Consider the following 57671-nt stretch of genomic DNA (forward strand, 5'->3'; position numbering starts at 1 on the left):
CAACCTGCGCGGCGTGATCGTGCCGATCGTCGACCTGCGCATCAAGTTCCGCCTGGAGAACGTCGAGTACGGCGGCCAGACGGTGGTCATCGTGCTCAACGTCGGCGAGCGCATCGTCGGCATCGTGGTCGACGGCGTCTCCGACGTCATGACCCTGACGCCCGAGCAGATCAAGCCGGCGCCGGAATTCGGCGTGACCCTGTCCTCCGACTTCCTGAGCGGTCTGGGCAGCCTCGAGGATCGCATGCTGGTGCTGGTCGACATCGACAAGCTGCTGACCAGCCAGGAGATGGCGCTGGTCGACTCGGTAAGCGAGTGAGCCGACGCGCCTGAAGGGGAAACCACACCCTCGATACAGAACAACAACACACCCGACAAGAGGTGACGCGTGCGCCAGCTGACAACGACACAGAAACTGTGGGGATCCCTGGGCATCATCTGGCTGGCCATGGGCCTGATGGTGGCCTGGGGCGCCTGGGAGAATCGCCAGACCATGCTGGAGGAGCGCCACGGGGCCCTCCAGGACTACGTCCACCTCGCCAAGGGGGCAATCGAGGCCGAAGCCGAGCGAGCCGCCAACGGGGAGATCGGCGTCGAGCAGGCCAAGCAGCGTGCCGCCGCCATCGTCAAGGCCATGCAGTATGACGACGGCCGCGGCTATCTCTACGTCTTCGACGACGACTTCGCGCTGCTCAGCCATCCGCGCCTGGCGGTGGGCACCGACGTCGGCGACTTCCAGAACGTCGAGGATCGCTACCTGTTCCGCGAATTTGCCCAGGACGTGGCCAGCGATGACGGCTACGTCGACTATCTCTGGCCCCATGAGGAAGGCAGCGAGCCGATTCCCAAGTCGTCCTATCACGAGCGCTTCGCGCCCTGGGGCTGGACGATCGGCACCGGCGTCTACATCGACGACATCGATGCCGCCTTCCTGGCCTCGCTGACGCGCTCGCTGCTGGCGCTACTGGTGGTCGGCGTGCCGGTGAGTCTGGGCATGGCCATGGTGATTCGCGGCGTGACCCGCTCGCTGGGCGGCGATCCCCGCTATGCCGCCGCCTCGGTGCGGTCCATCGCCGACGGCGACCTGACCCGCGAGGTGCGCCTGCGCGAGGGCGATGGCGGCAGCCTGCTGTTCGACATCGAGCGCATGCGTCGGGCCCTGGCCACCACCATCGGCGACATCCATCGCGACAGCGACGCCGTGAACCTCGAGGTCGAGAGCCTGGGCGAAGGCAACGCCGAGCTGGCCACGCGCACCGAGCAGCAAGCGGCGGCACTGTCGGAGACCGCCTCCAGCATGGAACAGCTGACCACCACGGTGGGCCACAACGCCGAGCATGCCGACCAGGCGCGCGAGGTCGCCGCGGACACCGCCGGCAGCGCCGAGCGCGGCCGGCAGGCCATGGCCGAGGTGGTGACGGCCATCGACGCCATCAACGACAGCGCCACCCGGATGACCTCGATCGTCGACACCATCGACTCGATCGCCTTCCAGACCAACATCCTGGCGCTCAACGCCTCGGTGGAGGCGGCGCGGGCCGGCGAGCACGGCCGCGGCTTCGCCGTGGTCGCCGAAGAGGTGCGCAACCTGGCTAGCCGTTCGGCCCAGGCGACCCAGGAGATCAAGGCGCTGATCGAACGCTCCGACGGCCAGGTCGTGGAGGGCAGCCGGCGGGTCAAGGACACCGATGCCCTGATCGCCGGCATGGCCGGCGACATCCAGCGCCTTAGCGGGCTGGTGGAGGAGATCTCCACGGCGACCCGCGAGCAGCGCCAGGGCATCGAGCAGGTCGGCGTTGCCGTCACCCAGATGGACCGCATGACCCAGCAGAATGCCGGCCTGGTGGAGGGCAGCGGCACCGCCTCGCGTCGGCTGGTGGCGCGTGCCCAGCACCTGCGCGAGCGGGTTGCCCACTTCCGGCTCGCAGAGGGCGGCGAGGCCGAGGCGCCTGTGGCGCTGCCGGCGGCGGATGAGGCCCGCTCGCCGGCGCCGGCCGAGGCCTGAAGACGAGATTCGATTATCGGGGCGGTGCCTGCCGCCCCACAGCAAGGGAGAGAGTCGTGAAGCTTCTCGACAACATGACCGTTCGGGTCAGCTGGAGCCTGGTGCTGGCGGTGTTTGCCGTCCTGATCCTGGTGCTGAGCGGACTGGGCCTCTACACGGTGCGCTACAGCGAGGATTCGCTGCGTTCCCTCAACCAGGTCAACGTGGACCAGCAGTCCACCCTCAACCGCGCCAACTCGCAGATGCTGTTCGCGCAGATGGAGCTGCGCAACCTGCACGCCCGCCTGGCCGAGGCCGTGTGGCCGGACGATCGGGAGGCGGTGCAGGCCGAGGCCGAGGCCCTGACCGGCACCTTCGATGAGATCGAGGCGACCTTCCAGGAGTTCCTGGCCCTGCCGACGCAGGACGGCCAGGCGGAGCTGATCGCGCCGGTCGAGGAGAGCTTCACGGCGCTGATGAGCGACGGCCTGCGCCCCCAGCAGCAGGCCCTGGAGGAGGGCAGCGCCCAGGCCTTCAGCGATCTGCACGGCGAGGTCGAGCAGCTCACCGATACCTTCTACGCCGACTCCGTCAACTTCTTCCGCCATGCGGAGAGTAACGGGGCATCGCTCTACAGCAACTTCTTCGACAAGGTCGGCCTGCTCAAGGGGCTGATGGTCGCCGCGTTGGTGATCGCCGCCCTGACCATCGCCGCGGTGCTGTGGGGCGTGACGGTCAATGTCATCCGCCCGCTCGGCCGGCTGGTCGGCTACTTCGAGCGCATGGAGCAGGGTGATCTGTCCCAGGAGATTCCGCGCCTCGGCAACAACGAGATCGGCCGCCTCTACGGCTCGCTGGACAAGATGCAGCACGGCCTGGCCGAGACGGTGGGCAGCGTGCGTGCCAGCGGCGACTCGATCTTCCAGGGCTCCCAGAGCATCGCCAGCGGCAACAACGACCTGTCCTCGCGCACCGAAGAACAGGCCGCCTCGCTGCAGGAGACCGCCTCGAGCATGGAGGAGCTGTCCTCCACCGTCGGCCAGAACGCCGAGAATGCCCAGCAGGCCAGCCAGCTGGCCGCCGATGCCACTCGCACCGCCGAGCAGGGCGGCGAAGTGGTCGGCGAGGTGGTCTCGACCATGCACGAGATCCACCGCGGTTCCCAGCGTGTAGCCGAGATCATCGGCACCATCGACGCCATCGCCTTCCAGACCAACATCCTGGCGCTCAACGCCTCGGTAGAGGCGGCGCGAGCCGGCGAGCACGGTCGCGGCTTCGCCGTGGTGGCCCAGGAAGTGCGCAGCCTGGCCAGCCGCTCGGCGGATGCGGCCAGCGAGATCCGCGGCCTGATCGAGGACTCGGTGAGCCAGGTCGAGGCCGGCTCCGCGCGGGTCGACCGGGCCGGCCAGACCATGTCCGAGATCGTCGCCGCGGTGCAGCGGGTCAGCGACATCATGGACGAGATCGCCGCCGCCTCCACCGAGCAGAGCAACGGCATCACCCAGGTCAACGACGCCGTCACCCAGATGGATCAGGTCACCCAGCAGAACGCCACCCTGGTCCAGCAGGCGGCCAGCGCGGCCACCCAGCTGGAGGCCGAAGCCGGCCGCCTGCGCGAGGTCACCGGTCGCTTCCGGCTCAAGGAGGGCGCCGAGGCGCCGCGTCTCGCCGCGCGAGCGGACACCGGCCAGGACAGCGGACTGGCGCGCTGGATGCCGTCACTGGTGTCGGACCAACGCGCGTCGGACGAGCGCGCCGACGCCGCTTCGGCACGCACGCGTAGCCAGGGTCAGGACGAGGAGTGGGAATCGTTCTGACCGACGACCCGGTGCCGTCTCGCGCGGCGCCATCACAGAACAGCAACGAGCGGTCCAAGATGGCCGCCGCTTCAGGGAATTGACGACATGCGAAACAACCAGCCGGTCACCCAGCGGGAATATGTCCTCAAGGACGATCATTTCCTGATCTCGCGCACCGACCTCAAGGGGCGCGTCACCTACGCCAACCCGGCCTTCGTCGAGGTCAGCGGCTTCGAGCGCGACGAGCTGGTCGGGGCGCCCCACAACCTGGTGCGCCACCCCGACATGCCGCCGGCGGCCTTCCAGGACCTGTGGGACACCCTGGCGGCCGGCGAGACCTGGCAGGGGCTGGTCAAGAACCGCCGCAAGAACGGCGACCACTACTGGGTCGACGCCAGCGTCTCGCCGATCGTCGAGGAGGGCGAGATCGTCGGCCATGCCTCCATGCGCACCAAGCCGGAGCGCGCCGAGGTCGAGCTGGCCGAGGCGGTCTATGCGCGCATGCGCGAGGGCCACAAGACCGGCTACACCCTCAACCGCGGTCGCCTCGAGCGGCGTGGGCTCGTCGGCCGGCTGGGCCGGCTGAACCTGCGCAGCATGCGCGCCAAGGTGGTGGCCATGGTGCTGGTGGCCGGCGTGCTGCTGGCCATGGCCGGCGGACTGGGGCTGTTCGGTATCGATGCCGCCGGACAGCGCCTGGAGGCCCTGGATCGCGATGGCCTGCAGGACGTCGCGCGGCTGCAGCAGATCGACCAGGTGGTGACCAAGAGCCACCAGGCGCTGACCAGCCGCGAACCCTTCGAGCTGATCAACCAGCGCGACGAAGTGGTGGCCAGCCTCGAGCAGGCCGAGACGCGGCTCGAGACCCTGTGGTCGGCCTATCGGGATCGCGAGCTCAACCAGGGCGAGGCCGCCACTGCCTTCGGCGAACGCCTGGATGAATATCGCCAGGCCGGGCTGGAGCATGCCCTGGAGCTGCTCAATGCCGAGGACAACTTCAAGGTGTTCTCGGAGCTTCCGCCTCACGCCGAGCAGATGCGCGACTGGGGCAATGCCCTGTCGGACAGCGTCAATGCGCTGATCACCGCCAAGCAGGAAGCGGCCACCGCACTGGCCGATCAGGCTCGCACGGCCGAGCAGCGCATGATGCTGGGACTGGCCGTCATGCTGGGGCTGGGGCTGCTGGTGCTGGTGGTGTTGGGGTTGATTCAGCTGCGGGCGCTGGTGCGGCCGCTGCGTGAGGCCGAGCGTTTCACCCTGCAGATCGCCTCGGGCAATCTCGCCGCCTCCGCGCCGACCCGTCGCCGTGACGAGGTCGGGCGCATGCTCGGCGCCCTGGAGCTGATGCGCAAGAGCCTCGGCAGCATCGTCGGCAACGTCAACGACGGCGTCGAGCGGGTAGCGCCGGCGGCGCGCGACATCGCCACCGGCAACGAGGAGCTGGCCTCGCGTACCGAACAGCAGGCCGCCTCGCTGCAGCAGACCGCCTCCAGCATGGAGGAGATGACCACCACGGTGCAGCACAACTCCGACAACGCCCGCCAGGCCAGCGGCCTGGCCTCGGACAATGCCACTCGCACCGGCGAGACCGGTGAGCTGATGCAGCAGCTGGTCGGCACCATGGGCGAGATCACCGATGGCTCGAAGAAGATGACCGAGATCATCGACGTCATCGACTCGATCGCCTTCCAGACCAACATCCTGGCGCTCAACGCCTCGGTGGAGGCGGCGCGTGCCGGCGAGCAGGGCCGCGGTTTCGCGGTGGTGGCCGGTGAGGTACGCCAGCTGGCCAGTCGCTCGGCCTCCGCCGCCCAGGAGATCAAGGCGCTGATCGATGGTTCGGCGCGGCAGATCGAGGGCGGCGCCGAGCTGGTCAAGCGCGCCGAGACCTCGCTGGCCGAGGTGCTGGAGGCCTCGACCCGGGTCAACGACATCATGGGCGAGATCACCGCGGCCTCCGACGAGCAGAGCAACGGCATCGGCCAGATCAACCAGGCGGTGATGGAGATGGACCGGGTGACCCAGCAGAACGCGGCGCGGGTGCAGTCCTCGGCCCAGGCGGCGACCGAGCTGGACCAGCAGGCCACCGAACTGGCACACGCCGTGGCGGCCTTCCGCCTGCGCGGAGCCGGCATGGAGCGTGCACCGTCACTGGCACAGCGTCGCGGCGGCGAGTCGCGCCAGCCACTGCCGGCCGCCTCCGATCAGCCCCGGGACGCCTCGGCCGCACCGCCGGTGACCCGCGCGGCCCCGGTGTCGGACCCGGCCGTGGAGGAATGGGAGGAATTCTAACGTGTCACGGGATCTGTTCACTCCCGAGCCGGGAGGCTGGTCGAGCGGCAGCCAGTTCGAGCGCGACCTCGAGCTGACCGATGCCGATTTCTCCCGCATCCGTCAGCTCATCTACCAGCGGGCCGGCATCGTGCTGGCCGAGCACAAGCGGGAGATGGTCTACAGCCGGCTCGCCAAGCGTCTGCGCCATCATGGCCTGATCCGCTTCGCGGACTATCTGGCGCGCCTCGAGCGTCAGCCCGAGGCGCGGGAGTGGGAGGCCTTCACCAATGCCCTGACCACCAACCTCACCGCCTTCTTCCGCGAGGCGCATCACTTTCCGCTGCTGGAGGCCCACGTGCGCGACCGGCGTGGGCCGGTACGGGTGTGGAGCGCGGCGGCCTCCACCGGCGAGGAGCCCTACTCCATCGCCATGTCGCTCACCGAGGCGCTGGGTTCGCGGGCCTCGGAGGCCGAGGTGGTGGCCACCGACATCGACACCGAAGCACTGGAGAAGGCGCGGGCCGGGGTCTATTCCCTGGAGCAGATTCACAAGCTCGACGAGGCGCGCATCAAGCGCTTCTTCCAGCGCGGTCGGGGGCGTCATGAAGGGTTGGCCCGGGTGCGGCCGGAGCTCAAGGCGATGATCGACTTCCAGGCGCTCAACCTGCTGGCGCCCTCATGGCCGCTCAAGGGGCCCTTCGACGCGATCTTCTGCCGTAACGTGATGATCTACTTCGACAAGCAGACCCAGGCGCGGATCCTCGAGCGCTTCGCGCCGCTGCTCAAGCCCGACGGCCTGCTGTTCGCAGGGCACTCCGAGAACTTTTCCTATACCACCGACGCCTTCCGCTTGCGCGGCCAGACCGTCTATATGCGCAAGCCCATAAGTTGAGACCCGTAACGGAAGCGCTGAACACATCGGCCAGCGGCGCGAAGCGCAAGGCGCACGCCGCGCCGCTGCCGGCGCCTGTGGGGTGTCGGTGAGGCTTGCTCCGGGCTCGCGCACCCGCCGCGCTTAGCGCCGCGATTCGCCCGCGCAGGCATTTGTGCGGTGTTTCCTTAAAGAACCCGACCAGACGGCCGATAGCCCTTTCAATGGCCGGCGACAGGGCTGGCGTGCCGTGTGACGCCTGCCACCGTGGAGAGGAGATGCCCCTTGAGTGCACCCAGGATCAAGGTGCTGTGCGTCGATGATTCGGCGCTGATACGTGACCTGCTGACAGAGATCATCAACCGCCAGCCCGACATGGAGGTGGTGGCGGTGGCGCCGGATCCGATCGCGGCCCGCGACTTGATCAAGCAACATGACCCCGATGTCCTGACCCTGGACGTCGAGATGCCGCGCATGGACGGCCTCGACTTTCTGGAGCGATTGATGCGCCTGCGCCCGATGCCGGTGCTGATGGTCTCGTCGCTGACCCAGGCCGGATCGGAGGTCACCCTGCGCGCCCTGGAACTGGGCGCCCTGGATTTCGTGGCCAAGCCGTCGCTGGGCATTCGCAGCGGCATGCAGGCCTATGCCGACGAGATCGCCGACAAGCTGCGCGCCGCGGCGCGCTCGCGCCCCCAGCGAGCGCGGCGTCGCGATGCCCCGGCGCCGAAGACCCTCAAGGCGCCGCTGGTCTCCAGCGAGAAGCTGATCATCATCGGCGCTTCCACCGGCGGCACCGAGGCCATTCGCAGCGTGCTGCAGCCGCTGCCGCCGAACAGTCCGGCGATCCTGATCACCCAGCACATGCCGGGGGGCTTCACGCGTTCCTTCGCCGAGCGTCTCGACCGTATCTGCCAGATCTCGGTCAAGGAGGCCAGCGACGGCGAGCGCATCCTGCCCGGGCATGCCTACATCGCCCCGGGCGACGCCCATCTCAAGCTGGCGCGCAGCGGGGCCAACTACGTGGCGCGGCTCGACGACGGTCCGCCGGTCAATCGCCATCGCCCCTCGGTGGACGTGCTGTTCCGCTCGGCGGCCACCCAGGCCGGCCGCAATGCCATCGGCGTGCTGCTGACCGGCATGGGCAAGGACGGTGCCGCTGGCCTGCTGGACATGCGCCAGGCCGGTTCGCCGACCCTGGCCCAGGACGAGGCCAGCTGCGTGGTGTTCGGCATGCCTCGTGAGGCCATCGCCATGGGAGCCGCCGCCGAAGTGGTCGCCCTGGACGAGGTAGCCCCCCGGCTGCTCACGCTGGTTGCCGCGTCTGGTCGGGCGCAGCGGGTATAGGAAACCATCGGCACAGGAGCCGTCTCGATGCTCAAGGTACTGCGCAATTTTCGTATCAGTCAGGTCGTCAACGGCGTCCTGGTGTGTTTCATGGCGTTCCTGGCGGTGGTGGCAAGCCTGGGCTGGATGGCCAGCCGTTCGGCCAGCGACACCCTCGCGACGCTGGACCGGATCAACGTCGCCCAGCTCAACGAGATCAATCGCGCCGACTCGCTGCTGACCGGGGCCCTGGTCGACCTGCAGTCGGCGTCCGGCCACTTCCTGATGGGCCGGACCAGCCAGGCCGATGACAGCCTGACGTCGGCCCGAGACCAGATCGATCGCGCCGAGGCGCGCTTCGAGGCCTACGCCGCCGTGCCGCGCACGCCACAGGGCGAGGCCCTGGGGGCCCGGGTCGAGGAGAGTTTCGCCGCGGTACTGGCCCTGGTGCGCCAGGGCTACGAGACCCTGGACCAGGTGGATACCCAGGGCTTCGCCCAGCTGCGCCAGCGCATGGCAGAGCCCCAGCAGGCCCTTGAGGCGGCGCTGACCGAATTCGTCCATTACGCCGACACCCGCGGCAAGACCATGATGGCCGACTACGCCGCCATGGAGCAGCGCTATACCGTCATCGGCCTGGCCATCCTGGCCTTCGCCGCGTTGATCCTGGTGCTGATCTATGTGGCGCTGCGCCGGCTGCTGGTGCTGCCGCTGCGCCAGGCGGTGAACAACCTCGAGCGTATCGCCGAGGCCGACCTGTCCAACGAGATCAAGGTGCTGGGCCGCAACGAGATCGGCCAGCTGTTCGCCGCCATGCGCGATATGCAGGACAGCCTGTCCGGCATCGTCGGCGACGTGCGCCAGGGTAGCGGGGCCATTCACGGCCGGGCCCGCGAGATCTCCACCGGCAACGCCGACCTCTCGTCACGTACCGAGCAGCAGGCCGCCTCCCTGGAGGAAACCGCCTCCAGCATGGAACAGCTCACCGCCACCGTGCGCCAGAACGCCGACAACGCCCGCCAGGCCAACGGCCTGGCCCAGGAAGCCACCGGCACCGCCGAACGCGGCGGCGAGGTGGTCCAGCGGGTGGTGCAGACCATGCACGGCATCGCCGGCAGCTCCCGCAAGGTCGCCGATATCACCGGGGTGATCGACTCGATCGCCTTCCAGACCAATATCCTGGCGCTCAACGCCTCGGTGGAAGCGGCGCGGGCCGGCGAACAGGGCCGCGGCTTCGCGGTGGTAGCCGGCGAGGTGCGCCAGCTGGCGAGCCGCTCGGCGGATGCCGCCAAGGAGATCAAGGCCCTGATCGAAGGCTCGGTAAACCAGGTCCAGGAAGGCTCGGCGCTGGTCGAGCAGGCCGGCTCGACCATGCAGGAGGTGGTCGATGCCGTGCGTCGGGTGACCGACATCATGGATGAGATCACGGCCGCCTCGCAGGAGCAGAGCGACGGCATCGAGCAGGTCAGCCAGGCGGTGGGCCAGATGGACCAGGTCACCCAGCAGAACGCCAGCCTGGTGCAGGAGGCGGCCACCGCCGCTGCGGCCCTGGAGGAGCAGGCAACGCGGCTGGAGCGGGCCGTGGCGGTGTTCCGCCTGGGAGGCGGCGACGCCGTGGCCCTGCCGGCCGCCGGCGATCAGGCGGCCGCCGTGCCGTCGCGCAGCTCGCCCTCGCCCCAGGCGCCGGGCAGGAGCGAGCCGTCGGCTTCGCGGCAGAGCTCGGCGGTCCTGGCCGAGGACGACTGGGAAGAATTCTGATCACGGCCGGCGGCGAGCCGCCGGCCACGCAATTGCCATGACGACCGAGAGAAGAGGATCCCCGATGGCGGACAAGAACATGAGCATCCTGGTGGTGGATGACTTCCCGACCATGCGGCGCATCGTGCGCAGCCTGCTCAAGGAGCTGGGCTTCACCAACGTCGAGGAGGCCGAGGACGGCCAGGACGCCCTGAACAAGCTCAAGGGCGGCGGCTTCGAGTTCGTGGTGTCCGACTGGAACATGCCGAACCTCGACGGCCTGGAGATGCTCAAGCAGATCCGCGCCGACGATGCGCTCAAGGAGCTCCCGGTGCTGATGGTCACCGCGGAGGCCAAGAAAGAGAACATCATCGCCGCTGCCCAGGCCGGTGCCAGCGGCTATGTGGTCAAGCCCTTCACCTCGGCGACCCTCGAAGAGAAGCTCAACAAGATCTTCGAGAAGCTGGGCATGTGATATCGGCCGGGCTCGCGGGCCCGGCAAGCAGGAGAGGTGATGATGAGCACCGAAACGCAGTCTGGTGACTACCAGGCGAGTGGAGACGAGCTGGTCCAGCGCATTGGCCACCTGACCCGCATGCTGCGTGACAGCATGCGCGAGCTGGGCCTGGACAAGGAGATCGAGCGGGCGGCGGATGCGATTCCCGATGCCCGGGACCGCCTCAGCTACGTGGCGACCATGACCGAGCAGGCGGCGGAGCGTGCCCTCAACGCCATCGACCGCGCCCAGCCGCTGCAGGACGATCTCAGCCAGCAGGCCGAGGCGCTGGACGCGCGCTGGGCCGAATGGTTCGCCGCGCCCAAGGAGCTCGACGAGGCTCGCGACCTGGTCAAGGACACCCGTGGCTACCTGGCCCGGGTGCCGGAGACGACCCAGGCCACCAACAAGGAGCTGCTCGAGATCATGATGGCCCAGGACTTCCAGGACCTGACCGGCCAGGTGATCAAGAAGATGATGGACGTCATCCGCGAGATCGAGCATCAGCTGGTGCAGGTGCTGATCGACAGCGTGCCCCAGGGCGAGACCCGCGAGGACATGCAGCGCCGTGCCGACGGCCAGCGCGAGAACGACGCCAAGCGCCGCGAGGATGCCCTGCTCAACGGTCCGCAGATGAAGCCCGAGGCCGACGACGTGGTGGCCGACCAGGATCAGGTGGATGACCTGCTCGACCAGCTAGGCTTCTGAGTCATCGCCGAAAACTGTCTGCACTCGGCTATACGGCGTTAAAAATCAGCTCGGTCGCAGGTCCGATCAAAGTCCTCATTTACAGGCCGTAAACTCCGGCTTCTCGCTGATTTTTGCCTTGCGACCCACACGGATGTGGGAAGTGCGTTGGCCCGTTGGGAACGGGCCTAGCCCTGGCCTTCGCTCGACGGCTTTTCGGCTGATGACTAGGAGGTGACGGGGGCGCCACGGCGCACCCCGCCGCCGTGCATTCTTCCCGCTTCCCATACCGGCAAGCGGCCGGGACGCGTGGATAAGCCCACGAAAATCGGCCCTTTTCGCGTGACCGTTCCTTCCTTCCTCCCCGGATAATGGCCAGGGTGCGTACGAGTGCCCGGTGATTGGCCATGGCCGACGAGACCAGCGACGACGAAAAGACAGAAGACGCCACGCCCCGACGCCTGGAAAAGGCGCGCGAGGAGGGCCAGGTGGCCCGTTCCCGGGAGCTGGCTACCTTCATGCTGTTGCTCGGTGGCGTGATCGGCCTCGGCACCATGGGGAGCAGCCTCTATGACCTGATCGGCGGCGTCATGGAGGAAGCCTTCCTGTTCGACCGACGCCAGGTCATGGACACCGCGCCGATGCTGGTCGAGGCGCTGGCGCTGGGGCGTCGCACGCTGATCGGCCTGCTGCCGCTGTTCCTGCTGCTGACCGTGATCGCCCTGGTGGCACCGGCGCTGCTCGGTGGCTGGGTGATCTCGGCCAAGTCGCTCAAGCCCCAGGCCAGCAAGCTCAACCCGCTGAAGGGGCTCAAGCGCATCCTCGGCACCCAGGCGCTGGTGGAGCTCGCCAAGGCCATCGCCAAGGCGGTGCTGGTGGGCAGCGTAGGCATCGCCTACCTCTACCTGCACCGTGGCGACTGCATGGCGCTGATGAGCATGCCCATCCAGCAGGCCCTGGCCCGTGCCATGTGGATGGCCGCCGAGGCCAGCGGGCTGATGGTGCTGACCCTGCTGGTGGTGATCCTGATCGACGTGCCCTACCAGCTGTGGAGCCATGCCAAGCAGCTGCGCATGTCCAAGGACGAGGTCAAGCGCGAGCACAAGGAGTCCGAGGGCGACCCCCAGGTCAAGGGGCGGATTCGCCAGCAGCAGCAGGCCATGGCCCGCGGGCGGATGATGAGCCAGGTGCCCGAGGCCGACGTGGTCATCACCAACCCCACGCACTATGCCGTGGCGCTCAAGTACGAGCAGGCCGGGATGAGCGCGCCGCGCGTGGTGGCCAAGGGCGTCGACGCCGTGGCGGCGCGCATCCGCGAGGTTGCGGCCGAGGCGGGCGTGCCGCGGCTGGAGGCGCCGCCGCTGGCACGTTCGCTGTATCACCACGTGGACCTGGAGGCCGAGATTCCCGCCGACCTGTACAGCGCGGTCGCCGAGGTATTGGCCTGGGCCTTCGGCCTGAAGCGCGTGGCCGAGGAGGGCGGCGAGGCGCCGCCGACCCCCGAGAACCTGCCGATTCCGGACGCCATGGCGGCGCCGGGACCGGACGATGACACCGACGAGGCACGAGCATGAAGGCCTTGAGCCACTATCTGCCGCGACGCAATTGGATGGCCGACGTGCCGATGAAGGTGCTGGCCGGCCCGCTGCTGATCATCATGATCCTGTCGATGATGATCCTGCCGCTGCCGCCCTTCGCGCTGGACCTGCTGTTCACCTTCAACATCGCCATGGCGGTGATGGTGCTGCTGGTCAGCATGTTCACCCAGAAGCCGCTGGACTTCGCCGCCTTCCCGGCGGTGCTGCTGTTCACCACCCTGCTGCGGCTGTCGCTCAACGTCGCCTCGACCCGGGTAGTGCTGCTGGAAGGCCACGAGGGCGGCGACGCCGCGGGCAAGGTGATCGAGGCCTTCGGCCAGTTCCTGGTCGGCGGCAACTTCGCCGTCGGCCTGGTGGTGTTCGCGATCCTGGTGATCATCAACTTCATGGTCATCACCAAGGGCGCCGGGCGCATCGCCGAAGTGGGCGCTCGCTTCATGCTCGATGCCATGCCCGGCAAGCAGATGGCCATCGACGCCGACCTCAACGCCGGGCTGATCGGCGAGGACGAGGCGCGCCAGCGGCGCTCCGACGTCTCGCAGGAGGCCGACTTCTACGGCTCCATGGACGGTGCCAGCAAGTTCGTGCGCGGCGATGCCATGGCCGGCCTGGTGATCATGGTGGTCAACATCATCGGCGGCCTGTTGATCGGCCTGCTGCAGCACGACATGGCCTTCGGCGACGCCGCCCGCACCTACGTGCTGCTGACCATCGGCGACGGCCTGGTGGCACAGATCCCGGCGCTGGTGATCTCCACCGCCGCCGGCGTCACCGTGTCGCGGGTGACCACCGACCAGGATGTCGGCCAGCAGATGATCAGCCAGCTGTTCGTCAATCCCCAGGTGATGCTGCTGGCGGCCGGCGTGATGGGCCTGCTGGGCCTGGTGCCGGGCATGCCCAACCTGGTGTTCCTGCTGTTCACCGCGCTGCTCGGCGGCCTGGCCTGGTGGATGATGCGCCAGAAGGAGCGTCGGCTGGTCGAGGAACAGACCCAGGCCGCGCCGCCCCCGGCGCCGGAGGCCCCGGAAGCCAGCTGGGAGGATGTCCAGCTGGTCGACACCCTGGGGCTCGAGGTCGGCCACCGGCTGATTCCCATGGTCGACGCCCAGCAGAAGGGCGAGCTGCTCGGCCGCATCAAGAGCGTGCGCAAGAAGTTCGCCCAGGAAGTCGGCTTCCTGCCGCCGGTGGTACACATCCGTGACAACCTCGAGCTCTCGCCCAATGCCTACACACTGAGCCTCAAGGGCGCCGAGATCGGCCGTGCCGAGGCCTTCCCCGGACGCTGGCTGGCCATCGACCCGGGCCAGGTCTCCGGCGAGCTGTCCGGCACCCCGACCGAGGACCCGGCCTTCGGCCTGCCGGCGGTGTGGATCGACACCGAGCAGCGCGAGCACGCCCAGGTCTACGGCTACACCGTGGTCGATGCCAGCACCGTGGTGGCTACCCACCTCAATCACCTGCTGCACCGCCATGCCGCCGAGATGCTCGGCCGCCAGGAGGTGCAGAAGCTGCTCGACAAGCTCGGCGAGGATCACAAGCCGCTGGTCGAGGAGGTGGTGCCCAAGGCGATATCGCTGACCGTGCTGCAGCGCATCCTCCAGCATCTGCTCGACGAGGACGTCTCGATTCGCGACATGCGCACCATCCTCGATGCCCTGGCCGAGCATGCGCCCCAGCAGCAGGATCCCGGCGAGCTGACCGCCCTGGTTCGCGTGGCGCTGGGCCGCGCCATCACCCAGCAATGGTTTGCCGGCCACCAGACGCTCAACGTCATGGGCCTGGACGGCCAGCTCGAGCAGGTGCTGCACCAGGCCATGAACGGCAGCGGCGCCCTGGAGCCGGGACTGGCGCAGACCCTGATGGACCAGGCCGAGCAGGCGCTGAGCCGCCACGAGGCCAGCGGCGAGCCGCCGGTGCTGGTGGTCCAGCACTCGCTGCGTCCGGTGCTGGCGCGCTTCCTGCGCCGCCGCCTGCATCACCTGGCGGTGATGTCCCAGGCCGAGATTCCCGATGACCGCACCCTGCGGGTCACCACCCTGATCGGAGGACAGTGAGCGAGATGAGCGTCATGCGATTCGTGGGCGAGACCAGCCGTGAGGCGATGCGCAAGGTGCGTGCCGCGCTGGGCGACGAGGCCCTGATCCTGGCCAATCGCCCCAGCGAGTCGGGTGTCGAGATCCTGGCCATGGCCGACGAGGCGGTCGACGCCATGGCGGCATCGCAGGCCGTCGCACCGTCGTCGTCCGGCGTCGAGCGCCGCGCCGCACCGCCTGTATCGTCGCCCCGGCCCCAGCACGAGCCGGTCACGCCGGCGTCGGCCCCGAGCGGGCAGGGCGGTCTCGAGGCGATGAGCGAGCGACTGCTGCGCGAGATGCAGGACATGCGCGCGCTGCTGGCCCGCCAGCCGGCCTCCTCGGCGCCCGCCCCAGCCGCTGCCGATGACCGCGGCCGCGAGGCATTGGCCCGCGCCCTGCGCGAGGCCGGTTTCGGGCGTGCGGTCGCCGACGACGTGCTGCAGGGCCTGCCGCCCGAGCTGGTCGGTGCCGAGGCCGATAGCGAGGCCGCCCATGCCTGGCTGGTGCGTCGCCTGGCGTCTCGCCTGTCGACGGGCGTCGATCCCGAAACCTTCCTCGATACCCCCGGCATCCTGGCGCTGATCGGCCCCACCGGGGTTGGCAAGACCACCACCACCGCCAAGCTGGCGGCCCGCTGCGTGCAGCGTCACGGCGCCGACAACGTCGCCCTGGTGACCACCGACGGCTTCCGGGTCGGTGCCCACGAGCAGCTGCGCATCTACGCCGAGCTGCTGGGCGTGCCGCTGCACGCCCTGTCGCCCGAGCAGTCCATGGACGACCTGCTCGCGGAGCTCAGCGGTCGGCGCTGGGTGATCATCGATACCGTGGGCATGAGCCAGCGTGATCAGCGCATCATCGCCCAGGCCGCTCAACTGCAGGGCGGCGCGGAACGGGTGCGCATGCTGCTGGTGCTCAATGCCGCCAGCCAGCCGGGCACCCTGGAGGAAGTGGTCACACGCTATCGCCAGGCCGCGCGGGCCGCCGGCGTCGCCCTCGACGACGCCCTGCTCACCAAGCAGGACGAGGCCGGCCAGCTGGGGCCGGCCCTGGACACCCTGATTCGCCATGGCCTGCGGCTGCGCTTCGTGTCCACCGGCCAGCGTGTGCCGGAGGATCTGGCCCCGGCCGAGGCGGGGTTGCTGATCGAGGCGGCGCTGGGCGCCGCCCGCGCCGATGACGACCTGCCCGTTGCCGCGGCTCGCGATGCTCGACCCGGCGCGGAAGCGCTGCTGGGCCAGGGGCGGCGCCTGGGGCTATTGCTCGACGCCCTGCGGCATCGGCTGACCGGCTTCGCGACCCTCGAGGCGGCCTGGGACCTGTCGGCGCTGCCCGGCTGCCTCCAGGAGCCTCGGCTGGCGAGGCTGCTGGAGGCGCCGCCGGAGTCGCTGGCTCGGCCCGGCATGCTGTGGGCGGCGCGCCGCCGGCTGCCGGGCGCCGACTGGGCGATGCCCGATCTCGGCATCGACGACGGAGGCGGCTGGCTGGTGCTGCCCGATCTCCAGCAGCGCCAGCCGGTGGGCTGGCCTGGGCGCCTCGAGCGGGCCCGCGACGCCCAGGGCGTCGGCGTGCATCTGCTGCCGGCGCCGCCCGACGCCGAGACCTGGCTGTGGCTGGACGAGAGCCGGGCGCCCTGGATCTGCCAGGCGCGTCCCGGCCAGCGGGTGGTCCACGGCGGCGAGCGGCTGGCGCTGTCGAGCCTGGAGCCCCTGGCCGAGGCCGTCGAGACCCGAGACTGTCGATTCCGCGGCCAGGGCGCCCGGGCACGATTCGCTCGGCTGGCGGTGGAGGCCGGCCCCGGGGGGCGGCGCGGCGCGCCGGCGAGCTGTGCGATGAGCGCCTGGTTCGCCACCCTGGTCGACCCCGAGAGCGGCCGTACGCTGGGCCAGCGTTACTGGCTGACGCCGCTGCGCAGCGCCGAGGACGCGCTGCCGCTGCTGCTCGGCCGGCTGCACGGCGAGGCCCTGCCGCGCCAGGTGCGCCGCGCCTGGGAGCGCCTGCAGGGCACACTGCCGGCGGAGACCGACCGCGAGGTGTGCCAGCTGCTGGCCGCCGGGCTGGCCGCCGCGGCCGGCCACCTGGACCAGGCCGGTGACGCCGAGGCCGAGCAGCTGCGCCGTGACCTTCTGAGCCTGCTGGGCGGTCGTCGACGCCGCCGCGAGGGCGCGCTGCTGGAGGCGCTGCTGCACCTGTTGATGGCGCGGGATGCCATTCGTCACGTCGGGGCAGCCGGCCTGGAGGGCGTGCGGTGATCGAGGGGGATCAGGCGGCGGGATTGCGGGCCTGGGCGGCCAGCATCGAGCGACCGGCGCCCGAAACCGTGGCCGAGCCGGCGCCCGCCGCCGAGTCGCCGGCGACCTCGCCCCGCGACGAGGCCGCCGCGGGGCCGCTCACCACCTTGATGGTGGTGGGGCTGCCGGGCAGCGCCCCGGGCCAGGCCGATCGGGTCATGGCGCTGCTCGATCACTGGGCCGGCCAAGGCCGGCGCTGGGTGGGCGATCCGCGACGCTGGAAGGTGGTGCCGCTGGCGGCGTCCAGCCCCCACCTGAGCCTGCTGGCCCAGCAGCAGCCGCGCTGGGCACTGTGGGTGGGCGCCGACGGCGAGGCCTTCCGTCGCGCCTTCGCGGTGCTCGGGCGACTGGCCGCCGACGGTGGGCCGCGGCGCCTGCTGGCGGTGCATCCCCCGGGCATGCCGCGCCAGGGGCTGCTCGACAACCTGCGCCAGGCCGCCCGCCACTACTTCGGCATCGACCTGCTGGTGATGGCATGAGGGGCCGCGTCGTTCGCTGGGCGATCGCCGGCCTGCTGGTCGCCGCATCGGGCATGGCCCAGGCCGCCGGCAGCTGGGTGGCCGAGGTGCCGTCGGTGCGTGCCGCGGTCATCGGGCGGGAAACCGCCAGCGAGGCGCTGGTGGCGCCCAGTGGCACTCAAGGCCGCATTCGCGAGGTGCGCTGGCGCTTCCGCGTGCCGCCCGGCAAGGGCTGGCGCGGCCGGCTCTGCCACCCGGCCGGCTGCGTGGCGCTGCACACCGCGCGTGGGCGCAGCGAGGCCCTGGCGGGGCTGTCCGCCGATGCGCCGCTGAGGTTTCGCTTCTCGCCAATGGCGGGGCAGGCCCCGCTGGTGGTCGAGGGGCTGCAGGTGATCGTCAACTTTCAGTAAGGCCCAAGGCCCGTGAGAGCAGAGAGGCGAGGCTGAGCCATGTACACAGCACAAGGCAAGATCGAACAGGATGCGCTGCTGGATGACTATCTGCCGCAGGTGCGTCGCCAGGCGCTGGCGCTGCAGGTGCGGCTGCCGGCCAGCATCGAGCTGGACGACCTGATCCAGGCCGGCACCGTGGGGCTGCTGGAGGCGCTGGGCCGTTTCGACGCCGCCCAGGGGGCCAGCTTCGCGACCTTCGCCAGCCAGCGTATCCGCGGCGCCATGCTCGACGAGCTGCGCAGCCGCGACTGGCTGCCGCGTAGCGTGCGTCGCAACGCCCGCGCCGCCGACGAGGCGGCTCGTCGGCTGGAGCAGGAGCTGGGACGACCGGCCGAAGAGACCGAGATCGCGGCCGCCCTGGACATGGATCTCGAGGCCTATCGCCGGCTGCTGAACGATACCAACAGCGGCCAGCTGCTGCCCTTCGAGGAACTGATGGCCGAGGGTGGCGAAGGCCGGCTGGAGGAAAACGGCGATGCGGCGACGCCCTTCGCCCAGCTGGTCGACCGCCAGCAGCGGGCACGGCTGGTGGAAGCCATCGAGGCGCTGCCGGAGCGCGAGAAGCTGCTGATGGCGCTGTATTACCAGGAAGAGCTCAACCTCAAGGAGATCGGCGCCGTGCTCGGCGTCACCGAGTCCCGGGTCTGCCAGCTGCATAGCCAGGCGGTGGGGCGACTGCGCGGAAAGCTGCGCGACACTTGAGACGTGGGCGAAAAAGGCCTGCGCTCGGCTATACGGCGTTAAGAATCGGCTCAAACTGCTCATTTACACCCTCGTAAACTCCGCGTTTTCGCCGATTCTTGCCTTGCGACCCACATGGATGTGGGAAGTGCGTTGGCCCGTAGGGAATGGGCCTAGCCTGGCCATCGCTCGGCGATTTTTCGCCTCACGCCTGGCACGTCATAAAGTTGGCGATCGCTCAGGCCGATAACCATCCATTGGGATGTGCTCAAGTAATGCGGCGATGCGCACCGGGGACAAGCCGGCGCGAGGGGTTTTTGGCCCATGGGCGAGGCGGATATGAAGAACATCCAGTGAATGTTCTCCCCGCCGAGCGGGTTGGCCACGGATGGACAACCCAGGCCCTGCGAGCGTCGCAGGGAGCTTTTAGCGACGCAGGGACAAAGTAGCGCCCAGGGAAGGGTTCATAGCGCCCTCGCGAAGGCTTGGCGCCGGAGAACGCGCATCGTGTCCGAAGAACGTCACTCATCCACACCGTCGAAATGCGACAGGGAGCCCCCACATGAACCCCTCCACCCTGATCGGGATCCTGGCCAGCATCGTGCTGCTGGCGAGCGTCCTGCTGTTCACCGCCGAGTCGCCGCAGAGCTTCGTCAACCTGCCGGGGCTGGCCATCGTGCTGGCCGGCACCCTGGCCGCGACCTTCATCAGCTATCCGCTCAAGGAGGTAGTGCGGGTGGTGCGGCTGGTCGGCATCGTCTTCCGCCGCGAGAACACCTATATCCGCGACGACATCCGCGAGCTGGTGGACATGTCGCGGCTGTGGTTCAAGGGCGACGTGCGCGCCGTGGAGGCGGCCCTGGAGCAGGCCCGCAACCCCTTCCTGCGCACCGGCATCCAGCTGGTCATCGCCAACACCAAGGAGGACGAGATCTTCGACCTGCTGCGCTGGCGCATCGCCCGGCTCAAGGCCCGCGAGCACGCCGAGGCGCAGATATTTCGCACCATGGCCACCTACGCGCCGGCCTTCGGCATGATCGGCACCCTGGTGGGGCTGGTGAACATGCTCGAGGTCATGGAGGCCGGCGACCTGAACGTCATCGGTCCGCGCATGGCGGTGGCGCTGCTCACCACCTTCTACGGCATCCTGCTGGCCAACCTGGTGTTCAAGCCGATCGCGGTGAAGCTCGAGCGGCGCACCGAGGAGCGCCTGATCGCCATGAACATGGTGCTCGAGGGCATCTCGCTGATCACCAAGCGGCGGCTGCCGTCGTTCATCGAGGAGACGCTGAACTCCTTCGTCGCCAACTACCACGACGAGATCCGCGATCCGGTGCGGCCAGGGGATCGCGACGACGCGGAGGCCGGGCAGCGTGCTTGACCGCGACACCCGCCAGGCGCTCGCGCCGCCCGGTCAGGGAGGCGAGGAGGGCGAGAGCTGGCTGATGAGCTATCTCGATGTGTTGACCCTGCTGATCACGCTGTTCGTGCTGCTGCTGTCGATGTCCAGCCTGGTGCCGGTCGGTGGAACATCCAGCGAGATGTCGCCGTCGGCCCGGCAGGCCGCGCTGGCGATCGGCGAGGGCCTGAAGCCTCGCCATGCGGGGCTACAGCCGCACTTCCAGGGGCTCGGCATGGAGGGCGTCAGCGTCGAGCGCACCCGCCAGGGTCTGACCCTGCGCATCGAGGACCGGCTGCTGTTCGACAGCGGTCGCGCCCGGGTGACCGAGGGCGGCCAGCACGTGCTGGCGCGCCTCGCCGAGCGGCTGGCCGGCCTGGGCGGCGAGATCTCCGTGGAGGGCCACACCGATAGCCTACCCATCGCTACCGAGCGCTTCCCCTCCAACTGGGAGCTGTCCACCGGACGGGCCAGCGCCGTGGTGCGTGCCCTGGCGGCGGCCGGGGTCGCGCGGGAGCGCCTGCGAGCCATCGGCTACGCCGACACCCGGCCCCTGGCGGCCAACGACGATGCCGAGGGTCGGGCCGCCAATCGGCGCGTCGAGCTGGTATGGCGGGCGCCCGTCGGCGACACCTGAGGCATGGCGAACCAGTGGTTAGTTAATAGCTATCAAAAGAATCGGGTCATTCAATTTAATCTATCATAAAGGCGTCGGTATTCTCGTTCCTGTCTTCACCACACACCCACCGCAACGAGGATAGGAACGCGATGTCCCTGCTCAACACCGACGTCAAACCCTTCAAGGCTACCGCTTACCACAACGGCGACTTCATCGAAGTCAGCGACGAGAGCCTGAAGGGCCAGTGGAGCGTCTTCTTCTTCTACCCGGCCGACTTCACCTTCGTCTGCCCGACCGAGCTTGGCGACCTGGCCGACCACTACGACGCGTTCAAGAAGCTCGGCGTCGAGATCTACGGCGTATCCACCGACACCCACTTCACCCACAAGGCCTGGCACGACAGCTCCGAGACCATCGGCAAGCTCCAGTACCCGATGCTGGCCGACCCGACCCACGTCGTGTCGCGCAACTTCGAGGTGCTGATCGAGGAAGACGGCGTCGCCGACCGCGGCACCTTCGTCGTCGATCCGGATGGCAAGATCCAGATCATCGAGCTGAACGCCGGCAACATCGGCCGCAACGCCGAGGAGCTGCTGCGCAAGGTCAAGGCCGCCCAGTACGTCCGCGCCAACCCCAACGAGGTCTGCCCGGCCAAGTGGGAAGAAGGCGAAGAGACGCTGGCGCCGTCGCTGGATCTGGTCGGCAAGATCTAAGGACACGTTGATTCATTGCTGATCGGCGGGAGTTGTGGACTCCCGCCCCGGTTTACCCCATCGAGTCGGCCTCACCTCGGTCGTCCAACCAGTCGCGCAAGCGAGATCGAGACGGCGTCTCGATGGGGTTCTGCCCCGACGTTTCCATGACACCCCGCCCCATACGGCGAGCCCCATCGTGGCCCGCACGGGCAGGTCGTGTCCGCTATCTACCCACATCGAGGATTGCCGCCGTCATGTTGGACGACTCTCTGAAGCAACAGCTGAAAGCCTATCTCGACAAGGTCACGCAACCTTTCGAGCTGGTCGCCACCCTGGATGACGGCGACAAGTCCAAGGAACTGCACGCGCTGCTGCGTGATATCGCCGGGCTCTGCGACAGGATCACCCTGTCCACCGAGGGCAGCGACCGCCGCGCGCCGTCCTTCGCCCTGCATCGCGATGGCCAGCCCACCGGCGTGGTGTTCGCCGGCATCCCCATGGGCCATGAGTTCACCTCCCTGGTGCTGGCCCTGCTGCAGGTGGGCGGCCATCCGCCCAAGGCCAGCGACGAGGTCATCGAGCAGATCCGTTCCCTCGACGCCGACCTGCACTTCGAGACTTACTTCTCGCTGTCGTGCCAGAACTGCCCGGACGTGGTTCAGGCGCTGAACCTGATGGCGATCCTCAACCCGCGCATCTCCCACGATGCCATCGACGGCGCCCTGTTCCAGGACGAAGTCGAGGCCCGCGAGGTGATGTCGGTGCCGAGCGTGTTCGTCAACGGCGAGCCTTTCGACCAGGGCCGCATGAGCCTGGAGCAGATCCTGGCCAAGGTCGACACCGGCGCCGCCGAGCGCGAGGCCGCCAGGCTCGGCGAGAAGCCCGCCTTCGACACGCTGATGATCGGCGGTGGCCCGGCCGGCGCCGCGGCGGCGGTCTATGCGGCGCGCAAGGGCATCCGCACCGGCGTGGCCGCCGAGCGCTTCGGAGGCCAGGTGCTGGATACCCTGTCGATCGAGAACCTGATCTCCGTGCCCCACACCGAGGGCCCCAAGCTGGCCGCGGCGCTGGAGGAGCACGTCAAGGAATACGACGTCGACATCATGAACCTGCAGCGTGCCGTCGCGCTGGTGCCGGGCGAGTCGGGTGGCGAGCATGAGGTGCGCTTCGAGTCCGGCGCCAGCCTCAAGAGCAGGACCCTGGTGCTGGCCACCGGCGCCCGCTGGCGCGCGATGAACGTGCCCGGCGAGGCCGAGTACCGCAACAAGGGCGTGGCCTACTGCCCGCACTGCGACGGCCCGCTGTTCAAGGGCAAGCGCGTGGCGGTGATTGGCGGCGGCAACTCCGGCGTCGAGGCGGCCATCGACCTGGCCGGCATCGTCGGCGAGGTGACGCTGATCGAGTTCATGGACGAGCTGCGCGCCGACGAAGTGCTGCAGAAGAAGCTTGCGAGCCTGCCCAACGTCGAGGTGATCAAGGGCGCGCGGACCACCGAGGTCAACGGCGACGGTAGCCGCGTCACCGGCCTGACCTACGAGGAGCGCGCCTCCGGCGAGATGCGCGAGCTGGCTCTCGAGGGCGTCTTCGTGCAGATCGGCCTGGTGCCCAACACCGAGTGGCTGAAGGATTCGCCCATCGAGCTCTCCGAGCGCGGCGAGATCGTGGTCGACGCGCGCGGCATGACCTCGGTGCCGGGCATCTTCGCCGCCGGTGACGTGACCACCGTGCCCTACAAGCAGATCGTCATCGCCATGGGCGAGGGCTCCAAGGCCGCCCTGGGCGCCTTCGATCACCTGATCCGCAGCTGATTGCCCCGCCGTTCGTGCTCGATGCCCTCGCCGTACCGCGGCGGGGGCATCTTGCGTGGCGAGGGAGGATCAGTCGGCCCGACAGAGCCGCTGCATGCGGTCCTGGGCCTCCCCGAAGCCCGACAGGCTGAAGACCATGAACCAGTAGTCGTCCTCGGCGCGATGAATGCGCAGCCGCAGCGTGTCGCCGTCGCGCATGTCGTCGAGCAGGGCAGCGGTGTCGGGCAGCGTGAAGCGCACGTAGAAGCCGCTGTTGCCGCGCTCGGTAACGAAGTCGGCCTGGCCCTGGTGGACCCGCCCTTCGTCGACCATCAGGTCCGCCGGCACCCGATTGACGGTGGCGCTCTGCGCCTGCATGTCGTCGAGCTCGACGCGAAGCTCCAGCCAGGGGCGGTCGCAGGCGCCCGGTGTGGCGTTGACGCTGAACACGCTGTCGCTGTAACTGTGCTGCTCCAGGGCGCGGACGTGGCGCTCGTCGCCCAGTTGAAGCACCAGGGAGTGCCAGTCGCCGTGGGCCTGGGCGTCGGTGGTGTTGAAGCTGCCGGCCGACGCGGGGGCGGCGAGGCCCAGGACCAGCAGCCCGGGCAGGCACCCCTTGAGCAGGGAAAGAAGCGGAGAGCGGAGCATGCGGGCATCCATGACCGGGAAAATGCCGCAGGCTAGCATGACTCGCCCGCGGCTGTCCGCGGCCCTTCGCTCAGATGCCTGCCCACCAGCGATAGCCGCGATCCTCCCAGAAGCCGCCGCGACCGCCGCCGAGGTGGGCGAAGCTGTCCACCAGTTCCAGGCGCATCACGTACTTGGCCATCTTGTAGCCCAGCTGGCGCTCGGCGCGCAGGCGCAGCGGCGCGCCGTTGGCGATCGGCAGGGTGGCGTCGTTGAGGGCGTAGGCCATCAGGGTCTGGGGGTGATAGGCCTCACGCAGGTCGAGGCTCTCGTAGTAGCTGTCGCCGCCCCGATAGCGATCGGCGCAGTGGAAGACCACGAAGCGCGCCGGGGCGCGCACGCCCACCCGGTCCAGCAGGTCGCCCAGCGGCACGCCGGTCCACTGGCCGATGCAGCTCCAGCCCTCGACGCAGTCGTGGCGGGTAATCTGGGTCCGCGATGGCATGGCGCGCAGCGCCGCCAGCGAGAACTCGCTCGGTCGTTCGACCAGGCCGTCCACCCGCAGCCGCCAGTCGCGGAAGTCGTCGGCGGCCAGGCGCTGGTAGGCGGCCTCGTCGGGCCGCGTGGTGCCATTGGCGCGGAACCGGGGGGCGATGTCCTCCGGTGCATATTCCCGGGCCAGCGACTCGCGGGAGGCCAGCAGGCGATGGGCGCGCTGGGTCAGCGACTCGCTGGCGTCGAACAGCGGCTGCATGGCCCCGCTGCGTGACAGGCGATCGCAGCCGCCGAGCAGCAGCGAGCCGCCGGCGATCATGGAGCCGGCCAGGAAACGCCGGCGGCCGCTATCGGGAGGGCGTGTCATCACGAGGCTCCTTTTCCGGGGGCAGGGCGTAGCGACCGGTGATCATCGAGCGCAGGTTGTTGACCACGCCGGACGCCAGCACCATCAGCAGATGAACGAGGAAGAAGGCCAGCAGGGCGAAAGCGCACAGGAAATGCAGGGTGCGCGCGCTCTGGCGCCCGCCGAACAGGTCCAGCAGCCACGGCCAGGCGGCGTCCAGGGTCGGTGACATGGTGAAGCCGGTGAGCACCACCAGCGGGGCAATCACGAACAGCACCAGCAGGTAGGTCAGCTTCTGCAGCAGGTTGTAGTGGCGGGCCGCTTCGCCGCGCGGGAAGCGCAGTCGCAGATGCTCCCACAGCACGCTTCCCAGCTGTCGCCACTCGTGGCGGCGGGGCAGCAGCTGGCGGCTGAGCCGGCCGCCGATCACCAGGTAGAGCAGATAGGCCGCGAGCAGCGGGGCGAAGATCCAGGCGGCCAGGAAGTGCCACTGCCGCCCCATCGACAGCCAGCGCGGGCCCGGCAGGGTTGCCCAGGCGGGGAAGGCGCGCCGCTCGCGATCCGCGGTGGGCCCGGAGACGCCCAGCACGCCGGTGGTGTCGAAGCGCCAGCCGCCGAGGCGGGTGACGCCGCGCAGCTCGCCCGTGTCGCTTCGCTCGGCGCCGATCGACAGGGCCGGGGCGTCGAAGCGCGAATCCTGACCCCAGTAGAGGGCGGGATGGGCGTTGAAGATCTGCAGGCCGCTCATCAGCAGGATCGCCAGGCAAAGCGCATTGACCCAGTGCCAGAGTCGGGTGAACGGCGGGTGACGCCGGATGACCGTCGGTTTGCGGCGCCGGTCGGTGCGATCGGTCGCGGACATGGGGAGTCCTCCCGAAAGACGGGCATGAGGCCCTGTCGAAGCGTCGGTGAGCCCCGAGGCGTGTCGGACGTTGCCCCGGAGAAGTGACCGGCCGCCGGGAATCGGCTTCGGGCGGCCGGCCAAGGCGTGCCGAGCCTCACATCTCGCCGTCGTCTTTCATCATCTCGTCGTCTTCGTCCATCATCATCTCGTCGTCGCCCTCGGACTTCATGGCGTCATCGCCGGCCATGGCATCTTCCTCGCCCATGGCATCCGATTTCATGGCGTCCTGCTTCATGGCATCCCCTTCCATCGCCTCGCCGGACATGCCGTCGTGTTCCATGCTGTCGCCTTGCTGCATCGCATCCCCTTCGTGATGATCGGCCAGGGCGGCGGTCGGCAGCAGCAGGGCGCCGCCGAGCAGCAGGGCGAACAGGGCAGTGCGGGAACGGTCTTGAGTGAACATCGCAAACCTCCATGCGTCGCTGGGCCGTCGGCGGAATGCCGATCCGGCATCTTTCACGCTAGTCGGCCGCCCGGGGGCATTCATCACGAAATCATCACGAAGGATCGCCGGGGCGTGACGCTTTCGTGATGCATCCGCTGCGTGGGGGCTCTAGAGTGGAGTCCGAACCGCCGCTCGGAGCCCTCGCTCATGCACCACCGGATTCTTTGCGTCGAGGACAATCCCGACATTGGCAAGCTGCTCGCCGAGCGCCTCGGCGATGCCGGCCACCGCTGTGACTGGGTCACCGACGGTGAAGCGGCCCTGGCGGCACTGGAGGGGGCGGCTGACGATCCCTTCGATCTGGTGATGCTCGACCTGATGCTGCCGGGCATCGATGGCCTGGAGGTGTGTCGCCGGCTGCGTGCCCGCGACGCCCGCACCCCGGTGCTGATGGTGACCGCCAAGGCGGCGATCCGCGACGTGGTGCGGGGCCTCGAGATCGGGGCCGACGACTACGTCACCAAGCCCTTCCACCTGCCGATCCTGCTGGCTCGGGTCCAGGCGCTGCTGCGCCGCGGGCAGCGCGTCGCCCCGGAGGAAGAGCAGGTCGTCGCCGCAGCACCGATCGTCCAGGGCGGGCTGGTCATCGACATCGACCAGCACCGGGTCACCCTGGACGGTCGAGCGCTGCAGCTGACCGGCAAGGAGTTCGCCCTGCTGACGCTGTTCGCCCGGCATCCCGGCCATAGCTTCAGTCGCGGCGAGCTGCTCGATCGGGTGTGGGGGGAGGAGTTCGACGGCTTCGATCACACCGTGAACACGCATATCAACCGGCTGCGCAACAAGATCGAGGCCGATCCGGCCCGCCCGCGTTTCATCCAGACCGTCTGGGGCGTGGGCTATCGCTTCGCGACCGGAGAGGATGAGGCATGAGGGGCCTGGCATGCCGGCTGCTGGCCTGGGGGCGCAGCCTCTTCGCACGGATCGCCCTGGTCTACCTGAGCGGATTGCTGCTGCTGTCGGTGGCGGTTGCCTGGCTGGCCATCAGCCAGTTCGACCAGCTGAGCCGCGAGCTGCAGCAGCGCCAGGAAGTCGGGCTGGCCGACAACCTGGCCCGGGTCATGCGCCCGGCCCTGACGGAGGGCGCGAACAGCGCCGCGGCGCGGCAAACGGCCCGCCATATCCTGGCGATCAATCCCTCGCTGTCGCTCTACGTGCTCGATGCCGATGGGCGGGTGATCGCCGACTATGCCCAGCCGAGCTGCGGCATTGGCAGCCGAGTCGAGCGCGACGCCCTCGAGGCGCTGCTCGGCGAGTCGCCGATGCTGCCGGTAATGGCATCTTCGCCGTGCGGCGGCGCGCCTGGCATCTTCTCGGTGGCGCGCATTCGCTATGGGAGTGCCGATCGGTCGGGCTACCTGTATGCCGATCTCAACAAGACCAGCCAGGCCTCGATGGTGGCCATGCTGAGGACCAGTTCCATTACCCGAACGCTGGTGGCCGCGGGCGGATTGGCCGTGCTGATCTCCGGCCTGCTGGGACTGGTGTGGTTTGCCCTGCTGACCCGGCGCTTCTCGCGGCTGACCGCCGCCGTGCAGCGCTTCGCCCAGGGCCAGTGGCAGGCCCGGCTCGATGACCCCGGCCGCGACGAGCTGGGACGGCTGGGAGAGGCTTTCAACCACATGGCCGGCACCATCGAGGCTCAGGTGCGAGCGCTGCGCGAGACCGACCGGCAGCGCCGCGAGCTGGTGGCCAACCTGTCCCACGACTTCCGCACCCCGCTGACTTCGCTGCGCGGCAACGTCGAACACCTGCTCGAGCGTGATGACCTGCCGGTCGAGGAGCGCCGTCGACGGCTGGTCGGCGTGCTCGACAACGCCTCGCGGTTGACCCGCCTGGCCCAGCAGCTTTCGACCCTGGCGCGGCTCGATGCCTACGACAGCCCGTTGCAATGCGAGGCCTTCTCGCTCGCCGAATTGGCCCACGACATCGTCGGCAAGTTCCAGGACCAGGCGCGCCAGGCGGGGGTCACCCTGGCGGTCGAGGTCGATCCCGGGCTGCCGTGGGTCGAGGCCGACCTGGGGCTCATCGACCGGGCGCTGGCCAACCTGATCGACAACGCGCTGCGGGCGACCCCGGCCGATGGCCGGGTCTGCCTGTGGGCCGAGGCCGAGGAGAAGACGGTGCGCGTGGGGGTGAGCGATGACGGCGTCGGCATCGCCCCGGAGGAGCTGCCACTGGTGACCCAGCGCTTCCATCGCACCCGTGACAGCCGCGCCCGGGGCGAGGGCTCCGGGCTCGGCCTGTCGATCGTGCGGGAGATCGGCGAGCGTCATGGTGCTCGATTGACCATCGACAGCCGCCCCGGTCGCGGCACGACGGTCGATTTTCGCCTGGCCCGTGCCGATCGGGATGGAGCGCGCTGATACAGGACGCTAGGAAGCGGGAAGCGACTCGGCCTCGGGAGAAGACTCGACCAGGCGCAGCAGCCGTTCCAGGTCGGCCCGCTGGGGGCCCAGCATGTCGGCCAGGGTGTAGCGGTCGAGCACGGCGAGAAAGGCGCCCAGGGCCTCGCCGAGCACCGACTTGAGGCGGCAGGCGGGGGAAATGACGCAGGCGTTGTGGTCGCCGAAACATTCCACCAGGCCGAGATCGCGCTCGGTATCGCGCACCAGGGCGCCAAGGGAGATATCGGCGGGCGCCCGCCCCAGCAGCAGTCCGCCATGCTTGCCGCGAATGGCGGTGAGGTAGCCGAGACGGTTCAGCTCCTGCACGACTTTCATCAGGTGATTGCGCGAAATGTCGAAGCGCTCGGCGATCTCGGAAATGGTCGAGCGACGCTCCCCCTTGACGGCCAGATAGATCAGCACGCGCAGGGAGTAATCGGTAAAGTTCGTCAGGTGCATGCGGCCTCCCGGCGCCGGGAAAAGGGCGCCGCTGTCATTGATTCTATCAGTAACGGGGCGGCCTGGCCCGAGGCCCGTCACAGCGCCGTTGAGGCGCCGAATTGATCTGTATCAGCTAGTGCGTCGATGTCTCCGATGCGCCGCTGCGTGGCTGGCATAATGCGGCGTAACGATGGCGACACCGGTGTCGCCGGAGGCATCAGGAGGTTCGAGCCAGCCATGCCAGATTCCGTGCCGTTCATTCGTGCCCTGGTCGAGAAGTATGACCGGCCCGGCCCACGCTATACCTCCTATCCTACGGCGCCGCAGTTCCAGGCCGCCTTCGCCGAAGACGACTATCGTGCGCTGGTCGCGCAGAGCCAGCGAACCGCCTCTCCCAAGCCGCTCTCGGCCTACGTGCATGTCCCCTTCTGTCGCAGCCTCTGCTACTACTGTGCCTGCCACAAGATCATCACCCACCACAGCGAGCGGGCCGTCGAGTATCTCGCCCTGCTGAAGCGCGAGATACGCCTCCAGGCGGCACTGTTCGACGACGATCGCCGGTTGACCCAGCTGCATCTTGGCGGTGGCACGCCGACCTACTTGAGCAACGCCCAGCTCGGCGAACTGATGGCAAGCCTGGCGTCTGCCTTTCGGTTTGCGCCTCCCGAGGCCCGCGAGTTTTCCCTGGAGGTGGATCCGCGCACCGTTACGCCGGCCCGTCTACATGAGCTGCGCGAGCTGGGATTCAACCGCCTGAGCTTCGGCGTGCAGGACTTCGATGCCGAGGTGCAGGCGGCGGTCAATCGGGTTCAGGGCGAGGCCCGGGTCATCGAGCTGGTCGAGGCCGCCCGATCGGCGGCGTTTCATTCGTTGAGCGTCGATCTGATCTATGGTTTGCCACGCCAGACGGTGGCCAGTTTCGACGCGACCCTGGACCGCATCATTGCCCTGCGCCCGGACCGCATCGCCGCCTACAGCTACGCGCATCTGCCGGAGCGATTCAAGGCCCAGCGGCTGATCCGAACCGAGGACATGCCGCCGCCGACGCGCAAGCTCGAACTGCTGGAGTTGACCATCCGGCGCCTGACCGCTGCCGGCTATGTCTATATCGGCATGGATCATTTCGCCCTGCCCGATGACGAGCTCGTCCAGGCGAAGCGTCACGGCACGCTGCAGCGCAATTTTCAGGGTTATTCCACTCACGGGGATTGCGACCTGATCGGGCTTGGGGTCAGCGCCATCGGCAAGGTCGGAGAGAGCTACAGCCAGAACGTCAAGGAGATCTCGGCGTATCGCGAGCGGCTCGAGGCCGGCCGGCTGCCGGTGCTGCGTGGCTATCGCCTGGACGCCGACGACCGCCTGAGGCGTGACGTGATTCATGAGTTGATGTGCCACGGCCGCGTGGACGTCGCCGCGATCGAGGCAAGCCATGGGGTCGACTTCCAGGACTATTTCGCCGGGGCGCTGGCGGCCCTCTCGGACATGCAGGGCGACGGCCTCGTTGCCTTGTCGGAAAACCGCATCGAGGTACGTCCCGAAGGGCGATTGATGCTGCGCAATCTGGCCATGGCGTTCGACGCCTATCTCGGGGAACGGGCCAGCTATTCGCGCACCGTCTGATGCCCTCGGGGCGCCGGCCAGGCACTCGGAAAGCTAGCTGTATGAGACATTCACACTGAAGTACTCGAGCCATGGATCCTCTTCGGACAATGGTTCGTACCATGGACCATGACACTCCGGGACCGAACACCCGGGTGATCGTTCGGTATGAGTTTCTTGCTCACGCCTGCCCAAGAGATTGCCTGACCAGTCCTCCCCAATAATCAGCCGTGTTTCCGATGGTGAAGTTTTCACTTCATTACGATGCTTGGGTTGTATGTAACAAAATGTTTTCTGGCGTAATGTGTCGTCGACGGTCCCAGGCCGGCGACGGGGGAGGGGGTAGCTATGCAAGGGTTCAAGTTGGCTGCCTTGGTCGTTGCGGTAGGCTGTTTGTCAGCTTCCGGGGTGCAGGCCCAGTCGGCTTCAGGTCAGGGAAAGAGTGGCACGCTCTCGGACGATGAGATGGCGGGAATCGCCAACGATCAGCTGACGCAACCGGCCGAGGGAACGGGATCGGGTCGTTTGACCGATGAAGAGCTCGCCGAACTGCTCGAGGAGCTGCCGGCGCCGGCCGCAGGCGGCGGCGGTGGTGGCGGCTGTGGCGGCGGGTATCTGGAAGGGTGCGATAGTTCGACCTTCCTGCGCTTTGTCGTCCTGGCATCCACGGAGCCGGAAGCGCCTGTCGACGATGTGGATGACGACTCCGATGACGGCAGCGGTGATGACGGCGGTGATGACGGCGGTGATGACGGCGGCGATGACGGCGGCGATGACGGCGGCGATGACGGCGGCGGCGATGACGGCGGCGGTGACGGCGGCGATGACGGCGGCGGTGGTGACGGCGGTGGCCCCGATGGTGGTGGTGACGGCGGCGGCCACGGAGGCGGTGACGGCGGCGGTGGTCCCGGCGGTGGCGGTGGCCCCGGCGGTGGTTCCGGCGGCGGCGGTAACGGTGGTTCCGGTGGTGGCGGTAACGGTGGTTCCGGTGGTGGCGGTAACGGTGGCTCTGGTGGTAGCGGTGGCTCCGGCGGAGGTAGCGGCTCCGGTTCCGGTGGTGGATCAGGGTCTGGTGGCGGCTCCGGGTCCGGTGGCGGTTCCGGTAGCGGTTCCGGGGGCAGCGGCTCGGGTGCCGGTGGCAATGGCGGCAGCCCCGGTGGTGGTGGCGGTGCAGGAGGCACAGGCGCTGGCATGGGCGGCGGAAGCCCCGGTGGTCCCGGCGGAGGGATAGGCGGCCGATTCTAGGCCTGTCCATATCTCGCCGACACAGCAGGGCGCCCGACCGATATGGTCGGGCGCCTTTTTTCATGGCCACTCTTGGCGTTGGTGCCGTCAAGATCACCACATGGTGTGTGTCGGACGAGTCTGTCGTCTATATATAGCATCAGGGGCCAAGACATTGAGACTGGCCAAGGGCGCCCTCGACTCGGTGACAAAACGACACCTATCCCCCTTTCTCTCCGGGGCGTGGCCTGCCCGCTTGGGTTCTGGCATAGGGGGAGACGTGAGCACGAACGTCATTACGGCCAATGGGAGAGTTCTGATGCGCACGACCGCCAAGGACACCCCCTCCATCAACGAAGTGCCGATGCAGGGGCCGTCTCTCGATATCTGGGATGCCAAGTATCGGCTCAAGGATCGCCATGGCGATCCTCTGGATGCGGATCCGGCCGCCACCCGCGAGCGCGTGGCCAAGGCGCTCGCTGCGGTGGAAGCCGATCCCCAGGCCTGGTTGCCCCGCTTTCGCTGGGCCCTGGACAACGGTGCCATTCCCGCCGGGCGTATCGTCGCCAACGCGGGTGCCGAGTCCGTCAAGCCGGCGGTCAGCCTGATCAACTGCACGGTGTCGCGGACCATCCACGATTCGATGCGCGATATCCTCGAGGCCGTGGTGGATGCCGGCATGACGCTGAAAAGCGGTGCCGGCATCGGCTACGACTTTTCCACCCTGCGTCACAAGGGGGCCTTCGTGTTCGGGGCCGGCGCGGGAACCAACGGCCCCCTGGCGTTCATGGATATCTACGACAAGATGTGCTTCACGGTGGCGTCGGCCGGGGGGCGTCGCGGCGCCCAGATGGCAACCTTCGACGTCGGTCATCCGGACGTGCGCCGCTTCATCGAGGCCAAGCGCGAGGCCGGCCGGCTGCGCCAGTTCAACCTCAGCCTGCTGATCACCGACGAGTTCATGGAGGCGGTGCGCGCCGACGCCGACTGGCCGCTGGCCTTCCCGCTGCATCCCGCCGAGAAGGAGGACGTCGACGACAGCGAGCTGGTCTACCGCGACTGGCCGGCGATCGAGGAGGGCTACACCCTGGACGCCGAGGGGCGAGTGGCCTGCCGCATCGTCGAGGTGGTCCGTGCCCGGGCGCTGTGGGACACCATCATGCGCTCCACCTACGACTTCGCCGAGCCGGGCTTCATCCTGATCGACCAGGTCAACCGCATGAACAACAACTGGTTCTGCGAGGAAATCCGGGCCACCAACCCATGCGGTGAACAACCGCTTCCCCCCGAGGGTGCCTGCCTGCTGGGCTCGATCGACCTGACCCGCTTCGTCCTCGAGCCCTTCGGCGAGGCGCCGCGCTTCGATTGGCCCCGCTATCGCGAGGTGGTAGCGGTATTCACCCGCATGCTCGACGACGTGGTGGAGCTCAGCGGCCTGCCGCTGGAGGGCCAGCGCCGCGAGATCGAGGCCAAGCGGCGCCACGGCATGGGCTTCCTGGGGCTGGGGTCGGCCATGACCATGCTCAAGCTGCCCTACGGCTCGCCGGAGTCGCTGGCCTTCACCGAGGAGGTGAGCCGGGTGATGGCCGTCGAAGGCTGGAAGCAGGGCCTCGAACTCTCCAGGGAGAAAGGCATGGCGCCGATCCTGGGTGAGGCGTTCGAGCTGACCCCTCGGATGCTGCGCGAGCGGCCGGAACTGGCCCGCGATGGCTACCAGGTGGGCGACCGGCTACCCGGCCGCCTTCTGCATGCTCGTTACAGCCGCTACATGCAGAAGATCGCCGAGGTGGAACCGGAGCTGGTGGCCGAGCTCGCCGAGCACGGCGCGCGCTTCACCCATCACAGCTCCATCGCGCCCACCGGTACCATCTCGCTGTCGCTGGGCAACAATGCTTCCAACGGTATCGAGCCCTCCTTCTCGCACCGCTATTACCGCAACGTCATCCGCGCCGGGCGCAAGACCAAGGAACAGGTCGAGGTGGTGTCCCTGGAGCTCGCCGCCTACCGGCACTGGGTGGCGCCTGAGGCGGTGGAGAGCGACCTGCCGGACTATTTCGTGACCGCCGATGCCGTCTCGCCTGCCCGGCATGTGGCGGTGCAAGCGGCCGCCCAGGCCTGGGTGGACTCGGCGATATCCAAGACGGTCAACGTGCCCACCGACTTCGCCTTCTCCGACTTCAAGGACCTCTACCTGGAGGCCTATGACAGCCGGCTCAAGGGCTGCACCACCTTCCGCTTCAACCCCGAGGCCTTCCAGGGGGTGCTGGTGCGCGAGGAGGACCTCAGGAACACCACCTATGTCTTCGAGCTGGAAAACGGCGAGACCGTCGAGCTGGCCGGCAACGAGACGGTGATCTACGAGGGCGAGGAGCACACCGCGGCCAACCTCTACGAGGCCTTGAAGGAGGGCACCTATGGCAAGTGGTAAACCACGGCCTACTGCGCTCGATGAGGGGGACATGAGCGGGCATTCACCGAGCGCCAGCGCACTACGTTCCGGAGGAGGCTATCGATGAGCGTCGAGATCACCTCGAAGATCGTATCCTACAGCGTCAAGCAGGCGGTCGAGGCGCCGCCGCTGGCCGAGGAGAACCCACTGACGGTGCGCATCCCGTCTCGCCCCGAGGGCACCCTGGAAGCCGTCTCGGAGAAGATCTCCTATGTCGGCGCCGAGGGACGCAAGAAGGTCTATCTGCTGGTGTCCTTCATGCCGGTGGAGGGTGTGCTGAACGGCAAGCGGGTGGTCATCGAGCGCCCGGTGGAGTTCTTCTTCCCCTCCGGCCAGTTGTCCAGCGAGCACCAGTGGATCACCGCCACCATGCGCAGCCTGTCGCTGGCCGCCCGCGGCGGCTATGTCACCCAGGCGGTGGCCGATCTGCGCAAGGTGGCCTGGGACAAGGGGCTGGTACGCTGCGGCATGAATCGCTGGGGCAAGCCGATGTTCCACGATTCCGAGGTTGCCGCCATCGCCTGGTCGATCCAGCAGATCCTGCAGCGGCGCGGCTTCCTCGACCAGGACGGCCATCAGGTGCCGGTGGAGACACTGGTACAGCGCTATGCCCAGCGCCTGGCCAGCGGCCAACCCTGGCAGCCGCCGAGCTCCGAGGAGCCGGTCCGAACCGAGCGCGAGGCGGGGGGCAGGCCCACCGTGGTGGGCCAGTGCCCCGAGTGCCGGGGGGACCTGATCATGATGGACGGCTGTCCGACCTGCTATGCGGGGTGCGGTTGGTCAAAGTGTGGATAGGGGCCGGGCCGTTGCCGGTGGTCTGATCGGGATCGAGACAAACGTTTAATGGCAAGCCAGCCTGGAGGACACCATGGTCTGTTATGTTCGGATGTGCTGAAACAAGGCACAAATCGTATAACACCCGCCATGGAGTCATAGGCATGCGTAACAACAACAAGACGCTGATCGCCCTGTCCGTTGCGATCCTGGGCCTGGGAATGGCAACTACCGCCTCGGCTTCCACCCTCGATGAGGTCAAGGAGCGCGGCAACCTGCGCTGCGGCGTCAACGTCGGGCTGTCCGGTTTTTCCTCGCCGGACGAGAACGGCACCTGGCAGGGGCTGGATGTCCAGACCTGCCGCGCGGTGTCTTCTGCCATCTTTGGTGACCCTGAGAAAGTTGTCTTCACCCCGCTGACCGCCAAGGAACGCTTCACCGCCCTGCAATCCGGCGAGATCGACGTGCTCTCGCGAAATACCACCTGGACGGCGACCCGCGACAACTCCCTGGGCCTCAATTTCACCACCACCACCTTCTACGACGGCCAGGGCTTCATGGTCGCCAAGGACCTCGGCATCGAGAGCCTGGAGGACCTGAACGGCGCCTCCATCTGCATACAGTCGGGTACCACTCACGAGTTGAACCTGGCCGACTACTTCCCGGCCAAGGGCATCGATATCAACACCGTGACCTTCGATACCCCGGACCAGACGGCCCAAGGCTTCGCCAGCGGCCGCTGTGATGTCCTGACCTCCGACACGTCCCAGCTCAGCGCCCTGCGCCTGCAGTTGCCCGACCCGGACAGCGTGGAGATTCTCACCGAGCTGATCTCCAAGGAGCCGCTGGGCCCGGTGGTGCGCCAGGGCGACGACCAGTGGTTGGATATCGTCAAGTGGACGGTCTTCGCCATGGTCAACGCCGAGGAGCTGGGCGTGAACAGCGACAACGTCGAGGAGATGCAGCAGAACCCGCCCAATCCCCAGGTCGCACGCCTGCTGGGCGATGACGGCAACTACGGCGAGCAGATGGGCCTCGAGAACGACTGGGCCTACGACATCATCGCCCAGGTGGGCAACTACGGTGAGGTGTTCTCCGCCACGGTGGGCGAGGACTCGCCGCTCGCCATCGGCCGTGGCATGAACGCGCTGTGGAACGAGGGCGGCATCCTCTACGCGCCGCCCATCCGCTAACCGGCATTGATCCTCCGTTTCCCCTCACTCCCGGCTCGAGGGTGAGGGGCCGTATCATCGTATCCGAGGCTCGACATGCTGCGTTCATCCTCTTCCGAGCGGGGGGCGCTGTGGCGTAACCCCGCCGTGCGTGCGCTGGTGATCCAGGCCTTGCTGCTGCTGGGGCTGGCGGCGCTGATCGTCATGCTGGTGACCAATACCCTGGCCAACCTCGAGGCCCGGGGGATCACCACCGGTTTGGGCTTCCTTCAGGAACGGGCCGGTTTTTCCATTCCCCAGTCGCTGATCGCCTACAGCGGCGACAGCACCTACGGCCGCACCTTCGTGGTGGGGCTGCTCAACACCCTGCTGGTGTCCGGCCTCGGCATCGTCGCGGCGACGGTCATCGGCTTCGCGGTGGGCATCTCCCGGCTGTCCAGCAACTGGCTGCTGGCCCGGCTGGCCGCCGCCTACGTGGAGATCTTTCGTAACATCCCGCTGCTGGTGCAGATCCTGTTCTGGTACTTCGCGGTGCTCCAGGCGCTGCCCAGCCCACGCCAGAGCCTGTCGCTGTTCGAGGCGTTGTTCCTCAACGTGCGCGGTCTGGTGATGCCGGCGCCCGTGGCCCAGCCGGGCTTCGATGCCACCCTATGGGCGCTGGCCCTGGCGGTGGCTGTGGTGGTGGGGTTGACGCTGTACGCGCGGCACCTGCAGGCCCGCACCGGCCGGGCGCTGCCGGTCTATCGGCTCGGCGCGCTGATCCTGATCGGCCTGCCGCTGGCGGTGTTCCTGGCCACCGGGCGTCCGCTGGCCTGGGACGTGCCGGCACTGGCCGGTTTCAACTTCAAGGGCGGGGTGACGATCATCCCCGAACTGATGGCGCTGTGGCTGGCGCTGTCGATCTACACCGCTTCCTTCATCGCCGAGATCGTACGCTCGGGTATCCAGTCGGTGCCGAGCGGGCAGGTCGAGGCTGCCCGGGCAATCAGCCTTCCCGGCAACATCACCCTGCGCAAGATCGTGATTCCCCAGGCGATGCGGGTCATCGTGCCCCAGCTCACCAGCCAGTACCTGAACCTGATCAAGAACTCCTCGCTGGCCACGGCCATCGGCTACCCGGACCTGGTCGCGGTATTTGCCGGCACGACCCTCAACCAGACCGGCCAGGCCATCGAGATCATCGCCATGACCATGGCGGTCTACCTGCTGATCAGCCTGGTGGTGTCGGCGCTGATGAACCTCTACAACGCCCGCACCCTGATGAAGGAGCGCTGACATGGCCGAGATGGCGACACGAATCGAGATGATCGAGGCGCGCCGGCCGCCGGACCTGCGCCGCGGCGTGCTGGGCTGGTTGCGCGCCAACCTTTTCGACGGGCCGCTCAACAGCGTCATCACCCTGTGCGTGCTCGCGGTGCTGGGCTGGGGGCTGTGGCCGCTGGTGCAGTGGGCGCTGATCGACGCCGACTGGCTGGGCTCGACCCGCGAGGCGTGCAGCGGCGAGGGTGCCTGCTGGGTGTTCATCAGCGCCCGCTTCGAGACCATCGTCTACGGCTTCTACCCCGAGGCCGCCCGCTGGCGGGTCGACGCGGTGTTCATGATGCTGGGGCTGCTGATCGCCTGGCTGGCGATCCCCCGGCTGCCCGCCAAGCGCTGGGTGGGGCTGTTCGCCCTGGTTGGCTTCCCGGCGGTGGCCTACGTGCTGCTGCTCGGTGGCCATTTCGGCCTGATGGCGGTGCCGACCCGCGAGTGGGGCGGGCTGATGCTGACCCTGACGGTGGCCGTCGTGGGCATCGTCGGCTCGCTGCCGCTGGGCGTGGTGCTGGCGCTGGGCCGGCGCTCGCAGATGCCGTTGGTCCGCGGCGTGTGCGTGGTGTTCATCGAATTCTGGCGTGGCGTACCGCTGATCACGGTGCTGTTCATGGCCTCGGTGATGCTGCCGCTGTTCGTGCCCGCGGAGGTGGAGTTCGACAAGCTGCTGCGGGCGCTGATCGGCATCATGTTCTTCTGGAGCGCCTACATGGCCGAGGTGGTGCGCGGTGGCCTGCAGGCCATTCCCAAGGGGCAGGAAGAGGCCGCCAAGGCGCTGGGGCTGGGCTACTGGCGGCGCATGGGGCTGGTCGTGCTGCCCCAGGCGCTGAAGCTGGTGATTCCCGGCATCGTCAACACCTTCATCTCGCTGTTCAAGGACACCTCACTGGTGCTGATCATCGGCCTGTTCGACCTGCTGGCGATCATTCGCTCCGGGCTAACCGACAGCAACTGGCTGGGCTTCGCTACCGAGGGCTACGTGTTCGCGGCGCTGATGTTCTGGATCTTCTGTTTCAGCATGTCGCGCTACAGCCAGCATATCGAGCGGCGTCTGCACACGGGGCATCGGAACTGACCGGCACGCATGGAATGACAAGCACGTAACAACACGCTTTCAAGAACGAGGAAATACCGGCATGGCGTCCACGAATCCGGCAGCAGCCCTCGCCGACGACCCGATGATCGAGGTCGAGGGGCTCAACAAATGGTACGGCGACTTCCACGTCCTGCGCGACATCGATCTGACGGTGGCAAAGGGCGAGCGCATCGTCATCTGCGGCCCCTCGGGGTCGGGCAAGTCGACCCTGATTCGCTGTCTCAACCACCTGGAGGAGCATCAGCAGGGTCGCATCGTCGTCGACGGCGTGACCATGACCCAGGACGTGAAGCGCATCGAGCAGATCCGCCGCAACGTTGGCATGGTCTTCCAGCACTTCAACCTGTTTCCGCACCTCTCGGTGCTCGACAACTGCTGCATCTCCCAGACCTGGGTGCAGAAGAAGCCGCGCGCCGAGGCCGAGAAGACCGCCATGGAATTCCTCGAGCGGGTGCGGATCGCCGACCAGGCGCGCAAGTACCCGGGGCAGCTTTCCGGCGGTCAGCAGCAGCGCGTGGCGATCGCCAGGGCGCTGTGCATGCGCCCGGAGGTGATGCTGTTCGACGAGCCGACCTCGGCGCTGGATCCGGAGATGATCAAGGAGGTGCTCGACGTCATGGTCGAGCTGGCCCGGGATGGCATGACCATGCTCTGCGTGACCCACGAGATGGGCTTCGCCAAGACCGTGGCGGATCGCGTCATCTTCATGGACCAGGGGCAGATCATCGAGCAGGCCCCGCCGGAGACTTTCTTCAACCACCCGGAGTCGGACCGAACGAAGCTGTTCTTGAGCCAGATCCTCGGCCACTGATTAGACCGCACTTGGAAGTGGTTACGCTCGCCGACGTTCAATGCGCGTTCGGCCCCCAGCGAAAACGGCCCGGACGCCAAGGCGTCCGGGCCGTTTCTGTTTTCGGGAGCGATCAGGCGGCGTCGAGGGGGCGCGCCGGGCCGAAGTGCTCGTAGTGGCGACGCTCGTCCGGCACGCCCAGCATGCTCAGCGCCCGGTCGACCGCGGTCATGAAGCCCTGGGGGCCGACGAAGTAGCAGCGCGCGCCCTCGGGCAGGTAGCGGGCGAGCAGGTCGCGATCCACGCGGCCGGTATGTTCTGCCGCATTGCCGCGCTCGTGGATGGCCACCGAGGTCAGTCGCTCGGGATGCTCGGCGGCCAAGGTCTCGAGTTCGTCGGCGAAGGCGTGGTGTTCGGCGTCCAGGGCGGCGTGCAGGTAGACCACCTTGCGACCCTGGGCCAGGGCCTGGCGCGCGATCGGCAGCATGGGGGTCTGGCCGACGCCACCGCTGGCCAGCAGCAGGGGTTCGTCGCCCTCCACCAGGGTCAGCTCGCCGGCGGGAGGCAGCAGCGCCAGGGTGTCGCCCACGGCCATGGCATCGTGGAGGTGGCGGCTGGCCGTGCCGTCGGCCTCGCGCTTGACCGAGATGCGATAGCTCCGGCCGTTGGGCATCGCCGAGAGACTGTAGTGGCGATGGACCGGCGCGCCGTCGATCAGCAGACGTACCCCGATGTACTGGCCTGGTGCGTGATCGGCCACCGGGCCGCCATCGGTGGGCTCCAGCACGAAGGAGCGAATCACCGCGCTCTCCTGGCGAATGTCGGCGATGCGGAACTCGCGGGGGCCGCGCCAGCCTCCGGGCTGGTGCTCGAAGGTGCGATAGCGCTGCGCTTCCAGCTCGATCAGCAGGCCGGCCAGCTCCCCGTAAAGTGCGCCCCAGGCGTCGGCGATCTCCGGCGTCACGGCATCGCCCAACACCTCGCCGATGGCGGCCATCAGGCACTCGCCGACGATGGGGTACTGGTCGGGCTGGATATTCAGGGATACGTGCTTGCTGACCACCGTGGCCAGGGTCTCGCGCACCCGCTCGGGGTCCTGGCGCAGTTGGACATAGGCGAGTACGGCGGCGGCGAGCACCCGTGGCTGCCCCCCGTCGGCCTGGTGGGCCTGGTTGAACAGCGGCTTGACCTCGGGGTAACGGTCGAACATCAGCGGATAGAAACGCTGGGTGATGGCGTCGAGATGCTCGGCGACCACGGGGGCGGTGGCGGCAATCAGGCTTTCCTGGGCTTGGGTCAGCATGGGGCGACTCCTGGGTGAGGATGGGCGGCGTCTCTTAAAGATGCATAAAAATTACATCTATTGTTGTGTCACCGCTACCCGTCGAGATGGTCAAGATTGTCGCAGGTGGCCGCGGCTTGATCTGCATCAAGACCGGAGGCCCTCGCGATCCGGCCGCGCGCCTGGAACGGACCCGGCGAGCTAGCCTTGAAGGAGAGGTGCGGCGGGGAGAGATGTCATGGACATCGTCAAGGTCTTCGATGCGAGCTACGCGCGAGCCCTGGCGCGCCGGGTCCGCGGGCGCGAGTTCTTCGACGCCTTCTATGAGCGCTTCCTGGCGGCATCGCCCGAGGTGGCCGAGAAGTTTCAGGGCATCGACATGTCGCGTCAGCAGGCCATGCTGAAGAAGTCGTTCTATCAGCTGCTGACCCTCTACGCTGCCAGCCATGACAGCGACTACCTGGGGCGGGTGGCGGTGCTCCACGGCCGTCATCACCGCGATATTCGACCGGCGCTCTATGACCAATGGCTGGAGGCCATGATCGCGACGCTTCGGGAGTACGATCCGCAGTGCCGAGACGAGGTCGAGCTGGCCTGGCGGCTGGTGATGACGCCAGGGATCGTCTACATGAAGTTTCACTATGACCGGACGTCGGCGGTCGGCCAGGGAGGGGACGCGTCATCAGGCGATGCGAGCGAGGGTTAAAGAAGTATTCTTGATATTGGTCATGGTTCCGGGATTTCGGCCTGTCGCAAAATGCCGCTACCCAAGTCCCCTGTCCCAAGGCTGAATAGCGCATCATGCTGGTTTCCTCGCTTTCCCTGGCCCGCCTGCCCGTGGCGCGGCTGGCCTTTCGTCCCTTCTTCCTGCTGGCCGCCCTGTTCGGTATCGCCTCCATGATGGCGTGGCTGAGCTTCTGGCGCGGCGAAACGCTGCTACATCCATGGGGAGGCATGCTGTGGTGGCATCAGCACGAGATGCTGTTCGGCTTCGCCGCCGCCGTGATCGCAGGTTTCCTGCTGACCGCGGTGCAGAACTGGACCGGCCGTCGCAGCTTGAGCGGCCTGCCCCTGCTGGGCCTGGTGGCGCTCTGGGGCGTCGCCCGATGGCTGATGGCCTTTCCCGTCGGACTGACTCCCTGGGGAGCGATGCTGGTCGATGCGGGCTTTCTGATCGCAGTGAGCGCCATACTGGCCTGGCTGGTCATCGCTGCCCGGCGCTGGCGCAACCTGATCTTCTTGCCGCTGCTTGGCCTGCTGGTGCTGGCCAACCTGGCCATGCACCTGGGGGCGTGGAAGGGGAGCGGCGAGCTGGTGCGGTCGGGCGCGCACATGGCGGTGCTGTCGATCACGGCCATCATGGTGGTGCTCGGGGGGCGGGTGATCCCGATGTTCACCGCCCATCGCCGGAAACGCCCCCGGAGCGTTCCCTGTCGCTGGCTCGAGGGGCTGACGCTGGCGAGCATGGCGGCGGTGCTGTTCGTTCAGCTGGCCGCCCTGCTGGGTGCCGATACGCCCAGCGGTGTGGCGGCGGGTCTGCTCGGGGCGACGGCGCTGGCCAATGCCGTGCGCCTGGCGCGATGGAACGGCAGGAATGCCTGGGGAGAGCCCCTGCTGTGGGGGCTTCATGTCAGCTATGCCGCCATTCCTCTGGGACTGGGCATGTGGGCGCTGGCGGAACTCGGTGCCTTTCGGGTCGAGCTGGCCGTGCATGCGCTGACCATCGGCGCCATGGGAACCATGATGCTGGCGATGATGGCGCGGGTCTCGCTGGGGCACACCGGGCGGCCCATCGAGACGTTGCCGGGCATCGGCGTGGCCCTGGGCATGCTGATCGTCGCCGCCCTGCTGCGTGCACCGATGCTGGCGCTCTTTCCGGGCATCTCCCGGGAGGCCTACAGCCTGGCCATCGTCCTGTGGTGCCTGGCCTATGTGATCTTCCTGCTGCATTACGCGGTCCCCCTGACCACGGCGCGCATCGACGGCAAGGAGGGGTAGCCGTGGTCCTGGCTGGCCCTCGACGACGCTTCCTATACTGAAGTTCGTCATTCGCCTTCAGGGAGATTTCCGCATGTCCCGACAAGAACTTCCCGCCGGTGCCGGTCAGCTTGCCGAAGGGCATCCGGAGGTATGGCGCGCCTTCGCGGCGCTGGGCAAGGCCTGTGCCGAGGCCGGCCCCCTGGACGCTCGCACCCGGCGCCTGGTCAAGCTCGCCCTGGCGGTGGGTGCCGGCTCCGAGGGCGCCGTGCACTCCCATGTCCGGCGCGCGCTGGCCGAGGGCGAGTCGCCGGCGGCGCTGGAGCAGGTGGCATTGCTGGGCGTTCCCACCCTGGGCTTGCCGGCCAGCGTCGCGGCCCTGACCTGGATCGGCGACATCACCGACGACGAGGATTGAGGGACCGCCCCGCATCGCCCGTCTGGCAGCGTCGGTGTGCTACGTGCCCACACCCGCCTGCACGGCCCACACCGCTGCCTCGACCCGCGAGCGCAGCCCGAGCTTCTTGAGCAGGTTCTTGACGTGGACCTTGACCGTGCCCTCGCTGATCGCCAGCTGGCGGGCGATCAGCTTGTTGCTCAGCCCGCGGGACAGGGCGCGCAGGATCTCGCCCTCGCGAGCGGTCAGCGAGCCCAGCACGTCGTCGCCCGGCGCTGCGCGAGGGCCACTCAGAGCCCTTGCCAGCAGGTTGGCGAGTTGCGGGCTGATCGTCATGCGCCCCTCGGCGGCCTCCTTGATCGCCGCCAGCAGGTCTTCGGGTTCCATGTCCTTGAGCAGGTAGCCGTCCGCGCCGGCACGCAGGGCGGCGACCACGTCCTCCTCGGCGTCGGAGACGGTGAGCATGACGATGCGTGCCTCGACGCCTTGCTCACGAAGTGCCCGCAGGGCTTCCAGGCCATTCCGTCGCGCCATGTTCAGGTCCATCAGGATGAGCGTCGGTGCCAGGCGGGCGGCGGCCTCGATCGCCGCCTCTCCATCGGCTGCCTCACCAGCGATCACCAGCTCAGGGTCCATCTCCAGCAGTTGACGGACGCCGCGACGGAACAGTGGATGGTCGTCGACGATAAGGATCGCTGTGCTCATGGTGCACCTCCTGGCAGTGGCATGGCCGTCGTCTCCCGGCGGAGCTGGGGCGTGAAGCATAGTCGGACTTCGGTGCCGCCATCGTCGGGCTCGAGCAGGTCGAGCCGACCATTCAGTCCGGCGGCACGCTCGCGCATGATGATGGTGCCGTAGTGATCGGGCTGGTTCGCCTTTTCGCCTAGCCCGATGCCGTTGTCGCGAATGCTGACCGCCACGCGATCCGACTCGTCGGTGGTCAGGGTGACCTCGCAGTGGCTCGCCTCGGCGTGATGGACGACGTTGGACAATGCCTCGCGGACGATCTGCAGGGTATGCACCTCCTCGTTGGGCGATAGCGGGCAGTGGTCGAGACGGTAGTCGAGGCGAATGGAAAGCTCGCCGCGGCGTACGAATTCGCGCACCGTTTCTCCGAGGGCGGCTTCCAGCCCTGCTTCGGTCATCTTCAAGCGGAAGGTGCTGAGCAGCTCGCGCAGCTGTCGGTAGGCGGCGTTGAGCCCCTCGCGCAGTTCGTCGACGATCGCCTCGGTGCTGGGGTCGGCGCCGGTACGGCGTGCCTGGGCCTGCAGGCGGGCGACCTGAATCTTCAAGTAGGAAAGCGACTGGGCCAGCGAGTCGTGCAGCTCGCGGGCGATCACTGCGCGTTCGTCCATCAGCGCCAGCCGACGCTGCTCAGCGTAGCCCTGGGACAGCGAGATCGAGGTGGCGATCAAGCCGGCAATGGTCTCCACCAGGTCGCGTTGCCAGCGTTGGGGCGGTGCCTCGGGCGCGTACTGCAGCAGCAGCACGCCATAGTCGCGCCCGGCCTCGCTTATCGCGACTCGGTATATCCAGGGCGCGATGCCGTCGGGGCTGCCGTCGAGGCAGGGCTTGCAGGCCGGTGCGCGACAGAAATCGGGACAGTCGTCGGTCTGGGTGGACAGGCGCAGGTAAGCGCGCTCGGCGTCGTCCTGGGCCAGGCACAGGGTGATCGGCCCCAGGCCGGAGACCGCCGCGAGCTGTGTTAGCACTCTGCGGTAGCTGGCGTCGCCGGGCGGTGCGCCGTTGAGCTGGCGTGCCGCCTGATAGAGCAGGTTGAGCGTCTCGTTGCTGCGTTCGAGCTCGGCGGTCTTGGCCTCGACGCGCGCCTCGAGCTGGCCGTAGATCTGCGTCAGGCTCTCGTTCATCTGGTTGATGGTGCGCGACAGCAGACCCAGCTCATCGCTGGCCACATAGCGGGTGCGGCCAGTGAAGTCGCCGCGTCGCGAGCGATCGACCACCTTGAGCAGGTCGCGTAGCGGTGGGATCACGTCGGTGGCCAGCTTGTACATGGTCAGGAACACCAGCCCCAGCGTCAGGAACAGGATGACGCCCTGAAACAGTCGCAGCAGCTGGATCCGCGACTCCGCCTCGCGCTGCAGCTGGCCGACCAGACGGTCGACCTGATCGACGAAGTCCCCGGCCGGCGCGATGGCGCTGGTCGGAGGATTCGCCGCGTCCAGCATCAGCGGGCGCAGCCGGTCGTGCCACTGCTCGACGACCTTGTGGTACTGGCGAGTCAATGGATGCTGCGGGTCGTCCGGCAGGCGTCCGGTAATCGCTGGCGACGCGAGGCTGCGGTCGAGTTCGATGACTTGCGCGGTACGGCGCTCGGCGATGGCGGCGGCCTGCAGGCGGGTGACGAGCAGTCGATAGGCCTGCATGCGCAGCGCACCGGCCTGGTTGATCGCTGCCGCATCGCCGCTGGCGGTTTCGGCGATGACGATCGAGCCCAGCATGCTGGTCAGCGCCAGCAGCACGATGCCGGCCATCGCCAGGCCGGCTCGGAAAGACAGGGAACGGGGCATGACATGAGGCATGAAAAGACGGTCGCAGCCTACCTCTAATGAATCGCCTTGGCCCCCGTGCGCGGAAAAAGACTCGGGTGTCTGGGCGAATGCTCATCGAATCAGTGGGTTGTCGAAAACCTTCCTCTACCTCGAAAGAGGTAGTCATGGCTAGGGTCGGCGATGGCCGCCCGAAGTGCCTTGATCCAGGTCAACGGCCTGGCCGTCCCGCTATAGCAAGGTCCCCCTTAGCGCTCCTTTCGAGATGCCCGAGCCTTCTACTCGCCGGGTGATGAAAGGCGTTCCTGGAAGTCTTTTACCGAGCCAGGGGGAACCGCCATGGCCAATACCGACTACCCGACACGACGCGAGCAGAACCGCGCCCTGGGCCTCTCGACGATCGCCTTCACCGCCTGCTTCGCCGTGTGGACGCTGTTTTCCATCCTCGGCCTGCAGATCCGGGAGGAGTTCGCCTTGTCGGACACCCAGCTCGGCCTGCTGATGGCGACGCCGGTGCTCACCGGGTCCATCAGCCGACTGTTCCTGGGCATCCTTACCGACCGCTTCGGCGGGCGCTGGGTATTCAGCCTGCTGATGCTGGCCACCGCCGGCTGCGTCTACCTGCTCACCTTTGCCAACAGCTATCCCATGCTGCTGCTCGGCGCCTTGGGCATCGGCCTGGCCGGGGGATCGTTCATCGTCGGCGTGGCCTATACCTCGGCCTGGTTCGAGCGTGAGCGTCAGGGTACGGCTCTGGGCATCTTCGGTGCCGGCAACGTCGGCGCGGCGGTGACCAACTTCGGTGCCCCCTTCCTGCTGCTGGCACTGGGCTGGCAGGGCGCCGCGCTGGTGTATGCCACGGCTATCGCGGCGATGGGCGTGGTCTTCCTGCTGCTGGCCAGGACCGACCCGCAGAGCGAACGGCGTCGCTCCGAGGCCGTGCCGCTCAGGCAGCAGCTGGCGCCGCTGGTCGAGCTGCGCGTCTGGCGTTTCTCGCTGTACTACTTCTTCGTCTTCGGCGGCTTCGTGGCCCTGGCGCTGTGGCTGCCGCACTACCTGGTCGAAGTCTACGGCCTGAGTATCACCGCCGCTGGTATCGTCGCCGCGCTGTACACCATTCCGGCGTCGCTGTTCCGCGTCCTCGGTGGCTGGCTCTCCGACCGCTATGGCGCGCGTCGGGTGATGTACTGGACCCTGCTCGCCTCGGTGACCTGCAGCTTCCTGCTCAGCTATCCGCCGACTCGCTACAGCGTACAAGGCGTGCACGGCTCGCTGGAGTTCTCGTTCGCCATGAACCTGGTCGGTTTCGTCGCGCTGATCATGGTGCTGGGCTTCTTCATGTCGCTGGGCAAGGCGGCGGTGTTCAAGCACATCCCGAGCTACTACCCGCAGCACGTCGGTGCGGTGGGCGGCGTGGTGGGCATGATCGGCGGCCTGGGCGGCTTCTTCCTGCCGCTGACCTTCGGCATGCTCAACGACGTGCTGGGTATCTGGCAGAGCTGCTTCATGCTGCTGTTCGTGGTCTCCGGTGCGGCCCTGGCCTGGATGCACTACGCGATCCTGCGCGCCAGCCGCGAGGAGTGGCGTGGCGGCCGGGAGGTCACCGACCTGCCGGAGCTGGCCACGCCCAGCCATTTCGTGCTCCAGGACTGGCGCCCCGAGGATCCGGAATTCTGGGCCGAGAAGGGCAAGCGCATCGCCACCCGCAACCTGTGGATCTCGATCCCCAACCTGCTGCTGGCCTTCGCGGTGTGGATGGTCTGGTCGGTGGTGGTCGCCAAGCTGCCCCAGGTGGGCTTCGACTACACCTCCAACCAGCTGTTCTGGCTGGCCGCGCTGCCGGGGCTGTCCGGCGCCACGCTGCGCATCTTCTACAGCTTCATGGTGCCGATCGTCGGCGGGCGGCGCTTCACCGCGCTGTCCACCGCCTCGCTGGCGCTGCCGGCGCTGTGGATCGGCTTCGCCGTGCAGAACCCCGACACCCCCTACCTGGTGATGCTGATCGTGGCGCTGCTGTGTGGCTTCGGCGGCGGCAACTTCGCTTCGAGCATGGCCAATATCTCGTTCTTCTACCCCAAGCGCGAGAAGGGCAACGCCCTGGCGCTCAATGCCGGGCTGGGCAACCTCGGGGTCAGCGTCATGCAGTTCCTGATTCCGCTGGCGATCACCGCCGGAGTGTTCGGGGCGCTGGGCGGCGAGCCCCAGGCGCTGAACGACGTCGAACGCCTGTGGCTGCAGAACGCCGGCTTCGTATGGGTGCCGTTCATCCTGCTCGGCGCGGTGGCGGCCTGGTTCGGCATGAACGACATCGCCAGCGCCAGGTCCTCGTTCAAGGACCAGGCGGTGATCTTCAAGCGCAAGCATAACTGGCTGATGTGCGTGCTCTATACCGGCACCTTCGGCAGTTTCATCGGCTACTCCGCGGGCTTCCCGCTGCTGGCGTCCAACCAGTTCCCGGAGGTCGACGTGCTGCAGTTCGCCTTCCTGGGGCCGCTGGTGGGCGCGCTGTCCCGCGCCGGCACCGGCTGGGTCTCGGACCGCTTCGGCGGCGCCCGGGTCACCCTGTGGGTGTTCGCGGCGATGATCGCCTGCGTCGTCGGGGTGCTGCTGTTCCTCGGCATGAAGGACCAGCCCGGCGCGTTCTGGGGCTTCTTCGCCATGTTCCTGCTGCTGTTCTTCTTCACCGGCGTGGGCAACGCCAGCACCTTCCAGATGATTCCCGAGATCTTTCGTCAGGAAGTGTCGCGGCTGATGCCATCGCTCGATGCGGCGGCGCAGCGCCAGCAGAGCGAGAAGGAATCCGCGGCGACCATCGGCTTCACCTCGGCGATCGCCGCCTACGGCGCCTTCTTCATTCCCAAGACCTTCGGTAGCTCCATCGCCCTGACCGGCGGGGCCGAGCTGGCGCTGTACGGCTTCATCGCCTTCTACGCCATCTGCGTCGGCCTGACCTGGTTCTACTACACCCGTGCCAACGCCGAGATCCGCCTGCGGGCGCCCGGGCACGAGACCCGCGCACAGACCGCCTCGCCGAGCCGTTGAGGAGAGTTCCCATGAGTCATTTTCTGGACCGACTGAAGTACCTGACTCGCCGTCCTGAAGCCTTTGCCGGGGGACACGGCGAGACCCGCGACGAGACCCGCGACTGGGAGGACGGCTATCGCCAGCGCTGGCAGCACGACAAGATCGTGCGCTCCACCCATGGGGTGAACTGCACCGGATCCTGCAGCTGGAAGATCTACGTCAAGAACGGCCTGGTCACCTGGGAGACCCAGCAGACCGACTACCCCCGGACCCGGCCCGATCTGCCCAACCACGAGCCACGCGGCTGCCCGCGGGGAGCCAGCTACTCCTGGTACATCTACAGCGCCAACCGCTTGAAGCACCCGCTGGTGCGCAAGCCGCTGCTCAAGCTGTGGCGCGAGGCGCTCGAGGAGAGCGGCGATCCGGTGGACGCCTGGGCCTCCATCGTCGAGGATCCGGCCAAGACCAAGCAGTACAAGCGGGCCCGCGGCATGGGCGGCTTCGTGCGCGCCGACTGGGACGAGCTCAACGAGCTGATCGCCGCCTCCAACGTCTACACCGCCAGGCAGTACGGCCCGGACCGCATCATCGGCTTCTCGCCGATCCCCGCCATGTCGATGGTCTCCTACGCCGCCGGCAGCCGTTACCTGTCGCTGATCGGCGGGGTCTGCATGAGCTTCTACGACTGGTACTGCGATCTGCCGCCGGCCTCGCCGATGACCTGGGGCGAGCAGACCGACGTGCCGGAATCCGCCGACTGGTACAACTCGGGCTACATCATCGCCTGGGGCTCCAACGTGCCCCAGACCCGCACCCCGGACGCCCACTTCTTCACCGAAGTACGCTACAAGGGCACCAAGACCGTCTCGGTGACCCCGGACTACGCCGAGGTCTCCAAGCTCACCGATGAGTGGCTGTCCGCCAAGCAGGGCACCGACGCGGCGCTGGCCATGGCCATGGGCCACGTTATCCTCAAGGAATTCCACCTCGATCGGCCCAGCGCCTACTTCACCGACTACGTGCGCCGCTACACCGACATGCCCTGCCTGGTCGAGCTCGAGGCCCGCGAGGACGGTAGCCACGTGCCCGGCAGGCAGCTGCGCGCCAGCGACTTCGCCGACCACCTGGGCCAGGCCAACAACCCCGAGTGGAAGACCCTGGCCTGGGACGAACTATCGGACCGCCTGGTGGTGCCGCGCGGCTCCATCGGCTTCCGTTGGGGCGAGGCGGGCGCAGAAAAGAGCGACGGCGACGCCACGGCAAAGGGTAAGTGGAACCTGGAGTCGCGGGACGCCGAAGGCGACGAGATCCAACCGCGCCTCAGCCTGGCCGAGGCCCATGACGAGGTGGCCCGAGTCGCCTTCCCCTACTTCGGCGGCATCGCCCACGAGCACTTCGATCACGTGAAGAGCGGCGGCGCCAGCGACGAGCTGCTGTTCCACAGCCTGCCGGCCAAGCGCCTGACCAAGGCCGACGGCCGCGAGGTACTGGCGGTCACCGTGTTCGACCTGATGTGCGCCAACTACGGCATCGACCGCGGCTTCGGCCGAGAGGGAGAGGACGACGGCGCCACTGCCTATGACCAGGTCAAGCCCTACACTCCGGCCTGGCAGGAGAAGATCACCGGCGTGCCCGCCGAACAGTGCCTGCGCATCGCCCGGGAGTTCGCCGACAACGCCGACAGGACCCACGGGCGTTCCATGATCATCGTCGGTGCCGGGATGAACCACTGGTACCACATGGACATGAACTACCGCGGCCTGATCAACATGCTGATCATGTGTGGCTGCATCGGCCAGAGCGGCGGCGGCTGGTCCCACTACGTGGGCCAGGAGAAGCTGCGCCCGCAGACCGGCTGGCTGCCGCTGGCCTTCGGCCTGGATTGGCAGCGGCCGCCGCGGCACATGAACTCCACCTCCTTCTTCTACAACCACTCCAGCCAGTGGCGCTACGAGAAGCTCGAGATCAAGGAGATCCTCTCGCCGCTGGCCAATCCGGCCGACTATTCCGGCAGCCTGATCGACTTCAACGTGCGCTCCGAGCGCATGGGCTGGCTGCCCTCCGCGCCGCAGCTGGCCACCAATCCGCTGCGCCTGGCCAAGGCCGCCGAGGCCGCCGGTCAGTCCACCACGGACTACGTGGTCGAGGCGCTCAAGGCCGGCGAGCTGCATTTCGCCGCCGAAGATCCGGACGACCCGCAGAACTTCCCGCGCAACATGTTCATCTGGCGCTCCAACCTGCTGGGCAGCTCCGGCAAGGGGCACGAGTACATGCTCAAGTACCTGCTCGGCACTCGTCACGGTATTCAGGGCAAGGATCTGGGCGAGGCCGGCGGCCAGCAGCCGGAAGAGGTGACGTGGCGCGACGAGGCCCCGGAGGGCAAGCTCGACCTGCTGGTGACCCTGGACTTCCGCATGTCCACCACCTGTCTGTACTCGGACATCGTGCTGCCCACGGCGACCTGGTACGAGAAGGACGACCTCAACACCTCGGACATGCACCCCTTCATCCACCCGCTGACCGCGGCCACCGACCCGGCCTGGGAATCGCGCAGCGACTGGGAGATCTACAAGGGCATCGCCAAGGCCTTCTCCAAGGTGTGCGTGGGGCACCTGGGCGAGGAGACCGACCTGGTCACCCTGCCGCTGCAGCACGATTCCCCCGCCGAGCTGGCCCAGCCCGAGGTCCGCGACTGGAAGAAGGGAGAGTGCGAGCCGGTGCCCGGCAAGACCATGCCGGCGCTGGTCGAGGTCAAGCGCGACTACCCGGCCACCTATGAGCGCTTCACCTCGGTGGGACCACTGCTCGACGAGCTGGGCAACGGCGGCAAGGGGATCGGCTGGAACACCGAGCAGGAGGTCGAGCTGCTCGGCAGGCTCAACTACGTGAAGACCGAGGGCCCGGCCAAGGGGCGGCCGCGCATCGAGTCGGCCATCGACGCCGCCGAGGTGATTCTCACCCTGGCGCCGGAGACCAACGGCCAGGTGGCGGTCAAGGCCTGGGACGCGCTGTCGACGATCACCGGCCGCGATCACAAGCACCTCGCCGAGCCCAAGGAAGAAGAGAAGATCCGCTTCCGCGACGTCGTCGCCCAGCCGCGCAAGATTATCTCCAGCCCGACCTGGTCGGGTCTCGAGGACGAGCACGTCTCCTACAACGCCGGCTACACCAACGTCCACGAGCTGATTCCGTGGCGCACGGTCAGCGGCCGCCAGCAGTTCTACCAGGACCACGCCTGGATGCGCGCCTTCGGCGAGAGCCTGCTGGTCTACCGGCCGCCGATCGACACCAAGGCGGCGGCCAGCGTGGCCGAGCCTGGCTTTGCCGAGAGAAAGGGCAACGGCAACCCGGAGATCGCGCTGAACTGGATCACCCCGCACCAGAAGTGGGGCATCCACTCCACCTACAGCGACAACCTGCTGATGCAGACCCTGTCCCGGGGCGGGCCCATCGTCTGGCTGTCCGAGGACGACGCCCGGTCGATCGGCGTCGAGGACAACGACTGGATCGAGCTCTACAACGCCAACGGTGCCATCGCCGCCCGGGCGGTGGTCAGTCAACGGGTCAAGAACGGCATGGCGATGATGTACCACGCCCAGGAGCGGATCCTGAACGTGCCGGGCTCCGAGATCACCGGTACCCGCGGCGGTATCCACAACTCGGTCACCCGCGTGTGCCCCAAGCCGACCCACATGATCGGCGGCTATGCGCAGCTGGCCTACAGCTTCAACTACTACGGCACCGTCGGCTCCAACCGCGACGAGTTCGTCATCGTGCGCAAGATGAAGCGCATCGACTGGCTGGACGGCGAAGGCAATGACTACCAGCAGGAGGCCGTGAAATGAAGATTCGTTCCCAGGTCGGGATGGTCCTGAACCTCGACAAGTGCATCGGCTGCCACACCTGCTCGGTGACCTGCAAGAACGTCTGGACCAGCCGCGAGGGCGTCGAATACGCCTGGTTCAACAACGTCGAGACCAAGCCCGGCATCGGCTATCCCAAGGAGTGGGAGAACCAGAAGAAGTGGAAGGGCGGCTGGCTGCGCCGCAAGGACGGCCATATCGAGCCGCGCATCGGCGGCAAGTGGCGGTTGCTGGCGAACATCTTCGCCAACCCCGACCTGCCGGAGATCGACGACTACTACGAGCCGTTCACCTTCGACTACCAGCACCTGCACACCGCCAAGCAGGGCGAGCACCAGCCCACCGCGCGGCCGCGCTCGCTGATCTCCGGCCAGCGCATGAACAAGGTGGAGTGGGGGCCGAACTGGGAGGAGATTCTCGGCACCGAATTCGCCAAGCGCCGCCGCGACGCCAACTTCGAGCAGGTGCAGGTCGATATCTACGGCCAGTTCGAGAACACCTTCATGATGTACCTGCCGCGGCTGTGCGAGCACTGCCTGAACCCCACCTGCGTGGCGTCCTGCCCCAGCGGGGCGATCTACAAGCGCGAGGAAGACGGCATCGTGCTGATCGACCAGGACAAGTGCCGCGGCTGGCGGATGTGCATCTCCGGCTGCCCCTACAAGAAGATTTACTACAACTGGAAGAGCGGAAAGTCCGAGAAGTGCATCTTCTGCTATCCGCGCATCGAGGCCGGCCAGCCCACCATCTGCTCCGAGACCTGCGTGGGGCGCATCCGCTACCTGGGGGTGCTGCTCTACGACGCCGACCGCATCGAGGAGGTGGCGAGCACCGCGGACGAGCGCGACCTCTACCACCGCCAGCGCGAGATCTTCCTCGATCCCCACGATCCTGAGGTGATCGCCCAGGCGCGGAAGGACGGCATCGCCGACAGCGTGATCACCGCCGCCCAGCAGAGCCCGGTCTACAAGCTGGCCATGGAGTGGGGGTTGGCGCTGCCGCTGCATCCCGAGTACCGCACCCTGCCAATGGTCTGGTACGTGCCGCCGCTGTCGCCGATCCAGTCCGCCGCCGAGGCGGGCGACCTTGAGAAAGACGAATCCGGCGGCATCCTGCCGAAGATCGAGTCGCTGCGCATCCCGGTGAAATACCTCGCCAACCTGCTCACCGCCGGCGAGGAGGAACCCGTGGTGCTGGCGCTCAAGCGGCTGATGGCGATGCGCCTCTACATGCGCGGCAAGCACGTGGACGGCGAGGCGAATGTCGAGGTGCTCGACGAAGTCGAGCTCACCGAGGCCCAGGTCGAGGAGATGTACCGCTATCTCGCCATCGCCAACTACGAGGACCGCTTCGTGATCCCCACCAGCCACCGCGAGATGGCTGTCGACGCCTTCCCCGAGCGCGGCGGCTGCGGCTTCAGCTTCGGCAACGGCTGCCAGGGTGGCGATAGCGACGCCAGCCTGTTCGGCGGCCGCAAGCAGACTACCACCCTGGTTCAGCCGGTGGAGGTCTTCGATCCCGGTTCTCAACAAAAGGCCCAGAGCGATGAGACAGCCGAGGAGGCCCGTCATGGCTGATGCCGCCCGTGTCCTGCTCGAGCCGGCGGACGACATGCTTAGCCTGCGCGTGCTGGCCCGACTGCTCGACTACCCCAGCGAGGCGCTCCAGGACGCCGCCGGCGAGATGATCGAGATCCTCGACGCCGAGCGGCGCTTGCCCCCGGCGCTGCGAACCGCCCTGATGGACTGGAGCCAGCGCCTGGCCGAGGCCGACCTCATGGACCTTCAGGCCGAGTACGTGGCGCTGTTCGACCGCGGCCGGGCCACCTCGCTGCTGCTTTTCGAGCACGTCCACGGCGAGTCCCGCGACCGCGGCCAGGCCATGGTCGACCTGCTGGCCGAGTATCGGGCCGCCGGCTTCGAGATCGACGCCCGGGAACTGCCCGACTACCTGCCGCTGTTCCTGGAATACCTCTCCACCCGACCCGAGACCGAGATCGGCCGCTGGCTGGGCGAGATCCGTCACATCCTGGCGCGGCTCACCGCGCGACTGGAAGAGCGCGAGGCTGCCCACGCCCTGGCGACCCTGGCGCTGCTCGGGCTGATCGGCGCCGAGGCCGACGTGGCCGAGCACCGCGACCCGGTGAAGAACGAGGCACGGGACGATACCCCCGAGGCCCTGGACGCCGCCTGGGAAGAGGAGGCGGTGCGCTTCTCGGCCGCGTCCGATCAGGACTGTGCCCTGCAGTCCGCTGAGGGGCGACGCCTGGCCGAGCGCAAGACGGCGACGCACAGCGAAGCGGTGCGGATCCTCGACCCCGCCGCCCCGCGGCAACAAGGAGATCTGTCATGAGCTACTTCCACATCCTGCTGTTCGGGCTCTATCCCTATCTCGCCGGCAGCGTCTTCCTGATTGGCAGCCTGCTGCGCTTCGACCACGGCCAGTACACCTGGAAGACCGGATCTAGCCAGATGCTCACCTCGAGGAACATGCGCCTGGCCAGCAACCTCTTCCATGTCGGCATCATCGTGATCTTCTTCGGCCACCTGGTGGGCCTGCTGACCCCGCACTGGGTCTATGCGCCCTTCATGAGCGCCGGTACCAAGCAGGTGGTGGCCATCGTGGTGGGCGGCATCGCCGGCGTGATGTGCCTGGTCGGCGGCGCCATGCTGGCCTGGCGACGCCTGACCAATCCCCGAGTCAAGGCCTCGTCGGGCCCGATGGACAGCGTCATCATCCTGCTGCTGGTACTGCAGGTAACGCTGGGGTTGCTCACCATCATTCCGGCGATGCATCACCTGGACGGCGGCGTGATGCTCGCGCTCGCTCATTGGGCCCAGGCAATCGTGTTCTTCCAGGGCGGCGCCGCCGACTATCTCGTCGGGATCGGTTGGATCTACCAGCTGCACATCCTGGTGGGGCTTACCATCGTGCTGGTCTTCCCCTTCACCCGCCTGGTGCACGTCTGGAGCGCACCGCTGGGCTACCTGATGCGGCGCTACCAGATCGTGCGCCGCCGGGCCTGAGCGACCTTCCCAGGAGAGACGACCATGCACAGCATCGACATCGAGATGATTCCCGGCGAGGTGACCCCGCCTCCCATTCGGGTCGGCGAGGCGTCGATCGATCACGCCGAGATCGCCCGCGAGATGCAGTACCACCCGGCCGACAGCGCCGGCGACGCTCGACTCAAGGCGGCCCGCGCCCTGGTGGTGCGAGAACTCTTGCGCCAGCGCGCCGGTCAGTTGGGCCTGGCGGTAGACGACGAGGCGGACATCGAAGCCGCCATTGCCGCGCTGCTGGAGCGCGAGCTGGACGCCCCCGAACCCACCGAGGCGGATTGTCGGCGCTGCCACGGCGCCCATCCCGAACGCTTCAGCGATCCCACCCGCCTGCGGGTGCGCCATGTGCTGCTGGCGGCGGCGCCGGACGACGCCCCCGCCCGGGACGACGGCTATCGGCGCGGGCAGGCGCTCATCGCGCAGCTACGCGAGGCCCCGCAGCGCTTTACCGAGCTGGCCCAGCGCCATTCCGACTGCCCCTCGAGGGACCAGGGCGGCGAGCTGGGCTGGCTGGTGCCCGGCCAGACCGTGCCCGAGCTGGATCGCGCCCTGCAGCACCTACCGGAGGGGCTGCATGGGCGCCCGTTGGCCTCTCGCTATGGCTGGCATCTGGTGATCATCGATGAACGGCAGGAAGGCCGGGCGCTGCACTACGATGAGGTCGCCGACCGGGTCCGGCACAGCCTGCGCGAGCAGGCGACCCGCCGTGCCCTGCGCCACTACCTGCTGGCACTGGAGGCGGAGATCGGCGTGGAAGGCATCGCGCTCGACGACGATGCCGCCCGTGCCCTGATGCAGTGAGGTGTGTCGGCAGCGGGTCTGTGCTCGTTGATCTTGCCCGCTCCGGCCGTTTCGAAGTGGCGGCGCTGCAATGAGCCATCCCTTGCCGTGACTACCCAACGGGTCAGCGCATCGGTCATTCGGATACTTGGGGAGCTGGAGGGAGGACCACGATGTCCCGCCCGGCGGCGCCGAGCGGGACATCCTTCACTGCGGTGTGGTGGGGCGCGTGTCAGCCGGCCGGCTGGGGGCGGCGGGTATTGGCCTGGTCAGCCATGGCCTGGCAGGCGCCCAGGTCGGTGGCGACGGCCTCGCCCTGCTCTTGCCAGCGGCGGCGCTCAGCGTCGCTGGCCTTGGGCGAGAACAGGCCGGCCTGGGCATAGAGCACGCCGATGATCGGTGACAGCCAGCAGGCGAAGGCCAGCGGAATGTACAGCAGGTTCTCGACATTGCCGTCGGCGATACCCAGTCCCAGTGCGCTGATCACGAAGGCCCCGCCCGCGTTCCAGGGCACCAGTGGTGACATCAGGGTGCCGCCTTCCTCGATCGCCCGCGACAGGTTCAAGGTCGAGTAGCCCAGTCCCCGGTAGGTAGGGGCGTACATGCGGCCGGGCAGGGCAATGGAGAGGTAAGGATCGCCGGCGACCAGGTTGGTGGACAGCGAAGTGATCATGGCCGAGGTCTGCACGCCGCGGAAGCTGCGCACACGTGCCATGATGGCGCGAATGATCGCTTCGAGGCAGCCGGTCTTCTCCAGGGCGCCGCCGAAGCCCAGGGCGATCAGTACCAGCGAGATGGTCCACATCATCGACTGGATGCCACCACGGTTGAGCAGGCTGTCGATGGCGCCGACGCCGGTGTCGATCGTATAGCCGTAGTTGGCGTAGGTGACCACTTCATGCAGGCCGGCTCCCTGCACGAGCATCGCGGTGATCGCCCCGGCCAGTACGCCGGCGAACAGCGAGGGGATGGGCGGCATACGCTTGACGGCGAGCACGATCACCAGCACCGCCGGCAGCAGCAGCCAGGGCGAGATGGTGAAGTTGGCCTCGAGCGCCGAGGTGATCGCGGTGATTCGCTCGAAGGAGGCGCCCTGGTCGTCGATCAGGGTGAAGCCCGCTCCCAGGTAGATGGCGAACGCGATCAGCATCGAGGGGATCGTGGTCGGCATCAGGTTCTTGATATGGGAGAAGACATCGGTGCCGGTGACGGCCGGGGCGAGGTTGGTGGTGTCCGACAGCGGCGAGACCTTGTCGCCGAAGAAGGCCCCCGAGACCACGGCGCCGGCGGTCCAGTACATGGGGATGTCGAAGCCCGCGCCGATGCCCATCAGCGCCAGGCCGACCGTGCCGACCGTGCCCCAGGAGGTGCCCAGCGACAGCGAGACCAGCGAGCAAAGCAGCATGGCTGCCGCCAGGAAGACCGTCGGCGAGAGCAGCGTCAGGCCGTAATAGATCAGTGAGGGCACGGTGCCGCTGGCGATCCACACACCG

General features: G+C 67.9%; 48 protein-coding genes (2 of these 48 cut by a window edge). 38 read left to right on the forward strand and 10 right to left on the reverse strand.

Features of this window, described 5'->3' with window-relative positions; translation table 11 throughout:
* The 19 genes from cheW to ahpF form a co-directional block, all read left to right on the forward strand.
* A protein-coding gene (cheW, locus tag FHR96_RS06230; protein WP_183386792.1) for a chemotaxis protein CheW crosses the window boundary here: on the forward strand, positions 1-319 show its 3' portion. It extends 179 nt beyond the left edge of the window; only the last 319 of its 498 coding nucleotides appear in the window; its start codon lies beyond the left edge, outside the window; its stop codon occupies positions 317-319.
* 69 nt (positions 320-388) lie between these two features.
* Positions 389-2005, forward strand: a complete 1617-nt coding sequence (locus tag FHR96_RS06235) for a methyl-accepting chemotaxis protein (RefSeq protein ID WP_183386793.1) — start codon at positions 389-391, stop codon at positions 2003-2005.
* 56 nt (positions 2006-2061) lie between these two features.
* The gene (locus FHR96_RS06240) at positions 2062-3801 is read left to right on the forward strand and encodes a methyl-accepting chemotaxis protein (protein WP_343066343.1); all 1740 of its coding nucleotides are present in this window, start codon (positions 2062-2064) and stop codon (positions 3799-3801) included.
* Positions 3802-3888: 87 nt separating this feature from the next.
* Positions 3889-6075, forward strand: coding sequence for a methyl-accepting chemotaxis protein (locus tag FHR96_RS06245; protein ID WP_183386794.1), 2187 nt, complete (start codon positions 3889-3891; stop codon positions 6073-6075).
* Between the two features lies 1 nt (position 6076).
* Positions 6077-6949 carry a CheR family methyltransferase gene (locus tag FHR96_RS06250; RefSeq protein ID WP_183386795.1) on the forward strand — a complete coding sequence of 291 codons (873 nt, stop codon included), beginning with the start codon at positions 6077-6079 and terminating at the stop codon, positions 6947-6949.
* A 264-nt stretch (positions 6950-7213) separates the two neighbouring features.
* The gene (locus FHR96_RS06255; protein WP_183386796.1) at positions 7214-8275 is read left to right on the forward strand and encodes a protein-glutamate methylesterase/protein-glutamine glutaminase; all 1062 of its coding nucleotides are present in this window, start codon (positions 7214-7216) and stop codon (positions 8273-8275) included.
* Between the two features lie 27 nt (positions 8276-8302).
* Positions 8303-10012 (forward strand): methyl-accepting chemotaxis protein, encoded by a 1710-nt coding sequence (locus tag FHR96_RS06260; RefSeq protein ID WP_183386797.1) that lies wholly within the window; start codon positions 8303-8305, stop codon positions 10010-10012.
* Positions 10013-10076: 64 nt separating this feature from the next.
* Positions 10077-10466 (forward strand): chemotaxis response regulator CheY, encoded by a 390-nt coding sequence (cheY, locus tag FHR96_RS06265; protein ID WP_183386798.1) that lies wholly within the window; start codon positions 10077-10079, stop codon positions 10464-10466.
* A 42-nt stretch (positions 10467-10508) separates the two neighbouring features.
* Complete coding sequence (gene cheZ / locus FHR96_RS06270) at positions 10509-11195, forward strand: protein phosphatase CheZ (RefSeq protein ID WP_379685054.1); 687 nt, start codon at positions 10509-10511, stop codon at positions 11193-11195.
* Between the two features lie 386 nt (positions 11196-11581).
* Positions 11582-12748 carry a flagellar biosynthesis protein FlhB gene (gene flhB, locus FHR96_RS06275; protein WP_183386800.1) on the forward strand — a complete coding sequence of 389 codons (1167 nt, stop codon included), beginning with the start codon at positions 11582-11584 and terminating at the stop codon, positions 12746-12748.
* On the forward strand, positions 12745-14826 hold the full coding sequence (gene flhA, locus FHR96_RS06280; RefSeq protein ID WP_183386801.1) for a flagellar biosynthesis protein FlhA: 2082 nt from the start codon (positions 12745-12747) through the stop codon (positions 14824-14826). Before flhB ends, flhA begins: the two co-directional genes overlap by 4 nt.
* Before the next feature lie 5 nt (positions 14827-14831).
* On the forward strand, positions 14832-17096 hold the full coding sequence (flhF, locus tag FHR96_RS06285; protein WP_183386802.1) for a flagellar biosynthesis GTPase FlhF: 2265 nt from the start codon (positions 14832-14834) through the stop codon (positions 17094-17096).
* Positions 17093-17614, forward strand: a complete 522-nt coding sequence (locus tag FHR96_RS06290) for a hypothetical protein (protein WP_183386803.1) — start codon at positions 17093-17095, stop codon at positions 17612-17614. The genes flhF and FHR96_RS06290 overlap by 4 nt, the downstream gene beginning before the upstream one ends.
* Positions 17611-18003 carry a flagellar protein FlhE gene (locus tag FHR96_RS06295; protein ID WP_183386804.1) on the forward strand — a complete coding sequence of 131 codons (393 nt, stop codon included), beginning with the start codon at positions 17611-17613 and terminating at the stop codon, positions 18001-18003. Before FHR96_RS06290 ends, FHR96_RS06295 begins: the two co-directional genes overlap by 4 nt.
* Positions 18004-18042: 39 nt before the next feature.
* Positions 18043-18747, forward strand: coding sequence for an RNA polymerase sigma factor FliA (locus tag FHR96_RS06300; protein ID WP_183386805.1), 705 nt, complete (start codon positions 18043-18045; stop codon positions 18745-18747).
* 541 nt (positions 18748-19288) lie between these two features.
* Positions 19289-20107, forward strand: coding sequence for a motility protein A (locus FHR96_RS06305; protein WP_183386806.1), 819 nt, complete (start codon positions 19289-19291; stop codon positions 20105-20107).
* Entirely contained in the window at positions 20100-20762 is a 663-nt protein-coding gene (locus FHR96_RS06310; protein ID WP_183386807.1) for an OmpA family protein, read from the forward strand. The genes FHR96_RS06305 and FHR96_RS06310 overlap by 8 nt, the downstream gene beginning before the upstream one ends.
* Before the next feature lie 131 nt (positions 20763-20893).
* Complete coding sequence (ahpC, locus tag FHR96_RS06315) at positions 20894-21457, forward strand: alkyl hydroperoxide reductase subunit C (protein ID WP_183386808.1); 564 nt, start codon at positions 20894-20896, stop codon at positions 21455-21457.
* Between the two features lie 236 nt (positions 21458-21693).
* Positions 21694-23247 (forward strand): alkyl hydroperoxide reductase subunit F, encoded by a 1554-nt coding sequence (ahpF, locus tag FHR96_RS06320; protein ID WP_183386809.1) that lies wholly within the window; start codon positions 21694-21696, stop codon positions 23245-23247.
* Between the two features lie 69 nt (positions 23248-23316).
* Here the strand turns inward: ahpF and FHR96_RS06325 are convergent, their stop codons facing one another.
* The 4 genes from FHR96_RS06325 to FHR96_RS06340 form a co-directional block, all read right to left on the reverse strand.
* Complete coding sequence (locus FHR96_RS06325) at positions 23317-23874, reverse strand: invasion associated locus B family protein (protein ID WP_246392820.1); 558 nt, start codon at positions 23872-23874, stop codon at positions 23317-23319.
* A 70-nt stretch (positions 23875-23944) separates the two neighbouring features.
* A complete protein-coding gene (locus tag FHR96_RS06330) occupies positions 23945-24715 on the reverse strand; it encodes a molybdopterin-binding protein (protein WP_183386810.1) in 771 nt (256 codons plus the stop codon).
* Positions 24696-25556, reverse strand: a complete 861-nt coding sequence (locus FHR96_RS06335; protein WP_183386811.1) for a cytochrome b/b6 domain-containing protein — start codon at positions 25554-25556, stop codon at positions 24696-24698. The genes FHR96_RS06330 and FHR96_RS06335 overlap by 20 nt, the downstream gene beginning before the upstream one ends.
* 136 nt (positions 25557-25692) lie before the next feature.
* The gene (locus FHR96_RS06340) at positions 25693-26001 is read right to left on the reverse strand and encodes a pentapeptide MXKDX repeat protein (RefSeq protein ID WP_183386812.1); all 309 of its coding nucleotides are present in this window, start codon (positions 25999-26001) and stop codon (positions 25693-25695) included.
* Between the two features lie 189 nt (positions 26002-26190).
* Here FHR96_RS06340 and FHR96_RS06345 point away from each other — a divergent pair, with 189 nt between their 5' ends.
* Together FHR96_RS06345 and FHR96_RS06350 are read left to right on the forward strand one after the other, a co-directional pair.
* The gene (locus tag FHR96_RS06345; protein ID WP_183386813.1) at positions 26191-26916 is read left to right on the forward strand and encodes a response regulator transcription factor; all 726 of its coding nucleotides are present in this window, start codon (positions 26191-26193) and stop codon (positions 26914-26916) included.
* Positions 26913-28409, forward strand: coding sequence for a sensor histidine kinase (locus FHR96_RS06350; protein WP_183386814.1), 1497 nt, complete (start codon positions 26913-26915; stop codon positions 28407-28409). Before FHR96_RS06345 ends, FHR96_RS06350 begins: the two co-directional genes overlap by 4 nt.
* Before the next feature lie 9 nt (positions 28410-28418).
* On the opposite strand, the gene FHR96_RS06355 is transcribed toward FHR96_RS06350, so the two are convergent.
* Positions 28419-28889 (reverse strand): Rrf2 family transcriptional regulator, encoded by a 471-nt coding sequence (locus tag FHR96_RS06355; RefSeq protein WP_183386815.1) that lies wholly within the window; start codon positions 28887-28889, stop codon positions 28419-28421.
* Between the two features lie 219 nt (positions 28890-29108).
* Here FHR96_RS06355 and hemN point away from each other — a divergent pair, with 219 nt between their 5' ends.
* Positions 29109-30491 carry an oxygen-independent coproporphyrinogen III oxidase gene (gene hemN / locus FHR96_RS06360; RefSeq protein ID WP_183386816.1) on the forward strand — a complete coding sequence of 461 codons (1383 nt, stop codon included), beginning with the start codon at positions 29109-29111 and terminating at the stop codon, positions 30489-30491.
* 405 nt (positions 30492-30896) lie between these two features.
* Here hemN and FHR96_RS06365 read toward each other — a convergent pair whose 3' ends face one another.
* Positions 30897-31352 (reverse strand): hypothetical protein, encoded by a 456-nt coding sequence (locus FHR96_RS06365; RefSeq protein ID WP_183386817.1) that lies wholly within the window; start codon positions 31350-31352, stop codon positions 30897-30899.
* Between FHR96_RS06365 and FHR96_RS06370 the strand changes: the two genes are divergently transcribed.
* The 7 genes from FHR96_RS06370 to FHR96_RS06400 all read left to right on the forward strand — a co-directional run bounded on the left by FHR96_RS06370 (position 31327) and on the right by FHR96_RS06400 (position 39307).
* Complete coding sequence (locus FHR96_RS06370) at positions 31327-31701, forward strand: hypothetical protein (RefSeq protein WP_183386818.1); 375 nt, start codon at positions 31327-31329, stop codon at positions 31699-31701. The genes FHR96_RS06365 and FHR96_RS06370 overlap by 26 nt on opposite strands.
* Before the next feature lie 312 nt (positions 31702-32013).
* Complete coding sequence (locus FHR96_RS06375; RefSeq protein ID WP_183386819.1) at positions 32014-34122, forward strand: adenosylcobalamin-dependent ribonucleoside-diphosphate reductase; 2109 nt, start codon at positions 32014-32016, stop codon at positions 34120-34122.
* A gap of 84 nt (positions 34123-34206) precedes the next feature.
* Positions 34207-34938, forward strand: a complete 732-nt coding sequence (locus FHR96_RS06380; protein WP_183386820.1) for a ribonucleoside-diphosphate reductase — start codon at positions 34207-34209, stop codon at positions 34936-34938.
* A 143-nt stretch (positions 34939-35081) separates the two neighbouring features.
* A complete protein-coding gene (locus tag FHR96_RS06385) occupies positions 35082-36110 on the forward strand; it encodes an amino acid ABC transporter substrate-binding protein (protein ID WP_183386821.1) in 1029 nt (342 codons plus the stop codon).
* Between the two features lie 75 nt (positions 36111-36185).
* A complete protein-coding gene (locus FHR96_RS06390; RefSeq protein ID WP_183386822.1) occupies positions 36186-37364 on the forward strand; it encodes an amino acid ABC transporter permease in 1179 nt (392 codons plus the stop codon).
* Between the two features lies 1 nt (position 37365).
* Positions 37366-38475 (forward strand): amino acid ABC transporter permease, encoded by a 1110-nt coding sequence (locus FHR96_RS06395; protein WP_379685047.1) that lies wholly within the window; start codon positions 37366-37368, stop codon positions 38473-38475.
* A 103-nt stretch (positions 38476-38578) separates the two neighbouring features.
* Positions 38579-39307, forward strand: coding sequence for an amino acid ABC transporter ATP-binding protein (locus FHR96_RS06400; RefSeq protein ID WP_183386940.1), 729 nt, complete (start codon positions 38579-38581; stop codon positions 39305-39307).
* A 112-nt stretch (positions 39308-39419) separates the two neighbouring features.
* Here the strand turns inward: FHR96_RS06400 and hmpA are convergent, their stop codons facing one another.
* The gene (gene hmpA / locus FHR96_RS06405) at positions 39420-40589 is read right to left on the reverse strand and encodes an NO-inducible flavohemoprotein (RefSeq protein ID WP_183386823.1); all 1170 of its coding nucleotides are present in this window, start codon (positions 40587-40589) and stop codon (positions 39420-39422) included.
* A 217-nt stretch (positions 40590-40806) separates the two neighbouring features.
* On the opposite strand from hmpA, the gene FHR96_RS06410 reads away from it, so the two are divergent.
* The 3 genes from FHR96_RS06410 (at position 40807) to FHR96_RS06420 (ending at position 42963) form a co-directional block, all read left to right on the forward strand.
* Positions 40807-41274 (forward strand): globin, encoded by a 468-nt coding sequence (locus FHR96_RS06410; RefSeq protein ID WP_183386824.1) that lies wholly within the window; start codon positions 40807-40809, stop codon positions 41272-41274.
* Positions 41275-41369: 95 nt separating this feature from the next.
* Complete coding sequence (locus FHR96_RS06415) at positions 41370-42566, forward strand: NnrS family protein (protein ID WP_183386825.1); 1197 nt, start codon at positions 41370-41372, stop codon at positions 42564-42566.
* A gap of 73 nt (positions 42567-42639) precedes the next feature.
* A complete protein-coding gene (locus tag FHR96_RS06420; RefSeq protein WP_183386826.1) occupies positions 42640-42963 on the forward strand; it encodes a carboxymuconolactone decarboxylase family protein in 324 nt (107 codons plus the stop codon).
* A gap of 39 nt (positions 42964-43002) precedes the next feature.
* Here the strand turns inward: FHR96_RS06420 and narL are convergent, their stop codons facing one another.
* Both narL and FHR96_RS06430 read right to left on the reverse strand, forming a co-directional pair.
* Positions 43003-43647 carry a two-component system response regulator NarL gene (narL, locus tag FHR96_RS06425; protein ID WP_183386827.1) on the reverse strand — a complete coding sequence of 215 codons (645 nt, stop codon included), beginning with the start codon at positions 43645-43647 and terminating at the stop codon, positions 43003-43005.
* Positions 43644-45470: a histidine kinase gene (locus tag FHR96_RS06430; RefSeq protein ID WP_183386828.1), complete on the reverse strand. Its 1827-nt coding sequence runs from the start codon at positions 45468-45470 to the stop codon at positions 43644-43646. Before FHR96_RS06430 ends, narL begins: the two co-directional genes overlap by 4 nt.
* Before the next feature lie 318 nt (positions 45471-45788).
* Here FHR96_RS06430 and FHR96_RS06435 point away from each other — a divergent pair, with 318 nt between their 5' ends.
* From FHR96_RS06435 to FHR96_RS06460, 6 genes are read left to right on the forward strand one after another with little or no spacing between them, the layout of a single operon-like run.
* The gene (locus FHR96_RS06435) at positions 45789-48491 is read left to right on the forward strand and encodes a nitrate/nitrite transporter (protein WP_183386829.1); all 2703 of its coding nucleotides are present in this window, start codon (positions 45789-45791) and stop codon (positions 48489-48491) included.
* An 11-nt stretch (positions 48492-48502) separates the two neighbouring features.
* The gene (locus FHR96_RS06440; RefSeq protein WP_183386830.1) at positions 48503-52318 is read left to right on the forward strand and encodes a nitrate reductase subunit alpha; all 3816 of its coding nucleotides are present in this window, start codon (positions 48503-48505) and stop codon (positions 52316-52318) included.
* Positions 52315-53913, forward strand: coding sequence for a nitrate reductase subunit beta (gene narH / locus FHR96_RS06445; RefSeq protein WP_183386831.1), 1599 nt, complete (start codon positions 52315-52317; stop codon positions 53911-53913). Before FHR96_RS06440 ends, narH begins: the two co-directional genes overlap by 4 nt.
* A complete protein-coding gene (gene narJ / locus FHR96_RS06450) occupies positions 53906-54688 on the forward strand; it encodes a nitrate reductase molybdenum cofactor assembly chaperone (RefSeq protein ID WP_183386832.1) in 783 nt (260 codons plus the stop codon). The genes narH and narJ overlap by 8 nt, the downstream gene beginning before the upstream one ends.
* Entirely contained in the window at positions 54685-55362 is a 678-nt protein-coding gene (gene narI, locus FHR96_RS06455; protein ID WP_183386833.1) for a respiratory nitrate reductase subunit gamma, read from the forward strand. Before narJ ends, narI begins: the two co-directional genes overlap by 4 nt.
* Before the next feature lie 24 nt (positions 55363-55386).
* Positions 55387-56199, forward strand: coding sequence for a peptidylprolyl isomerase (locus FHR96_RS06460; protein ID WP_183386834.1), 813 nt, complete (start codon positions 55387-55389; stop codon positions 56197-56199).
* A 211-nt stretch (positions 56200-56410) separates the two neighbouring features.
* On the opposite strand, the gene nhaC is transcribed toward FHR96_RS06460, so the two are convergent.
* On the reverse strand, positions 56411-57671 hold the 3' portion of the coding sequence (gene nhaC / locus FHR96_RS06465) for a Na+/H+ antiporter NhaC (protein ID WP_183386835.1). The gene runs 278 nt beyond the window's last position; 1261 of the gene's 1539 nt are visible here — the last part of the coding sequence; its start codon lies off the right edge, out of view — the gene reads right to left on this strand; the stop codon is at positions 56411-56413.

The organism is Halomonas organivorans, from assembly GCF_014192055.1.
Lineage (GTDB): Bacteria > Pseudomonadota > Gammaproteobacteria > Pseudomonadales > Halomonadaceae > Halomonas > Halomonas organivorans.

What these genes read in the sequence shown, in the direction of transcription:
- FHR96_RS06245 (WP_183386794.1), top strand. Translation starts at nt 3,889, where the DNA reads ATGCGAAACAACCAGCCGGTCACCCAGCGGGAATATGTCCTCAAGGAC.
- FHR96_RS06260 (WP_183386797.1), top strand. Translation starts at nt 8,303, where the DNA reads ATGCTCAAGGTACTGCGCAATTTTCGTATCAGTCAGGTCGTCAACGGC.
- cheY (WP_183386798.1), top strand. Translation starts at nt 10,077, where the DNA reads ATGGCGGACAAGAACATGAGCATCCTGGTGGTGGATGACTTCCCGACC.
- cheZ (WP_379685054.1), top strand. Translation starts at nt 10,509, where the DNA reads ATGAGCACCGAAACGCAGTCTGGTGACTACCAGGCGAGTGGAGACGAG.
- flhB (WP_183386800.1), top strand. Translation starts at nt 11,582, where the DNA reads ATGGCCGACGAGACCAGCGACGACGAAAAGACAGAAGACGCCACGCCC.
- flhA (WP_183386801.1), top strand. Translation starts at nt 12,745, where the DNA reads ATGAAGGCCTTGAGCCACTATCTGCCGCGACGCAATTGGATGGCCGAC.
- flhF (WP_183386802.1), top strand. Translation starts at nt 14,832, where the DNA reads ATGAGCGTCATGCGATTCGTGGGCGAGACCAGCCGTGAGGCGATGCGC.
- FHR96_RS06295 (WP_183386804.1), top strand. Translation starts at nt 17,611, where the DNA reads ATGAGGGGCCGCGTCGTTCGCTGGGCGATCGCCGGCCTGCTGGTCGCC.
- FHR96_RS06300 (WP_183386805.1), top strand. Translation starts at nt 18,043, where the DNA reads ATGTACACAGCACAAGGCAAGATCGAACAGGATGCGCTGCTGGATGAC.
- FHR96_RS06305 (WP_183386806.1), top strand. Translation starts at nt 19,289, where the DNA reads ATGAACCCCTCCACCCTGATCGGGATCCTGGCCAGCATCGTGCTGCTG.
- ahpC (WP_183386808.1), top strand. Translation starts at nt 20,894, where the DNA reads ATGTCCCTGCTCAACACCGACGTCAAACCCTTCAAGGCTACCGCTTAC.
- ahpF (WP_183386809.1), top strand. Translation starts at nt 21,694, where the DNA reads ATGTTGGACGACTCTCTGAAGCAACAGCTGAAAGCCTATCTCGACAAG.
- FHR96_RS06325 (WP_246392820.1), bottom strand. Translation starts at nt 23,874, where the DNA reads ATGCTCCGCTCTCCGCTTCTTTCCCTGCTCAAGGGGTGCCTGCCCGGG.
- FHR96_RS06330 (WP_183386810.1), bottom strand. Translation starts at nt 24,715, where the DNA reads ATGACACGCCCTCCCGATAGCGGCCGCCGGCGTTTCCTGGCCGGCTCC.
- FHR96_RS06335 (WP_183386811.1), bottom strand. Translation starts at nt 25,556, where the DNA reads ATGTCCGCGACCGATCGCACCGACCGGCGCCGCAAACCGACGGTCATC.
- FHR96_RS06340 (WP_183386812.1), bottom strand. Translation starts at nt 26,001, where the DNA reads ATGTTCACTCAAGACCGTTCCCGCACTGCCCTGTTCGCCCTGCTGCTC.
- FHR96_RS06345 (WP_183386813.1), top strand. Translation starts at nt 26,191, where the DNA reads ATGCACCACCGGATTCTTTGCGTCGAGGACAATCCCGACATTGGCAAG.
- FHR96_RS06350 (WP_183386814.1), top strand. Translation starts at nt 26,913, where the DNA reads ATGAGGGGCCTGGCATGCCGGCTGCTGGCCTGGGGGCGCAGCCTCTTC.
- FHR96_RS06355 (WP_183386815.1), bottom strand. Translation starts at nt 28,889, where the DNA reads ATGCACCTGACGAACTTTACCGATTACTCCCTGCGCGTGCTGATCTAT.
- hemN (WP_183386816.1), top strand. Translation starts at nt 29,109, where the DNA reads ATGCCAGATTCCGTGCCGTTCATTCGTGCCCTGGTCGAGAAGTATGAC.
- FHR96_RS06370 (WP_183386818.1), top strand. Translation starts at nt 31,327, where the DNA reads ATGGTGGTGGTGACGGCGGCGGCCACGGAGGCGGTGACGGCGGCGGTG.
- FHR96_RS06375 (WP_183386819.1), top strand. Translation starts at nt 32,014, where the DNA reads ATGCGCACGACCGCCAAGGACACCCCCTCCATCAACGAAGTGCCGATG.
- FHR96_RS06380 (WP_183386820.1), top strand. Translation starts at nt 34,207, where the DNA reads ATGAGCGTCGAGATCACCTCGAAGATCGTATCCTACAGCGTCAAGCAG.
- FHR96_RS06385 (WP_183386821.1), top strand. Translation starts at nt 35,082, where the DNA reads ATGCGTAACAACAACAAGACGCTGATCGCCCTGTCCGTTGCGATCCTG.
- FHR96_RS06390 (WP_183386822.1), top strand. Translation starts at nt 36,186, where the DNA reads ATGCTGCGTTCATCCTCTTCCGAGCGGGGGGCGCTGTGGCGTAACCCC.
- FHR96_RS06395 (WP_379685047.1), top strand. Translation starts at nt 37,366, where the DNA reads ATGGCCGAGATGGCGACACGAATCGAGATGATCGAGGCGCGCCGGCCG.
- FHR96_RS06400 (WP_183386940.1), top strand. Translation starts at nt 38,579, where the DNA reads ATGATCGAGGTCGAGGGGCTCAACAAATGGTACGGCGACTTCCACGTC.
- hmpA (WP_183386823.1), bottom strand. Translation starts at nt 40,589, where the DNA reads ATGCTGACCCAAGCCCAGGAAAGCCTGATTGCCGCCACCGCCCCCGTG.
- FHR96_RS06410 (WP_183386824.1), top strand. Translation starts at nt 40,807, where the DNA reads ATGGACATCGTCAAGGTCTTCGATGCGAGCTACGCGCGAGCCCTGGCG.
- FHR96_RS06415 (WP_183386825.1), top strand. Translation starts at nt 41,370, where the DNA reads ATGCTGGTTTCCTCGCTTTCCCTGGCCCGCCTGCCCGTGGCGCGGCTG.
- FHR96_RS06420 (WP_183386826.1), top strand. Translation starts at nt 42,640, where the DNA reads ATGTCCCGACAAGAACTTCCCGCCGGTGCCGGTCAGCTTGCCGAAGGG.
- narL (WP_183386827.1), bottom strand. Translation starts at nt 43,647, where the DNA reads ATGAGCACAGCGATCCTTATCGTCGACGACCATCCACTGTTCCGTCGC.
- FHR96_RS06430 (WP_183386828.1), bottom strand. Translation starts at nt 45,470, where the DNA reads ATGCCCCGTTCCCTGTCTTTCCGAGCCGGCCTGGCGATGGCCGGCATC.
- FHR96_RS06435 (WP_183386829.1), top strand. Translation starts at nt 45,789, where the DNA reads ATGGCCAATACCGACTACCCGACACGACGCGAGCAGAACCGCGCCCTG.
- FHR96_RS06440 (WP_183386830.1), top strand. Translation starts at nt 48,503, where the DNA reads ATGAGTCATTTTCTGGACCGACTGAAGTACCTGACTCGCCGTCCTGAA.
- narH (WP_183386831.1), top strand. Translation starts at nt 52,315, where the DNA reads ATGAAGATTCGTTCCCAGGTCGGGATGGTCCTGAACCTCGACAAGTGC.
- narJ (WP_183386832.1), top strand. Translation starts at nt 53,906, where the DNA reads ATGGCTGATGCCGCCCGTGTCCTGCTCGAGCCGGCGGACGACATGCTT.
- narI (WP_183386833.1), top strand. Translation starts at nt 54,685, where the DNA reads ATGAGCTACTTCCACATCCTGCTGTTCGGGCTCTATCCCTATCTCGCC.
- FHR96_RS06460 (WP_183386834.1), top strand. Translation starts at nt 55,387, where the DNA reads ATGCACAGCATCGACATCGAGATGATTCCCGGCGAGGTGACCCCGCCT.